56 protein-coding genes (2 of these 56 cut by a window edge) are annotated in these 56,722 nt (G+C 57.6%); 37 read left to right on the top strand and 19 right to left on the bottom strand.

All coding sequences use genetic code 11. From position 1 onward, the window contains the following. On the top strand, positions 1-499 hold the 3' portion of the coding sequence (locus tag ACR0CG_RS13440; protein ID WP_480525496.1) for an HpcH/HpaI aldolase/citrate lyase family protein. Its footprint begins 479 nt before the window's first position; only the last 499 of its 978 coding nucleotides appear in the window; the start codon falls outside the window, past its left edge; its stop codon occupies positions 497-499. A gap of 208 nt (positions 500-707) precedes the next feature. On the opposite strand, the gene ACR0CG_RS13435 is transcribed toward ACR0CG_RS13440, so the two are convergent. Further along, the gene (locus ACR0CG_RS13435) at positions 708-2,516 is read right to left on the bottom strand and encodes a caspase family protein (protein WP_480525494.1); all 1,809 of its coding nucleotides are present in this window, start codon (positions 2,514-2,516) and stop codon (positions 708-710) included. A 180-nt stretch (positions 2,517-2,696) separates the two neighbouring features. Between ACR0CG_RS13435 and ACR0CG_RS13430 the strand changes: the two genes are divergently transcribed. Both ACR0CG_RS13430 and ACR0CG_RS13425 read left to right on the top strand, forming a co-directional pair. Continuing rightward, the gene (locus ACR0CG_RS13430) at positions 2,697-3,350 is read left to right on the top strand and encodes a DUF928 domain-containing protein (RefSeq protein WP_480525493.1); all 654 of its coding nucleotides are present in this window, start codon (positions 2,697-2,699) and stop codon (positions 3,348-3,350) included. Between the two features lie 38 nt (positions 3,351-3,388). Continuing rightward, positions 3,389-5,254 (top strand): CHASE2 domain-containing protein, encoded by a 1,866-nt coding sequence (locus ACR0CG_RS13425; RefSeq protein WP_480525492.1) that lies wholly within the window; start codon positions 3,389-3,391, stop codon positions 5,252-5,254. A 371-nt stretch (positions 5,255-5,625) separates the two neighbouring features. On the opposite strand, the gene ACR0CG_RS13420 is transcribed toward ACR0CG_RS13425, so the two are convergent. Continuing rightward, positions 5,626-6,723 carry a Gfo/Idh/MocA family protein gene (locus ACR0CG_RS13420; RefSeq protein ID WP_480525491.1) on the bottom strand — a complete coding sequence of 366 codons (1,098 nt, stop codon included), beginning with the start codon at positions 6,721-6,723 and terminating at the stop codon, positions 5,626-5,628. Between the two features lie 12 nt (positions 6,724-6,735). Continuing rightward, positions 6,736-7,461 (bottom strand): GntR family transcriptional regulator, encoded by a 726-nt coding sequence (locus ACR0CG_RS13415; protein ID WP_480525489.1) that lies wholly within the window; start codon positions 7,459-7,461, stop codon positions 6,736-6,738. A 91-nt stretch (positions 7,462-7,552) separates the two neighbouring features. Here ACR0CG_RS13415 and ACR0CG_RS13410 point away from each other — a divergent pair, with 91 nt between their 5' ends. Genes ACR0CG_RS13410 through ACR0CG_RS13385 form a run of 6 tightly spaced genes read left to right on the top strand, consistent with a single transcriptional unit; the run spans position 7,553 to position 13,129 of the window. Beyond that, on the top strand, positions 7,553-8,707 hold the full coding sequence (locus ACR0CG_RS13410) for an LLM class flavin-dependent oxidoreductase (protein WP_480525488.1): 1,155 nt from the start codon (positions 7,553-7,555) through the stop codon (positions 8,705-8,707). Further along, positions 8,707-9,597, top strand: coding sequence for an aldo/keto reductase (locus ACR0CG_RS13405; RefSeq protein WP_480525486.1), 891 nt, complete (start codon positions 8,707-8,709; stop codon positions 9,595-9,597). The genes ACR0CG_RS13410 and ACR0CG_RS13405 overlap by 1 nt, the downstream gene beginning before the upstream one ends. Then, positions 9,597-10,112 (top strand): flavin reductase family protein, encoded by a 516-nt coding sequence (locus ACR0CG_RS13400; RefSeq protein WP_480525509.1) that lies wholly within the window; start codon positions 9,597-9,599, stop codon positions 10,110-10,112. Before ACR0CG_RS13405 ends, ACR0CG_RS13400 begins: the two co-directional genes overlap by 1 nt. 53 nt (positions 10,113-10,165) lie before the next feature. Continuing rightward, complete coding sequence (locus ACR0CG_RS13395) at positions 10,166-10,753, top strand: TRAP transporter small permease (protein WP_170614655.1); 588 nt, start codon at positions 10,166-10,168, stop codon at positions 10,751-10,753. Next, entirely contained in the window at positions 10,754-12,043 is a 1,290-nt protein-coding gene (locus tag ACR0CG_RS13390; RefSeq protein ID WP_480525484.1) for a TRAP transporter large permease, read from the top strand. 24 nt (positions 12,044-12,067) lie between these two features. Continuing rightward, the gene (locus tag ACR0CG_RS13385) at positions 12,068-13,129 is read left to right on the top strand and encodes a TRAP transporter substrate-binding protein (protein ID WP_480525482.1); all 1,062 of its coding nucleotides are present in this window, start codon (positions 12,068-12,070) and stop codon (positions 13,127-13,129) included. 29 nt (positions 13,130-13,158) lie between these two features. Here ACR0CG_RS13385 and ACR0CG_RS13380 read toward each other — a convergent pair whose 3' ends face one another. Continuing rightward, the gene (locus tag ACR0CG_RS13380; RefSeq protein ID WP_170680337.1) at positions 13,159-13,629 is read right to left on the bottom strand and encodes a tetratricopeptide repeat protein; all 471 of its coding nucleotides are present in this window, start codon (positions 13,627-13,629) and stop codon (positions 13,159-13,161) included. Positions 13,630-13,656: 27 nt separating this feature from the next. Between ACR0CG_RS13380 and ACR0CG_RS13375 the strand changes: the two genes are divergently transcribed. Next, the gene (locus ACR0CG_RS13375) at positions 13,657-14,916 is read left to right on the top strand and encodes a cytochrome-c peroxidase (protein WP_480525508.1); all 1,260 of its coding nucleotides are present in this window, start codon (positions 13,657-13,659) and stop codon (positions 14,914-14,916) included. 30 nt (positions 14,917-14,946) lie between these two features. On the opposite strand, the gene ACR0CG_RS13370 is transcribed toward ACR0CG_RS13375, so the two are convergent. Further along, positions 14,947-15,570, bottom strand: a complete 624-nt coding sequence (locus tag ACR0CG_RS13370; protein ID WP_480525479.1) for a TetR/AcrR family transcriptional regulator — start codon at positions 15,568-15,570, stop codon at positions 14,947-14,949. A 137-nt stretch (positions 15,571-15,707) separates the two neighbouring features. Here ACR0CG_RS13370 and ACR0CG_RS13365 point away from each other — a divergent pair, with 137 nt between their 5' ends. From ACR0CG_RS13365 to ACR0CG_RS13335, 7 genes are all read left to right on the top strand, one after another. Next, a complete protein-coding gene (locus ACR0CG_RS13365; RefSeq protein ID WP_170680341.1) occupies positions 15,708-16,172 on the top strand; it encodes a (2Fe-2S)-binding protein in 465 nt (154 codons plus the stop codon). A gap of 3 nt (positions 16,173-16,175) precedes the next feature. Continuing rightward, positions 16,176-18,362 carry a xanthine dehydrogenase family protein molybdopterin-binding subunit gene (locus ACR0CG_RS13360; protein WP_480525477.1) on the top strand — a complete coding sequence of 729 codons (2,187 nt, stop codon included), beginning with the start codon at positions 16,176-16,178 and terminating at the stop codon, positions 18,360-18,362. Positions 18,363-18,500: 138 nt separating this feature from the next. Further along, positions 18,501-19,820, top strand: a complete 1,320-nt coding sequence (locus ACR0CG_RS13355) for a glutamine synthetase family protein (RefSeq protein ID WP_480525475.1) — start codon at positions 18,501-18,503, stop codon at positions 19,818-19,820. A 59-nt stretch (positions 19,821-19,879) separates the two neighbouring features. After that, positions 19,880-20,560 carry a type 1 glutamine amidotransferase gene (locus tag ACR0CG_RS13350; protein WP_170806404.1) on the top strand — a complete coding sequence of 227 codons (681 nt, stop codon included), beginning with the start codon at positions 19,880-19,882 and terminating at the stop codon, positions 20,558-20,560. Then, on the top strand, positions 20,560-21,918 hold the full coding sequence (locus ACR0CG_RS13345) for a glutamine synthetase family protein (protein WP_170806405.1): 1,359 nt from the start codon (positions 20,560-20,562) through the stop codon (positions 21,916-21,918). The genes ACR0CG_RS13350 and ACR0CG_RS13345 overlap by 1 nt, the downstream gene beginning before the upstream one ends. Before the next feature lie 12 nt (positions 21,919-21,930). Continuing rightward, positions 21,931-23,235 (top strand): NAD(P)/FAD-dependent oxidoreductase, encoded by a 1,305-nt coding sequence (locus tag ACR0CG_RS13340; protein ID WP_480525473.1) that lies wholly within the window; start codon positions 21,931-21,933, stop codon positions 23,233-23,235. Positions 23,236-23,366: 131 nt separating this feature from the next. Continuing rightward, a complete protein-coding gene (locus ACR0CG_RS13335) occupies positions 23,367-24,581 on the top strand; it encodes a DegT/DnrJ/EryC1/StrS family aminotransferase (RefSeq protein ID WP_480525472.1) in 1,215 nt (404 codons plus the stop codon). Between the two features lie 52 nt (positions 24,582-24,633). Here the strand turns inward: ACR0CG_RS13335 and phaR are convergent, their stop codons facing one another. From phaR to ACR0CG_RS13320, 3 genes are all read right to left on the bottom strand, one after another. Further along, positions 24,634-25,188 (bottom strand): polyhydroxyalkanoate synthesis repressor PhaR, encoded by a 555-nt coding sequence (phaR, locus tag ACR0CG_RS13330; protein ID WP_170614643.1) that lies wholly within the window; start codon positions 25,186-25,188, stop codon positions 24,634-24,636. A gap of 134 nt (positions 25,189-25,322) precedes the next feature. Further along, the gene (locus tag ACR0CG_RS13325; RefSeq protein WP_170614642.1) at positions 25,323-25,769 is read right to left on the bottom strand and encodes a phasin family protein; all 447 of its coding nucleotides are present in this window, start codon (positions 25,767-25,769) and stop codon (positions 25,323-25,325) included. A 130-nt stretch (positions 25,770-25,899) separates the two neighbouring features. Then, positions 25,900-27,702 (bottom strand): class I poly(R)-hydroxyalkanoic acid synthase, encoded by a 1,803-nt coding sequence (locus tag ACR0CG_RS13320; RefSeq protein ID WP_170680355.1) that lies wholly within the window; start codon positions 27,700-27,702, stop codon positions 25,900-25,902. Between the two features lie 111 nt (positions 27,703-27,813). On the opposite strand from ACR0CG_RS13320, the gene phaZ reads away from it, so the two are divergent. Continuing rightward, positions 27,814-29,085, top strand: coding sequence for a polyhydroxyalkanoate depolymerase (phaZ, locus tag ACR0CG_RS13315; RefSeq protein ID WP_170680357.1), 1,272 nt, complete (start codon positions 27,814-27,816; stop codon positions 29,083-29,085). 38 nt (positions 29,086-29,123) lie between these two features. On the opposite strand, the gene ACR0CG_RS13310 is transcribed toward phaZ, so the two are convergent. From ACR0CG_RS13310 to ACR0CG_RS13295, 4 genes are all read right to left on the bottom strand, one after another. Then, a complete protein-coding gene (locus ACR0CG_RS13310) occupies positions 29,124-29,840 on the bottom strand; it encodes an alpha/beta fold hydrolase (protein WP_480525469.1) in 717 nt (238 codons plus the stop codon). 83 nt (positions 29,841-29,923) lie between these two features. Beyond that, positions 29,924-30,538, bottom strand: a complete 615-nt coding sequence (locus ACR0CG_RS13305) for a hypothetical protein (protein WP_480525506.1) — start codon at positions 30,536-30,538, stop codon at positions 29,924-29,926. Between the two features lie 73 nt (positions 30,539-30,611). Continuing rightward, positions 30,612-31,604 (bottom strand): alpha/beta hydrolase, encoded by a 993-nt coding sequence (locus tag ACR0CG_RS13300; RefSeq protein ID WP_480525468.1) that lies wholly within the window; start codon positions 31,602-31,604, stop codon positions 30,612-30,614. Beyond that, positions 31,604-32,353, bottom strand: a complete 750-nt coding sequence (locus tag ACR0CG_RS13295; protein WP_480525466.1) for an alpha/beta hydrolase — start codon at positions 32,351-32,353, stop codon at positions 31,604-31,606. The genes ACR0CG_RS13300 and ACR0CG_RS13295 overlap by 1 nt, the downstream gene beginning before the upstream one ends. A 220-nt stretch (positions 32,354-32,573) precedes the next feature. Here ACR0CG_RS13295 and thrS point away from each other — a divergent pair, with 220 nt between their 5' ends. The 5 genes from thrS (at position 32,574) to ACR0CG_RS13270 (ending at position 37,258) form a co-directional block, all read left to right on the top strand. Next, positions 32,574-34,532 carry a threonine--tRNA ligase gene (gene thrS / locus ACR0CG_RS13290; RefSeq protein ID WP_480525463.1) on the top strand — a complete coding sequence of 653 codons (1,959 nt, stop codon included), beginning with the start codon at positions 32,574-32,576 and terminating at the stop codon, positions 34,530-34,532. Positions 34,533-34,753: 221 nt separating this feature from the next. Continuing rightward, positions 34,754-35,056 carry a BufA1 family periplasmic bufferin-type metallophore gene (locus tag ACR0CG_RS13285; protein WP_480525461.1) on the top strand — a complete coding sequence of 101 codons (303 nt, stop codon included), beginning with the start codon at positions 34,754-34,756 and terminating at the stop codon, positions 35,054-35,056. Between the two features lie 71 nt (positions 35,057-35,127). Then, positions 35,128-35,985 (top strand): MNIO family bufferin maturase, encoded by an 858-nt coding sequence (bufB, locus tag ACR0CG_RS13280; protein ID WP_480525459.1) that lies wholly within the window; start codon positions 35,128-35,130, stop codon positions 35,983-35,985. Next, positions 35,982-36,743: an HvfC/BufC family peptide modification chaperone gene (locus tag ACR0CG_RS13275; protein ID WP_480525457.1), complete on the top strand. Its 762-nt coding sequence runs from the start codon at positions 35,982-35,984 to the stop codon at positions 36,741-36,743. Before bufB ends, ACR0CG_RS13275 begins: the two co-directional genes overlap by 4 nt. Further along, positions 36,740-37,258 carry a DoxX family protein gene (locus ACR0CG_RS13270; RefSeq protein WP_480525455.1) on the top strand — a complete coding sequence of 173 codons (519 nt, stop codon included), beginning with the start codon at positions 36,740-36,742 and terminating at the stop codon, positions 37,256-37,258. Before ACR0CG_RS13275 ends, ACR0CG_RS13270 begins: the two co-directional genes overlap by 4 nt. A gap of 1 nt (position 37,259) precedes the next feature. Here ACR0CG_RS13270 and ACR0CG_RS13265 read toward each other — a convergent pair whose 3' ends face one another. Both ACR0CG_RS13265 and ACR0CG_RS13260 read right to left on the bottom strand, forming a co-directional pair. Then, the gene (locus ACR0CG_RS13265) at positions 37,260-37,628 is read right to left on the bottom strand and encodes a hypothetical protein (RefSeq protein WP_480525453.1); all 369 of its coding nucleotides are present in this window, start codon (positions 37,626-37,628) and stop codon (positions 37,260-37,262) included. A 41-nt stretch (positions 37,629-37,669) separates the two neighbouring features. Then, positions 37,670-37,987: an ArsC/Spx/MgsR family protein gene (locus ACR0CG_RS13260; protein WP_480525451.1), complete on the bottom strand. Its 318-nt coding sequence runs from the start codon at positions 37,985-37,987 to the stop codon at positions 37,670-37,672. Between the two features lie 215 nt (positions 37,988-38,202). On the opposite strand from ACR0CG_RS13260, the gene ACR0CG_RS13255 reads away from it, so the two are divergent. Further along, positions 38,203-38,409: a cold-shock protein gene (locus ACR0CG_RS13255; protein WP_008758035.1), complete on the top strand. Its 207-nt coding sequence runs from the start codon at positions 38,203-38,205 to the stop codon at positions 38,407-38,409. 442 nt (positions 38,410-38,851) lie between these two features. On the opposite strand, the gene thyX is transcribed toward ACR0CG_RS13255, so the two are convergent. After that, positions 38,852-39,763 carry an FAD-dependent thymidylate synthase gene (gene thyX / locus ACR0CG_RS13250; protein ID WP_480525449.1) on the bottom strand — a complete coding sequence of 304 codons (912 nt, stop codon included), beginning with the start codon at positions 39,761-39,763 and terminating at the stop codon, positions 38,852-38,854. Between the two features lie 177 nt (positions 39,764-39,940). On the opposite strand from thyX, the gene ACR0CG_RS13245 reads away from it, so the two are divergent. From ACR0CG_RS13245 to ACR0CG_RS13220, 6 genes are all read left to right on the top strand, one after another. Next, entirely contained in the window at positions 39,941-40,369 is a 429-nt protein-coding gene (locus tag ACR0CG_RS13245; protein WP_170614628.1) for a VOC family protein, read from the top strand. A gap of 149 nt (positions 40,370-40,518) precedes the next feature. Next, complete coding sequence (locus tag ACR0CG_RS13240) at positions 40,519-40,887, top strand: hypothetical protein (RefSeq protein ID WP_480525447.1); 369 nt, start codon at positions 40,519-40,521, stop codon at positions 40,885-40,887. 163 nt (positions 40,888-41,050) lie between these two features. After that, positions 41,051-42,076, top strand: a complete 1,026-nt coding sequence (locus tag ACR0CG_RS13235) for an ABC transporter substrate-binding protein (protein WP_170619677.1) — start codon at positions 41,051-41,053, stop codon at positions 42,074-42,076. Then, the gene (locus tag ACR0CG_RS13230; RefSeq protein WP_480525445.1) at positions 42,077-44,290 is read left to right on the top strand and encodes an ABC transporter permease; all 2,214 of its coding nucleotides are present in this window, start codon (positions 42,077-42,079) and stop codon (positions 44,288-44,290) included. 11 nt (positions 44,291-44,301) lie between these two features. Further along, positions 44,302-45,363: an ABC transporter ATP-binding protein gene (locus ACR0CG_RS13225; RefSeq protein WP_480525443.1), complete on the top strand. Its 1,062-nt coding sequence runs from the start codon at positions 44,302-44,304 to the stop codon at positions 45,361-45,363. Further along, positions 45,364-45,930, top strand: a complete 567-nt coding sequence (locus tag ACR0CG_RS13220; RefSeq protein ID WP_480525441.1) for a histidine phosphatase family protein — start codon at positions 45,364-45,366, stop codon at positions 45,928-45,930. Positions 45,931-45,933: 3 nt separating this feature from the next. Here ACR0CG_RS13220 and ACR0CG_RS13215 read toward each other — a convergent pair whose 3' ends face one another. Further along, on the bottom strand, positions 45,934-46,725 hold the full coding sequence (locus ACR0CG_RS13215) for an inositol monophosphatase family protein (protein WP_480525440.1): 792 nt from the start codon (positions 46,723-46,725) through the stop codon (positions 45,934-45,936). Positions 46,726-46,887: 162 nt separating this feature from the next. Between ACR0CG_RS13215 and ACR0CG_RS13210 the strand changes: the two genes are divergently transcribed. The 7 genes from ACR0CG_RS13210 (at position 46,888) to ACR0CG_RS13180 (ending at position 54,429) form a co-directional block, all read left to right on the top strand. After that, the gene (locus tag ACR0CG_RS13210; RefSeq protein WP_480525438.1) at positions 46,888-47,913 is read left to right on the top strand and encodes a LacI family DNA-binding transcriptional regulator; all 1,026 of its coding nucleotides are present in this window, start codon (positions 46,888-46,890) and stop codon (positions 47,911-47,913) included. 95 nt (positions 47,914-48,008) lie between these two features. Then, complete coding sequence (locus tag ACR0CG_RS13205; protein WP_170614621.1) at positions 48,009-49,313, top strand: ABC transporter substrate-binding protein; 1,305 nt, start codon at positions 48,009-48,011, stop codon at positions 49,311-49,313. Between the two features lie 108 nt (positions 49,314-49,421). Next, the gene (locus ACR0CG_RS13200; protein ID WP_170375757.1) at positions 49,422-50,288 is read left to right on the top strand and encodes a carbohydrate ABC transporter permease; all 867 of its coding nucleotides are present in this window, start codon (positions 49,422-49,424) and stop codon (positions 50,286-50,288) included. 12 nt (positions 50,289-50,300) lie between these two features. Further along, entirely contained in the window at positions 50,301-51,131 is an 831-nt protein-coding gene (locus tag ACR0CG_RS13195; RefSeq protein ID WP_170614620.1) for a carbohydrate ABC transporter permease, read from the top strand. Positions 51,132-51,143: 12 nt separating this feature from the next. Further along, positions 51,144-52,148 carry an ABC transporter ATP-binding protein gene (locus ACR0CG_RS13190; protein WP_170619674.1) on the top strand — a complete coding sequence of 335 codons (1,005 nt, stop codon included), beginning with the start codon at positions 51,144-51,146 and terminating at the stop codon, positions 52,146-52,148. Continuing rightward, a complete protein-coding gene (locus ACR0CG_RS13185; protein WP_480525436.1) occupies positions 52,145-52,918 on the top strand; it encodes an L-iditol 2-dehydrogenase in 774 nt (257 codons plus the stop codon). Before ACR0CG_RS13190 ends, ACR0CG_RS13185 begins: the two co-directional genes overlap by 4 nt. Continuing rightward, positions 52,918-54,429, top strand: coding sequence for a mannitol dehydrogenase family protein (locus ACR0CG_RS13180; protein ID WP_480525434.1), 1,512 nt, complete (start codon positions 52,918-52,920; stop codon positions 54,427-54,429). Before ACR0CG_RS13185 ends, ACR0CG_RS13180 begins: the two co-directional genes overlap by 1 nt. Positions 54,430-54,529: 100 nt before the next feature. Here ACR0CG_RS13180 and ACR0CG_RS13175 read toward each other — a convergent pair whose 3' ends face one another. From ACR0CG_RS13175 to ACR0CG_RS13165, 3 genes are all read right to left on the bottom strand, one after another. Further along, positions 54,530-54,646 carry a (2Fe-2S)-binding protein gene (locus ACR0CG_RS13175; RefSeq protein WP_480525505.1) on the bottom strand — a complete coding sequence of 39 codons (117 nt, stop codon included), beginning with the start codon at positions 54,644-54,646 and terminating at the stop codon, positions 54,530-54,532. Positions 54,647-54,797: 151 nt separating this feature from the next. Then, positions 54,798-56,105 (bottom strand): xylose isomerase, encoded by a 1,308-nt coding sequence (gene xylA / locus ACR0CG_RS13170; protein ID WP_480525432.1) that lies wholly within the window; start codon positions 56,103-56,105, stop codon positions 54,798-54,800. Positions 56,106-56,114: 9 nt separating this feature from the next. Beyond that, positions 56,115-56,722, bottom strand: the 3' portion of a protein-coding gene (locus ACR0CG_RS13165; protein ID WP_480525431.1) for an ATP-binding cassette domain-containing protein. 196 nt of this gene lie beyond the right edge of the window; only the last 608 of its 804 coding nucleotides appear in the window; its start codon lies off the right edge, out of view — the gene reads right to left on this strand; it ends in the stop codon at positions 56,115-56,117.

Genomic DNA, 56,722 nt, shown 5'->3' with positions numbered 1-56,722 from the left:
AAGCCTGCATTTCGGGGTCGCGGATTATGCGGCTTCGACCCGCGCACGGACCACGATCATTGGTGGCGTGAACCCGGACTATTCGGTTCTGACCGATCCTGACGCCGGGGCCAACCGGGCAACGCATTGGGGTGACATGTGGCACTATGCATTGGCGCGCATGGTCGTGGCGGCCCGTGCAAATGGTCTGCGCCCCATCGACGGGCCATTTGGGGACTTCCAGGACCCCGAGGGATACAAGGCCGCCGCCAAGCGCGCCGCTGTTCTGGGTTGCGAAGGAAAATGGGCCATCCACCCCAGCCAGATCACACTTGCGAACGAGGTGATGTCGCCCGGTGATGCCGAAGTGACAAAGGCCCAGCGCATTCTGGAAGCCATGGCCGAAGCCGAAGCTGCCGGAAAAGGCGCGGTTTCGCTGGATGGCCGGCTGATCGACTATGCCTCGATCCGGCAGGCCGAAGTGATGGTGGCGAAAGCCCGTCAGATCGCCGCTGCCTGACGCCACTAAATTCAGGTCTCACTTCGGACCTCCACGCATCCGCCAATAAGATCGCATTGGCGGATGCAAGCCCGGTCCCAATCTCCACGCAGACAGGCGAACAGACGCGGCTCAACGTTTCGGAAATGTGCGGCCTGACGCCTGACAATTCCGGAAGCTTCAATACCTGACCAGGTCAAGGATTCGGGATTCCGCCCGTTGGCGGTCGTCAGTTCAATCTGGCCTCCAACACGACCGAACGCACGTACCCACCCGAGCCATCGAACCATTTGGAAGGCACGACATTGCTCAGATCTCGCCTGCCGCGCTGCTCATACTGAAACTGGGCGAAAGCCTTGTTGCCTTTGCCGTGCGTCGTGTTGGGTTTTGACGGCAACCAGTTTGTGTATTTGACCGGCTCACCGCTATACCAGCGCCAGCCGATTTTTGCATTGCCTTCACCGGGGTCCTTTCTGAAACCGAAATACGGCCCCGCCTTGTAACTGTAATTCGTCCTGCTGTCGTATCCGACGTCAAAAAAGGACGGGTCATTGGCAATCATGCGAACAATAAACGCATTCTCTTCGGCTGACGTTATTGCGGCAAGATCGACACCGCATTTCTGGGCTTCGCCGCGAGCATTCCGAATGTTGCCCGAGAAAACCATCACAATGTAAAGGCTGTCGCGAAACGTACCGTAGATGCTCTTTCTCAGCCCAAGACAGCCCAGGATCGACGTGATTTCTTCAGATTCGCCGAGCAACTCCAGTTCTTCGACGTTCTGACGAACTGCGAACGGGTTGCTGATGAAACTGTCGTCCGCCCCTTTTTGCAAACCGATCCCCAGACTGGCCAGCACGGCAAGATCTACGTATCCGGTCTGCTCAAAACTACTCTCGGCCTGAAAAGACCGTATTCCAGCGCGTGTCCTTGGGCCAATAGCGCCATCAGGCGTCCCAACATCAAAACCTGCTTTATTGAGTTCTTGCTGCAAACGCATTTTCATTTCTCGATCCGGCAGCAACATGTCTTCCAACACACCGATACGCCCATCTTTTTTGACCCAATTTGGTGTTATTTCGGCCATACGGTTCAGCACTTCCGGTTCGGCAATCGACGCCGCGCGGTATTTCTGGCTAATCAGACTCCAGCCCCGCATCGAGTTGACCGTCATCGCTGCTTCCATTTCGTCTTTGCGAGTTACAGTCGGTGCCAACGGAACGGGTGTAGCGGGCGCCTGTAATGCCGCCGTTTCCAGGCCAGGGACCAGAAAAATGTCCTGACCCGGAAGCGATCCATAGATGAAAGGTTCTTGAAAACCGTCCGTCAGTTCAAACACCCGGTCTCTTACCCGGCGGAACATCTTACCCAGCTCCAACCCCGGCTGTTCGATATGCTCCAAAAGCGCCTGCGCGTAAGGGCTGTTCCGGCCTTCGCCATCCTGCGCCAGTGTGCCCCCGCGGGCGGCATATCCCACAACCACACCGCCCGGTTCCACCGCAGCCAGCCCGCGCCCGACCGATCGGGTCGCCGAAACGCGTGTCATCTGCGCCAGGAACGGATTGTTCCGACAGGCGTCGACCAGTACGATTTTCAGCCCGGGGGCATCTGCAATGGCGTTCACGATCGCATCCAGACGGATGGCCTCGAACTCGACGTCCCGATCGCTTTTCAGCGTTGCGTTTACCGGTATCAGGTAGTTCGTGTTTTCGATCTCGATCCCGTGGCCGGCAAAATAGACCAAGGCCACGTCAGCGGCCGCGGCGGTTTCCGCAAAGTCGCGCAGTGCGATGCGCATACCGTTGTAGTCGAGGTTCAGGCTTTCGGTGACTTCAAACCCAATGCGCCTGAGAGATGCCGAGATATCTTCGGCGTCATTGGCCGGGTTACTCAAGTCCGATACATGCTGATACGCGGAATTACCGATTACAAGCGCGACCCGATTTTCCAGGGCTTCAAGCCGCAATGGCATCAGCAGGACAAGCAGGCCAAAGGACAGAAGCCAGATGCCAGTTCTCCAACAGCGACCAGAAGACATGCGCACTCACCCGAACTCATTCAAACAGCGCTGAGGACTTTAGCACAACTCTGCTCAACCTCAGAATCCGCCAGGGCAACGGGACACAGACGCGTCCCAAACTGGACTCTGACTAAATTCATGCTTACCGTTGCTTTTGAATATTCTGTTTTTTTAAGGGTTTACTGTGCGAGGCTTCGGGTGCCGTCGATCAGGGTTTCAAAATTCACACTGTTGTTCACGCTGGCACTGCCGGTGTTCTTTGACACTGGCGTATTGGCGGCAAGCGAAGAACAAGTCACCAACGGGTCCAACGACGTTGTGTTTATCCCCCCTGAGATTGGTGCGCCCGGAGACCGAATGGGGGCCGGCACACGCGGCACGCTTTCGGGTGATGACACCAAACTGCTGACGTTGCTGGTACCGGATGGTGGCGGCCTGACAACTCTTTCATCCCCCCCATTGGTCTGGCGTCTGGCGCACGGCCACCGGGGAAACCTGATCATCGGCCTCAATCCACTTGGATCATTGGGCGTGGAGTTGCAATTACAGGGCCCATTTCCGCCGGGCGACTACGGGCTGGATCTTGGCAGGTCCGATTACACGCTGGAAACCGGCCGCATCTACGAATGGCATGTGGCGCTGATCGACCAGCAATCCGGCGCTGTTCTGGAGCGTGCGACAGCTTTGATCGAGCGGTTTCCGGATCAGATGAAGGCTCAGAACCCCGCGACGGCAGGTCTTTGGTTCGACGCGCTTGCGGAACTGGTTGAAATTGGCCTCAGCGGTCGCGTAAGGGCCACTGACGCAACCGGGTTCGGGCAGCTTCTGGAAACAGCCGGTGTGGGCCATTGAAGTCGGAAGATCAAAGGCAGACATGGCTGAGACCGTCGATGCTGATGCCAGTCTGGCAAAGCTGGGCACTGGTCGGCTTGATTACTCTTGTTGTCGGAGGTTTATTGGTCGAATTGCGGGTGAAGGGTCTGCTTGAGCCTCTCCAACGTGCCCAATACGACTGGACCACTTCGGTGCTGGCAACCTCTGAACAAACGAAAGATGTCCTTCTTGTCGCCATTTCTGACGACGATCTCGGGCAATGGGGTTGGCCAGTCCCCGACGCGCAGATCGCACAACTGACGGAAACCTTGCTGGCTGCCGGCGCGACCGCAGTCGGGATCGATATATACCGGGATGTTCCTGCGGGCGATGGCCGGGACAGGCTGATCAACATACTGAACGAACCCAGAGTTGTCGTGATCTCGAAACTGGCCGACGCAGGCGGGACAGGCATCGACGCACCTACCGGGGTAAAAACCGGGTTTTCGGACATTCCGATTGACCCCGATGGCGTTGTGCGGCGCGCCCTTCTGCTGGTCAACACGCCGGATGGGATCGCAGTGTCGCTGTCAATGGAACTGACGGCGATTTTTTCATCAAGGCCCACATTGCAAAGCGCCCCGGATAACCCACGTTTTCTGGCGTTTGGTAAAACGACCGCAGAGCCATTGGTTAAAGGGCTGAACTTGTTTCGTAACGCCGATACTTCTGGTTATCAGATCATGATCGACTATCTGAATGATCTTCCGATTGCCCACCGAGTCCCCGCAGCAGATGTACTGGCTGGGAAAGAGCTGGCGCAATTCGACGGAAAGACGGTCATCATCGGTGTTACCAGCCACTCGGTTAAGGACTATTTCTCGACTCCCCTCAATCGGGCAACCGGGGCCAGTTTCACTTTCGGCGCGGAAGTTCACGCAGCCATTGCGCAACAGCTGATCGACTATTCGAATGGTTCGCGTTCTCCGTTGAGCTCTCTGAGCGACCTTGCCTCCTCTATCATCATCCTGCTTTCAACATTTGCCGGCGCAGTTGTGGCTGTATTCGTTCGAATGACTTCGCGGGCTATCGGTATGGCGACGGTGGGCGGGACGGTCTTGTTTGCCGGTCTGTCCGCCCTTCAAGCGGCAGCCCTGCTGGCGCCTGCAGCGACCACGTTGTTGGGCTGGTCTATTGGGTTTCTCATTGGGTTCGCCGTTATCGCCGGAGTTTCACGCAACCAAAGACGCGCCATCGTTCAGGTGTTTTCATCACACCTGTCCGAGGAACTTTCCGCCGAAATATGGCAGCAGCGAAAAAGACTTCTGTCCGGCGGCAAGCCAAGATCCCGCCGTCTGTTCGTCACCGCACTGCTGGCCGATATCGAAGGTTCAACGCGGGTCGGAAATTCGATGGATGCGGAAGATTTCATGGTGTGGGTATCGCGCATATTGGACAGGTTGGGTGAAATCGCACGCGAACATGGCGGGTTTGTCGAAAAGTTCACAGGAGATGGGATCCTCGTCGTATTCGGCGCTCCGATACCAAGCGAGACAGAAAGCCAACGGCAGGTCGACGGCCGGTCGGCCTTGCAATGCGCGCGCACCATGCGTCAGGCCGCGATCGCACTGAATGCAGAATTGAACGATCAGCCGAAATACAATCTGCGAATTGCACTGAACAGCGGCGAGGCATTGGGAGGAACTCTGGGCGTGAGCGGCTCGCTGCACTACAATGTGATCGGTGACACAATCAACGTGGCCGCAAGACTGGAAAGCTGGACAAAATCCCTTGATCGCGACAGCGGCGGGTTCCGCCCTGTGTGCATGACCATGGCCACTGCGCGCACCATTGACCCCAATCGTGATTGGCCCGTGCTGTCCTCATTCCTTCACGACGATGGGATTACCGATATTCAGGTCGTCGCCGTCGAAATGGAATAATGAGTACGGCCTTCTGAAAAATGTTCCGTGCTGGCAGAGCGTCGTGGGCACTCAACCTCCGCAATTGCATAGGTGCCTGCGCACCCCTCCACGGAAACAAGGGCTAGTACTGAACGCAGGAGAGTCAGGCAGTCTTTTGCACATAGGACTTTCCGCGAATTCAAAGGTCAGAGGCTTGCCTTTGGAAGTGGCATAGCGACGAAGCGTTTAGTGTGAAAAACCACAATTGGTGTGACGATCTTCGGTAAACAAAAATACATTAAGGTGATCAAGTAATGCATTGAACTTTCACCACTCCGTGCCGCAGCGTCATCCGAATGGGGTAGCCTTTTTGCGCGATGTTTGATGACGAACATGGCCTGATCCACTCCTCACTCCAACAAGCGAACAGTCTCGCCCGTTTTCAGCGCCTTCTGGGCGGCAAGTCCCATCTTTACGGCCCAGATACCATCATGCAAACTCACATCCGGGCCCGCCTTTTTGCCGTGCAAAAGATCCAGGAACCCTTTGTGCTGATAGAATGTCGAACCGTTGTGATCCCCCGCTGCCAGAAGACGGGGATCGACGGGGATTTCCTGCGCGACAGGTCCCTTCGGATCCCGCGGACTTAGAATAACCTGCGGCACCGGCGGCTCGCCCAGATGCTTTGGCCAGAACCGGCCCGGTCCCGGCACCAGCGCCTCGATTTTGGCCTCGCGACCCACGGCCGAGATTTCTTCCTGATAGCGAGAGCCTTCCGCAAACATGCACAATTCCAGCATGGCTCGTGCGCCATTGGCAAAGTCGACAAGCACATAGCCGTGATCAAGAATATCAGGCACCTCACCGTCATAGCTCTCGTTCAGATGGTTTACGGCCTGTCCGCCGCTGGCCGAGATGCGCACCGGGTCAGAGTGCAGGATCAGGCGCATCAGGTCGAAGAAATGGCAACATTTCTCGACAAAGGTTCCACCGGTGTTGCGATTGAACCGGTTCCAGTTGCCGACCTTCTCCAGAAACGGAAAGCGATGTTCGCGGATCGTCAACATACGGACCCCACCCGTTTCCCCGATCTTCTCGATCAGCGCAGCTATGGGTGGCATATAGCGATACTCCATCGCTACCCAGATCGGATGCGGATAATCGCGCTGCAAACGCTCCATCCGCGCCGCATCCTGCGGGTCGGTGAACAGGGGTTTTTCTACCAGCAGCGGCAGCGGGCGCATCTGAGCGATCTCGCAGATCTGCTCGACATGCAGGTGGTTCGGGCTGGCAATAACCAGGCAGTCCAGCTCACTGACCGCCAGCAACTCCTGCACGGACCCCGCCATCACCGCATCCGGCGCGATGGCTTTCGCGGCATTTGCCATTGCCGGGTCAGGTTCGAAAATCGCCGCAACGCGCGCGCCTTCCAACAAGCCGATATTGTGCAGGTGTTCCTGCCCCATCATGCCGCATCCGATCAGCCCGTAATTGATGACCCGGGTCATGCGCGTTTCCTTTTACTTCAAACGTTGGACATAGGTGGCCCGATCTGGATCGAACCATGTTTTTGAGAACTCAACGGGCGCCGCCCCTTCGGACCAGCTGAACCGCTCGATATACCCTACGATCTGACCGGCGGGCTTGGTGAAGTCAGGTGGCGTCCAGTCGGGCAGCGCACCGACCGAAACCCGGTCCTCGGCCCGGGTGATCCAGAACCCCAAATGGTGCTGGTAATACCGGTAAAGAGAATCCGACAGCAGGTTGCGATCAATCCGACCGGCTGATTCGTCCAGCCAGATTTCCTCGACCGCGATAATTGTGTCATTCAGATAACGCATCCGGCGCACGCGGGACCCGGTTTCGGCGGTACCAAAATTTGGCAGATCAGACGGCTTGCGCAGATAGTCGACCGACAGGATATCCGCCCGCGGCAGGCCGCCGCCTTGGGGCAGTTCCAGCCGGAACATCGCGTAAACGCTGTTCTGGGTTCCCGTCTCGCGAACATAGTTTCCCGAACCCTGAATGCGTTCCAGCATCCCCTTTTTCTCAAGCTCCGATAGCGATTTTCGCAGCGTCCCGACCGAGACCTGAAGTTCGGCCGCCATATCCCGTTCGGGCGGCAGGCGTTCCCCGTCGATAAGACGGCCCGCCGCGATGTCACGGATCAGAAGTTCCGCGATCTGAACATAGATCGGCAGTGCGTTTGGGTTTCGGCTGGTTGGGGACACGTCTGGGCGCTTCATTCGGTCGCAGGAAAAATTGATACACTATTGATCTACATCAATGCGGTTGCTACGCAAGAGGAAAGTGGAAACCGCGCGGAGAACGACTCAGATGACCATCGTCCCCATCACTTCGCCTGATCTGGACGCGGCAGAAGTATCGTGGTTCGCGGCGCTGTGCTCAGACGATTATCAGTTTCTGGGCGTGCCGGATGGCAATCTGCGGTCCAGCTGGGAGCATTGCTCCGGCATCGTGAAAGAAGCTGAAGCGCAAGGGTTTCGAAACATTCTGTGCCCCTCGTCCTATCAGGTCGGGCAGGACACGCTGAGCTTTGTGGCGGGCTGTGCACCAATCACCGATAGGATCAATTTGCTGGCCGCGGTTCGCTGTGGCGAAATGCAGCCAATCATGCTGGCCCGTACCATCGCAACGCTGGATCACATGCTGAAGGGGCGGCTGACGGTCAATATCATCTCGTCCGATTTTCCCGGCGAAAAGGCTGAAAGCGCCTATCGTTATCAGCGCTCTCGCGAGGTGGTGGAAATTCTGAAACAGGCCTGGACCCAGGATGAGATCAATCATGCGGGCGAAGTCTATAACTTTTTGGGCCTGACGACCGATCCGGCCAGGCCCTATCAGACCGGTGGTCCGTTGCTGTACTTCGGCGGCTATTCTCCGTCGGCCCTGGAGCTTTGCGGCGAGCACTGTGACGTCTATCTGATGTGGCCGGAAACCAAGGATCAACTGGCCGAACGGATGAAGGCCGTCCATGCGGTTGCCGAGAACTACAACCGAACACTGGATTACGGCCTGCGCGTGCACATGATCGTCCGCGATACCGAGGCCGAAGCGCAGGAATACGCGGATTACATCGTCTCGAAACTCGACGATGAATATGGGCGCGCCATTCGTGAACGCGCGCTGGATGCAACCTCGCTGGGTGTGGCGCATCAGGCCAAGAACCGCGATCTGGCGGATGAATACGGCTATGTCGAGCCCGGTCTGTGGACTGGCGTTGGCCGCGCAAGGTCCGGTTGCGGAGCCGCGCTGGTCGGGTCGACCGATCAGGTTTTGTCCAAGATCGAAGAGTATCAGAAAATGGGCATCCGCGCGTTCATCTTCTCGGGTTATCCGCACATGGATGAAGCCAGGCACTTTGGCGCCCGCGTTTTGCCCAACCTGAAAACCTGCTCGCTTCCCGAAGAATACGGGCGCGTGCCAAAGACGACCCCGGCCACACCGCTGGGCAACGGAGTTCGCCGCTGATGCAACGTGTAAAACTATCGGACACGCTGGAATTGAGCCGCCTTGTCTACGGAATGTGGCGGCTGGGCGATGACAGTGATACTTCGGCGGACCATGTCGAAGCCAAGATCCAGTCCTGCCTGGATCAGGGCATCACCACCTTCGATCAGGCTGACATCTATGGCGGCTACGCAGCCGAAGCTGTGCTGGGTGCTGCGCTGCGCGCCAATCCCGGTCTGCGCCAGCGGATGGAAATCGTTACCAAATGCGACATCATCGCACCTGTCGGGCGGTATTCGGATGCGAAGGTCAAATACTATGACACCTCGCGCGCGCATATCCTGCAGTCAGTCGACACCTCGCTTTCGGAAATGGCCATCGACCATATCGACTTGCTGCTGATCCACCGTCCCGACCCGCTGATGGACCATCATGACACTGGCGCAGCACTGGATGAAGTTGTCACCAGCGGCAAAGTGCGCGCGGTTGGCGTGTCCAACTTTCGACCTTGGGACTGGACACTGTTGCAATCTGCGATGAAGACCAAACTGGTCACCAACCAGATCGAGATTTCTTTAGGCGAGATCAGCCCCTTCACCAATGGCGATCTGGCGTTCCATCAGCAGCATGGACAACCGGTCATGGCGTGGTCGCCGTTAGGCGGCGGAATGTTGATGGCCGGGAACCCTCCGGTCGGGGTGGTGGCAGACGAAATCGCGCAAGAGTTCGGGGTGGACCGGGCCGCTGTGGCGGTGGCTTTCCTGCTGGCGCATCCGGCGGGCATTCTGCCGGTGCTGGGCACCAACAACCTGGAACGGATCAAGCGCATCTCGGACGCACTGAATGTCAATCTGGATCGTGAAAGCTGGTTCCGCCTGTACGAGGCGGCACTGGGGCATGAGGTACCATGATGAACGCAATTTCAAAGGACCTGACACGCACCTTCGTCCCGCACAAGGACGACACCCGCACCCTGCGCGACGCCTTTGGCCGCTTTGCCACCGGTGTTACCATCGTCACCTGTTACAGCGAAGACGGACCAATCTGCATCACGGCGAACAGCTTCTCGTCCTTGTCACTGGATCCGCCTCTGATCATGTGGGCTGCAGACCGCAATTCGCGCCGGTTCCCCTATTTCCACAAGGCGCGGCATTTCACCGTTCACGTGTTATCGTCTGAACAGGACGCACTTTGCTTTGGCTGTTCCAAGGACGCCCATGCGCTGCGCGACATCCGGCATGAGCGGTGCACAAACGGAACGCCGCTGTTGCCGGATTGTCTGGCACGTTTTGAATGCGAGCAGCACGCCTATCACGATGCAGGCGATCACGTGATCGTGGTGGGAAAAGTCCTGAAGGCCAGCATGAGCGACGGAGACGCACTGACCTTCTATGCCGGAAAACTCGGCCAATTCGCGAAGAAATAAGCGCGTTCTGACGACTGCGGGACGAACCCGCAGCTGAACTTGGGAGGATCCGCATGGGCGGACTGGCATCGGTGCTTGCACCGATTGCATTCGTGAACGAAACCGTGCTGCGTCTGGGCCGCGCGGTTGGCGTTGTTGCGATTGCATTGATGGTGATCGCAATCCTGATTCAGGTGTTCTTCCGATATGTCCTGGGCAACGCTCTGCCCTGGCCGGATGAAGCCGCCCGGTTCTGCATGCTCTGGATGACCGGCCTGATGGCTCCGACGGCTTTTCGGCGTGGCGGGTTCGTGGCGATTGACATGTTGCAACGGTTCTTACCTCGTCTGCTGGGCCAGTCCCTCAATCTGTTCTTGTTGCTGATCTCGCTGATCGTCCTGCTGGTCGCCGTCAATATTGGTTGGTCTGAAGTCACGGGCTTTGGCGGCAGATTTGCCACTGCTGCTTTGTACCTGCCAACATCGTTCGGTTTCGATGAATGGTACCGTATTCCCCGCAGTTGGATGATGGCCTCGCTGCTGGTGGGGATCATCCTGCTTATCTCGGTGAATATCGAGCTGATCCTGCGATCCCTGATCACCATGCTCGGCGGCGCACATCTTCTGCCGGAAATTCCCGAAGCAGCCGTGGGGGCCGAATAGATGCTGATCTGGTTCCTGCCCACTTTCCTTGTTTTCCTGTTGATAGGCCTACCGGTCTTTTTCGCGCTGCTGGCCGCGCCGGGCATTCTGCTGTGGCTCAACGGCCAAACGAATGACATTACGCTGCTTTATCGCAATGTCTACAATGGCATGGACAGCTTTCCGCTGATGGCCATCCCCTTCTTCATGCTCGCCGGAGAGCTGATGAACCGGGGCGGCATCACCATTCGCCTCGTCGAATTCTCGCAGGCCCTGATGGGGCACCTGCGCGGAGGACTGGCACATGTGAACGTACTGAGCTCGATCCTGTTCGCCGGCCTCTCGGGCTCTGCCGTGGCCGACACATCCGCCTTGGGGTCAATGCTGATCCCAGCGATGGAGAAACAGGGCTATACCCGCAAATTCGCCGCGGCGATTACAGCGGCCAGTTCGGTCATCGGGCCGATCATCCCGCCCTCGGGCATCATGATCATCTATGCCTATGTCATGGGTGAAAGCGTCGCCGCCCTGTTTCTGGCCGGGATCGTCCCCGGGATCATGGTGGGCGTCGGCCTGATGGTGATGATCAAATTCATGGCTGATCGCTATGATTTCCCGGTCGCCAGCCGGAAATACACCTGGGATGAACGCCGCCAGGCCAGCCTCAAGGCGTTCTTTCCGCTGATGACACCCGTGATCATTCTCGGCGGCATTCTGGGCGGCATCTTCACGCCGACCGAAGCCGCTGCTGTCGCGGTCGGCTATGCGTTCATCATCGGTTTTTTCGTCCTGCGCACGCTGACAATGAAGGAAGTGCCCGAGGTTCTCAGCAATGCGGGCATGACCTCGGCTGTTGTGTTGCTGCTGGTCGGCGCCGCGATGGCGTTCAAGACGGTGGTCAGTCTCAGCCACGCGCCCGAACAACTGGCCTCGCTGATCCTCAGCCTGTCCGAAAATCCGTTGATCCTGCTGTTTTTGATCAACCTGCTTCTGTTCATCGTCGGCATGTTTCTGGATGCAGGTCCCGCGATCATCATCCTTGGCCCGATCCTTGGCCCCATCTTCACCAGCCTTGGCGTCGATCCGATCCATTTCGCCATTATCATGAGCGTCAACCTGACTGTTGGTCTCGCCACGCCACCCATGGGGCTGGTACTGTTCGTGGCCGCCGCCGTGTCGCGGGAACGGGTCGAAACCATCGCCAAGGCGATCCTGCCGTTTCTGGCGGTCGAAATCATAGTGATCTTCCTGATCACCTATATCCCCGCACTATCCATGACGATCCCGAGGATAACGGGATTTGCAAACTGACTGAGTACCACAGGGAGGAAACGCATGCTCAGACAATTCATCAAAACCGCTGCGGTGGCCACATCGCTTGTGGCCGCGTCCGCCATGGCCGCTGTGGCTGCAGACTATACACTGCGGGCAACTGCGAACTCGAATGAAAACGACGAAGACTATGACGGCCTGATCGTTTTCAAAAACTATGTCGAGGCCGCGTCGAACGGAGCTATCGAGGTCGAGTTGTTCATCGGCACGCAGCTGTGTTCGAACGGCGCGGAATGCCTGCAGGGCGTGGCTGACGGCACTATCGACATCTACATTTCCACTTCCGGCGGGGCCTCGGGCATCTTCCCATACGTGCAGGTTCTGGACCTGCCCTACCTGATGGCCGATGACCGGATTGCCGAGCATGTGCTGTCCGGTGACTTCACCCGCACCATGCGCAACATGGCGCTGGAAGACTCGGGCGGCGCGATCCGCCTTATGACCATCGGCAACACCGGTGGCTGGCGCAACTTCGCCAACACACAGCGCCGCATCGCCGAGCCTGCCGATATGGAAGGTCTGAAAATCCGTACCGTGGTCGCAGACCTGCCGCAGGAACTAGTGAAAGCACTGGGTGCATCCCCTACACCGATCCCGTGGCCTGAGCTGTTTACCAGCTTCCAGACCGGCGTCGTTGAGGGCTCGAAGAATGGCATCACGGACATCATGGGCATGAAATTCCCTGATGCGGGTCTGCAATTCGTCACGCTGGATGGCCACGCCTACATGGGGGCGCTGTGGTGGATGAACAACGCCAAGTTCCAGGAAATGCCCGAGGACCTGCGCCGCGTGGTTGTCGACGGCTTCTATGCGTTGCAGCAGGCCACCTTTGCCTCGCCCAAGCGCAAGTCGATTCAGGCTTATGAGGATTTCGTCGCCGGTGGAGGTGATCTCTATGTCCTGACGCCAGACCAAAAGGCTGCGTTCAAAGCGGCCGCAACTCCGGTCTATGAGTGGTTCCAGTCCAACGTTGCCCGTGGTGACGAGATTTTTGGTGCGCTGACCGACGCGGTTGCCGCGGCTGAGGCCGACGTGAACGCGTCACGTGACGCGGATCTGAACTGATCTGGCGGGTCGGGCCTGTGGTCCGACCCTCACCGAAACGGGTACATCCACCCTTTGTAATCGTTCACCAGAACATGCGCCCTTTCGATCTGCTCCGGCGACATTTTCTTGACCACTTCCTCAAGGCTGATCGCCGCGTCGGGATCGCCGCCAATGGCGCTGAGCGTGTACCACATGTAGGCCCGCACCAGATCGGGCGCGGGCATGCCAAGACCCAGCTCATAGTACCAGCCCACACCAGACTGCGCCCCGGGATGCCCTTTCATCGAGGCGCGCAGATACCATTCGAACGCCCGTTCGTAATCCTGCGCGACTCCAAGACCCAACCCGTACATCACACCGATCAACTCTTCGGCTTCGGCATTGCCCGATCGGGCGGCCGGCAACAATTCCTCGCGCGCAGCTTCGAACTCTCCGGCCTCCATCATGTCGCGGGCCTGTTCCAACTCGGCCAGCGCAGGCGTCGCAAGACAGAAAAGGGCAAATACAAACTGGCGCATGGGGTGGCTGCTCTCCTTTGGGGCGGGATGGCGGCAGCGCAAGACTTGCCGCGCCCATTGACCGACGATGACTTCATTTCTTTTGATATGAAACAGGCCGCCATTGGTCATCAACTGTTTTACGATCCAATCCTGTCAGGCAACCGGAACATCGCCTGCGCCCATTGTCACCACCCGGATTTCGGTACCTCTGACGGGTTATCGTTGGGTATTGGTGAGGGCGGACAAGGGCTGGGACCGAAGCGTACCCCCGGAACCGGAGCCGGCAGAATCCGCAAACGTATCCCTCGCAATTCTCCGGGCCTGTGGAACCTTGGCGCGAAAGACATTCACACGGTTTTTCACGATGGACGGCTCAGTGTTTCCGAAGTCTACGGCAACGGCTTCAACTCCCCTGCGCAGGAATGGCTGCCGGAGGGGCTGAATTCCCTTCTGGCCGCGCAGGCACTTTTTCCGCTGACATCACAATTCGAAATGGCCGGGAACGTAGCTGAAAATCAGGTCACCGGAGCGGTACATGACCGGATCGACAAAGGCTGGCCGATCCTTGCCAAACGGGTTCGTACCGAGCCTCGGTATGGCCCTGCCATGGTCGCGGCCTTCGAAGAAATCGAAACCACCGAAGAAATCACGATCACCCAGATCGCCAATGCGCTGGCAGCCTTTATGGCCATCGAATGGCGCAGCACGGACAGCCCGTTCGACCAATTTCTGGCGGGCGATGCCGATGCCCTTTCACTTGCGCAGAAAAACGGCATGAACCTGTTTTATCGAAAGGCAAAATGCGCCACCTGCCATTCCGGGCCTTTGATGTCAGATCAGAAGTTTCACGCGTTGGGCCTGCCACCCTTCGGACCCGGTCGTACCCGACAGTGGGATCCTTTTGTGCGCGACGTGGGCCGAATGGGTGAAAGTGACCAGCTGGAGGACGCCTACCGTTTCCGAACCCCGATGCTGCGCAACGTTGCCCTGACTGCACCCTACGGCCATAACGGCGCATTCCCGGACCTTAAAAGCATGATCCGCCATCATCTGGACCCACAAACCAGTCTGGCGAACTGGACACGCGACATGGCGGCCCTGCCCCCGGTTCCCTGGCTTCAGGATGCGGATTTTGTAGTTTGGGACGACCGGTTTGAAATGGAACGTCAGCGCAACAAGGTCGATATTGCCCAAGTCAGATTGACCGACGCGGAAATCGACAACCTCGTGGCCTTTCTGCATTCCTTGACAGGTGTCAGCGTAGACGCCCCACCCTTTGGCGTACCAGCAGGATTCGTTCCCTAGCGCATCTTACTCAAAACAAAGAAGGAGTTCTCAGGGTCTAGACGCGGCGGCTCCCGGACCATAGCGGCACAGCATCATATCGACGCTGCTTTCGATGGTTTCGGTCATTTCCGAGTGGCTGAGCACGCCGCCACTGAACATCATGGGCCAGAACGCCTTTGCCTTGATCAGTCCGATAAACTCCTTACCCGCCTGATCAGCGTCTTCGATCTGCAACTGGCCGTCCTCGGCGGCGTCTTTCAGCATGGCGATGAATGTCGAGGTCTTGTCCAGCTTGCCCTGTGCTGCCGCCGCCAGATCCGGGTTGCGCAAAGTTTCGCTGATAATCATCCTCGACATCGCAATCACGTCCGGGCGCATCAGAATCCGGCCCTCAGCCCAGGCCAAATCCGTCAACTGTTCGCGAATATCGCGCCCCGGCTGATACCGGATCTCCAATACCTCGGCAAAACGGCCGGACAGTTCAGTTACAATTGAACGAAAGAGATTTTCTTTACTTTCAAAGTACTTGTAAAGCGTGCGCTTTGACACTTCGGCCCGCGCCGAAATGCGATCCATACTGGCAGAAGCAAAGCCCTTGTCCTGAAACTCGGCCACGGCGGCCTCAATGATCTGGGCGTACTTGGACTCATTCGGTGAATTGCATTGGATCATGTTCCACCTATAGACCCATCACGTCCGGCCGGTCAAACAACAGTGTAAACTTGAGAGTTTACATCAGCTGATTTGACACTTAAGGTAAACGCGCCAGTTTACCGATTCAGGTATCCAGCCCAACAGGAGAACCCCTCATGGCTCTGACATTGAAGTTAAACGGTGAAACCCACACGGTCGACGCCGAACCCGGCACGCCCCTGCTCTGGGTGATCCGGGACGAACTCAAGCTGACCGGCACCAAGTTCGGGTGCGGTGTCGCATCGTGCGGTGCCTGCACCGTACACGTGAACGGCGAACCGGTTCGTTCGTGCCAGACCTTTGTAGAAGACATTGAAGACGCAGAAATCACGACAATTGAAGCCGTTGGCGACGGAAAGATCGGCGCAGCCGTGCAGCAAGCATGGGTCGAACTGGACGTGGTCCAGTGCGGTTATTGCCAGTCGGGTCAGGTGATGTCGGCGGTCGGACTTCTGTCTGAAAACCCGAAGCCCAGCGTCGAAGAGATTGACGACTACATGTCCGGCAACGCCTGCCGCTGCGCCACTTACCAACGCATCCGCGCCGGAATCCAGCGCGCTTCTGAAATTCTGGAGGCCTGATCCATGACCATCAACACTTCTCGCCGTGGATTTCTGAAAGGCGCTGCTGCCGCCGGTGCCGTCCTGCTGGTTGGCGCCCGCCCCGATGGCGTTCTGGCTGTCGCCTCATCCGAGACCGCGCAGTTCAACCCGTTCGTGAAAATTGACGCCGATGGCACCGTGACCGCCATCGTCAAGCACTTTGAAAAGGGTCAGGGCCCTGCAACCGGTCTGCCGACGCTGATTGCGGAGGAAATCGGCCTGACCATGGACCAGATCAAGTACGAATTCGCCCCATCCAATCCGCAGGTCTACAACAACCTGCTGTTTGGCCCCTTCCAGGGAACCGGCGGGTCGACCGCGATGGCAAACTCGTGGCTGCAGTACCGCCAGGCCGGTGCTGCTGCGCGTGAAATGCTGATCACTGCGGCTGCCCAAAGCTGGGGTGTGGATGCGTCAGTCATCACTATCGAGGAAGGCATCGTCAAGGCGGGCGACAAATCCGCACCGATTGCGGAGTTCGTTGCGGCGGCCTCTCAGTTAGAGGTTCCGGCCGAGCCGCGTCTGAAAGACCCGTCAGAGTTCCGTCTGATCGGCAACGAAGCGGTGCGCCGCAAGGACTCGGCCATCAAGGGCAATGGTCAGGCCATGTATGCCATGGACGTTCACCTGCCCAACCAGATGGTTGCCATGATCAAGCGCCCGGAATCGAAGGGCGGCGTCGCGCTTGGTTTTGACGACAGCGCGTCGAAAGAGGTTAAGGGCTACATCAACGCCGCCGTCCTGCCCAACCAGGCGGGCGTCGCGGTTTATGCCGAAAACACCTGGGCCGCGATTCAGGCACGTGACGCGCTTGTGGTCGAATGGGACATGTCGGGTGCCGAAACCCGCGACTCGGATCAGATCAGGACCGAGATCATGGCCGCCCTGGACGCTGAACCCACATATAATGTGAACAAGGCAGACGTCGCAGCTGTGGCGACGGCCATCGAAGGCGCGGATAAGGTAGTCGAAAAGACCTTCTACTTCCCTCTGCTGGCACATGCACCGATGGAGCCGCTGAACTGCACCATCGAACAGACGGCCGAAGGCGACATCGTCCTGCATGACGGCGCGCAGATGCCAACCGGCCCGCATATGGCCTATCAGCAGATCTTCCAGCTGCCGCCTGAGAAGATCCACATCAAGACGATGCTGGCCGGTGGCTCGTTCGGCCGTCGCGCAACGCCTGATGCGGATTATCAAGTCGAGGCCGCGCTGGCTTTTGTGATCACCGACCGTTCGCGCCCTGTGAAACTGGTCTGGACACGAGAGGATGATATCCGCAGCGGTTATTACCGCCCTGCATTTGGCCACAAGGTGCGTGTGGGTCTGGATGGAGAAGGCAACATCGTTGGCTGGCAGCATCAGGTGGCCGGACAATCGGTGATCAAAGGCACGCCGTTCGAAGCCGTTCTGGTAAAAGACGGGATCGACCACAGTTCGATCGAGGGGATTGCTGACAGCCCGTACACAATCCCCGGCATGGCTCTGGGTCTGACCGACACGCCCAAAGCTACAACCGTTCTGTGGTGGCGCTCGGTCGGTCACACCCACACCGGCTACGTGATGGAGGCCATGATGGACCTTGTCGCCGAAACAGCGGGCCGTGATCCGGTGGAGTTCCGTCTGGCACATCTGGCGGATACCAGCGACGCCGATCAACAGCGCAAAGCAGGCGTCCTGAAACTTGCCGTTGAAAAAGCTGACTGGGGCAACGCACCCGCAGGCCGCGCGCAAGGGATTGCCGTGCACAAATCCTTCGGATCCTACGCAGCTCAGGTCGTCGAGGTTTCGGGCGATCCAGAGAACGGCATCAAGATCGAAAAGGTCACTTGCGCCGTGGATTGCGGGATTGCGGTGAACCCCGATGTGGTGCGCGCGCAGATGGAGGGTGGTATCGGCTACGGTATCGGTCATGTCATGCGGGATCAGATCACGCTGACCGGAGGCGTCGTGGACCAATACAACTTCCCGGACTACGAGCCTTTGCGCATCGGCGACATCGCGGAGATCGAAGTTCATATCGTAGCTTCCGCCGAGGCCCCGACCGGTGTCGGTGAGCCGGGCACCCCCCCCTCGGCCCCGGCCCTTGCCAACGCGATCCGCGCGCTTTCGGGCATCAAGGTGACCTCGTTGCCGATGGCGGAAAACGGCGTCAACTTCGTCTGACGTCCTGTGGTCCCGCGCCAGCGTTGGTTGGCGCGGGACTCAAAGCCCTACCTGACCGCAGGAAAAATTTGATCAAATTCCGTGACAAGACGCGCGGTCTCGACTACATCTCGGGAAACGAGAGTATTGGAGACCAAAATGGACCTGAGCGCCCTGCCCGGTTTTCGTGTTGCTGCCTGTGACCTTAACGGTCAGATGCGCGGCAAACGCGTGCCGTCCTCTTACGCAGAAAAGCTGAACAAAGGCGCGGTCCGCATGCCGTTTTCGGCGCTGAATGTCGATCTTTGGGGCGCGGATATCGAAGGCAGTCCGCTGGTATTTGAATCCGGCGATGCCGATGGGATGCTTCTGCCGACCGATCGCGGACCGATTCCCATGCCCTGGCTTGATGCCGAAACCGCGCTGGTCCCGATGGCATTATATAATGACAAGTCCGAGCCATACGCAGGGGATCCCAGACATGCGCTTGCCGCAGTTCTGGCCGACTATGCAAAGCGCGGCTGGTCCGTGATCGCGGCAACTGAACTGGAGTTCACGCTGCTTGATGCATCGGGATCACAACCCGGAGCGCCTGCCAATCCGGTCACGGGTCGCAGATTGTGCGACGAGGCTGTCCTGTCCCTTGCGGAGCTGGACGCCTTTGATGCGTTCTTTACCGAGCTCTATGACGGTTGCGTGGCCATGGACATCCCCGCCCAAACCGCCATTTCCGAAAGCGGAATCGGCCAGTTCGAGATCAACCTGAACCATCAGGACGCCATGCGCTGCGCCGATGACACGTGGCTGTTCAAGGCCTTGACCCGTGGACTGGCCCGCAAACACGGCTTTACGGCGACATTCATGGCAAAACCCTATCCGCAGGACGCGGGCAACGGAATGCATGTCCATTTTTCCGTGGTCGATTCATCGGGCCGCAATGTGTTTGACAATGGTGGCCCCGATGGCAGCCACGAGTTGCACGCGGCTGTTGCAGGCTGTCTTGCCGCGATGCCGGGCAGTACGCTGGTTTTTGCCCCTCACGGAAACTCTTACACGCGCCTCGTGCCCGGGGCGCACGCTCCAACGGGGGCAAGCTGGGCTTATGAGAACCGAACCGCTGCCATCCGTATTCCCGGCGGCGCGCCGGTGGCACGTCGAATTGAACATCGCGTGGCTGGTGGCGACATCAACCCCTACCTGATGCTGACAGCTGTGTTGGGGGCAGCATTGGCCGGTATCGATGACGGGTTGCAGCCGCCCCCGCCGATTACCGGAAATGCCTATGAAATTGCCGGGCTACCGCAATTGGCAGGCGACTGGTCCTCGGCCATATCCGCGTTCGAGGCGGACCCGATGATCCGGCGGATCTTTCCCGCTGAACTGATCCGTAATCTTGTCATGACAAAACGGCAGGAGATCGCGCGGTTTTCCGAGCGCGCGCCAGAGACGCACTGGCTCAGTTACCTCGAGGCCGTATGACCCCCTTGCCCGCGATCAAGGACTCGCGTAGAATAAAATTTGATCAAATTTGGTGAATCATGAAAATCGGAATCCTAGTTACCGGCCACGCACCTGAACAGCTGGCTGACGACTTCGGCGAATATGATGCGATGTTTCGCGCCCTGCTGGATGGTCATGACTTCGAATTCGTGACCTTCCAGGTGGTCGACAATCAGTTCCCGAAGGACGTCTCTCAGGCTGACGGTTGGATCATCACGGGATCGCGTCACGGCGCTTACGAAGATCATCCGTGGATACCCCCGCTTGAGGACCTGATCAGGGAAATCCAGAATTCTGGAAAGCCACTGATCGGCGTGTGCTTTGGCCACCAGATCATCGCCCAGGCGCTGGGTGGAACGGTAGAAAAGTTCCAGGGCGGCTGGGCTGTCGGACGAACGGATTATGAACTGGACGGCCAGACGGTTTCTCTGAACGCCTGGCATCAGGATCAGGTAACCCGATTGCCCGAAGGCGCACGCGTGGTTGGTCAGAACGGGTTCTGCCGCAACGCAATGATCGCTTACGGAGACACGATCTGGACGGTGCAGGCGCATCCCGAATATTCCGATGACTTTATCGAGGGCCTGATGAGGACGCGCGGAAAAGGCGTGGTCCCGGACCCCATTTTGCAGGATGCGGCCAACCGCACGCGCGGACCGATCGATAATCCCGCAATTGGCCGTCAGATGGCAGAATTCCTGAAGAAAGAGAGGGCCTGATGGCCGACTGGAAAAAACAGCTGCCAGAGGCAGCGCGCGATTATATTGAAGGCCAACGTCTGGATGAGGTCGAGTGCATTATCTCGGATCTGCCGGGGATTGCCCGCGGCAAGGCCGTGCCTGCATCAAAATTTGCCAAGCAATCCTATTTTCATCTGCCCGACAGTATCTTCTATCAGACGATCACGGGTGACTGGGGCGAGGCAGCGGGCGAAGATGGCTTCATCGAACGCGACATGATCCTCAAGCCGGATTTCTCGACCGCTTCGGCGGCGCCCTGGACGGGTGACTGGACGCTACAGGTTATCCATGACGCCTATGACCGGGACGACAATCCGATCCCGTACAGCCCGCGCAATGTACTGAAACGCGTCGTGCAGCTTTATCATGACCGGGGCTGGAAGCCGGTCGTCGCACCCGAGATGGAGTTCTTTCTGGTCGCCCCCAACGTCGATCCGGCGCAGGAAATCAAGCCGATGATGGGCCGTTCGGGCCGTCCGGCTGCAGCGCGGCAGGCATATTCGATGACTGCGGTGGACGAGTTCGGCCCCGTGATCGACGACATCTATGACTTTGCCGAACATCAGGGGTTCGAAATCGACGGCATCACGCAAGAAGGCGGCGCGGGCCAGTTAGAGATCAACCTGCGCCACGGCAGCCCGGTGAAACTGGCCGATGAGGTCTTCTACTTCAAACGCCTGATCCGCGAAGCTGCACTGCGTCACAACTGCTTTGCGACCTTCATGGCCAAACCCATCGAGGACGAACCGGGCTCGGCGATGCATATTCACCACTCGATCATTGATATCGAAACCGGTGAGAACATCTTTTCCGGGCCGCAGGGGGGCGAGACGGACGCGTTCTATCATTACATCGCCGGATTGCAGAACCACCTGCCCGCCGGTCTGGCCGTCATGGCACCTTATGTGAATTCCTATCGCCGCTATGTGAAGGACCACGCCGCCCCGATCAATCTGGAATGGGCGCGTGACAATCGGACGACGGGCATCCGTGTTCCGCTGTCCAGCCCCGAAGCGCGTCGCGTTGAGAACCGCATCGCGGGTATGGATTGCAACCCCTACCTGGGCATCGCCCTGTCTTTGGCCTGTGGGTATCTGGGACTGACACAGCAGGAACGGCCCCGGCGCCAGTTCTACGGCGACGCCTATGAAGGCGACGGTGACATCCCGCAGGTCATGGGCAGTGCGCTGGATCTGTTTGACGAGGCCACAGCCCTGCACGAGGTTCTGGGACCGGAATTCGCCCGCGTCTACAGCATCGTCAAACGGGCGGAATACGAAGAATTTCTGCAGGTGATTTCCCCGTGGGAGCGCGAGCATCTTCTGCTGAACGTCTAAGGTACTTGCGCGATGAACCTGCTCTATTCCAATGACCGCAAGGCGGAATACCCGCCCAGCTGGTATGCCGCGACCGCACATGCGCCTGATCCTAACCCTGCCCTGACCGGCGATTGCACCGCGGATGTCTGTGTTGTCGGCGGCGGATACACCGGCCTGTCGGCGGCGCTGCATCTGGCTGAAGCCGGATTTGAGGTCGTTCTGCTGGAAGCGCATCGCGTTGGCTTTGGTGCCTCGGGGCGCAACGGCGGCCAGTTGGGCAGCGCGCAGCGAATGGATCAGGAAGATCTGGAGCTCTTGGTTGGCGATGATGACGCCGCCAAGCTTTGGGATCTTGCCGAAGACGCCAAGGATCTGGTCAAGTCACTGATCTCCAAACACAAGATTCAATGCGACCTGAAGCCCGGCATCGCCAATCTGGGTCTAAGCAAATCAGATCGGGTCGGACTGCACTCTCATGCGGAACACCTGTCCAAGCGGTATGGATATGACGAGATACAGTTGCTGGACCGCGATGCGGGCCATACGCTCTGCCCTTCTCCGACTTATCAGGGCGGGTATCTGGATATGGGGGCAGCGCATCTGCACCCCCTGAACTATGCCTTGGGACTTGCGCAGGCGGCCCGAAAAGCGGGTGTTCGCATCCACGAGGGGACCGAAGTCCTGAATATCTCGGATGGTAATGGCGTAAGTCTTCGGACGGCAGAGGGAACAGTCAAGGCTGACCACGTCATACTGGCCTGTAATGGCTACATCGGTGATCTGAATCGCAAGGTTGCCGAACGTGTCATGCCCATCAACAATTTCATAGCGGCCACCGAACCGCTGGGAGACAACGCCGCGCGCGTCCTGACGCGGGATGTGGCCGTTGCCGACACAAAATTCGTTGTGAACTATTTCCGGCTCAGCGCGGATGGCCGCCTTTTGTTTGGCGGCGGCGAAAGCTATGGCTATCGCTTTCCCACTGATATTGCAGCAAAAGTCCGCAAACCGATGGTCGAGATTTTCCCGCATCTGAAAGATGTCAGGATCGATTACGCCTGGGGTGGAACACTGGCCATAACGATGCGTCGAATGCCTTATCTGGCGCGCCTTGCCCCGAATATCCTGTCTGCCTCAGGTTACTCAGGTCACGGGGTCGGCACGGCTACCCACGCGGGTCAGCTGATGGCTCTGGCCATTCAGGGACAGGCCGAAGGATTCGATACGATGGCGCGCGTTCCCGCCCAACCGTTTCCCGGCGGCCCTGCCCTGCGCAGCCCACTGCTGGTTCTTGCCATGACGTGGTTCGCCTTGCGCGACCGTCTGGGCCTTTAGTCTGATCTGGGGGGCAGGACCCACTAAACTTGCGACAATTTGGTGAAATTTCGCCGACGGGCGATTACGCTCTTGGCTTGCTGGCGTTGTGAATTTATATTTACAAAAGTTAGAATTCAGGAAAACCAAATATGTCGCTGCCACCCAATGTTCACGAAGCCGAACCCATCCCCGCAGCCGCGCGCGAAGCGATTGATGCGCTGATGCAATCCGGTGACCTGTTTCGCTACACAGCACCCCAGGATTCACCCGTCGCACTGCTAGAGGCGGAATTTGCCGCGCTTTTGGGATCCAAATACGCTTTGGCGGTTTCATCCTGCTCAGCTGCACTGTTCCTGTCCCTGAAGGCGCTGGGTTTGCCACGGGACGCGCGGGTGCTGATACCCGGCTTCACCTTTGCCGCAGTGCCATCTTCCATCGTTCATGCCGACTGCGTCCCTGTCCTGTGCGAGGTTGGAGAAAACTACCGCATCGATCTAAAGAATTTTGAGGCCAAGCTGGACGACGTTCAGGCAGTCATCATCAGCCACATGCGCGGCCATACCTCGGATATGGATGCCATTATGGAGCTGTGCGATGCCCGCGACATTCCCGTAATCGAGGATGCGGCCCACTCGCTTGGCACCACCTGGCACGGCCGCAACATCGGAACGATCGGCAAGATGGGCTGTTTCTCGTTCCAGTCCTACAAGATGATCAACGCGGGCGAAGGCGGTATTCTGATCACCGATGATGCCGATCTGGTGGCGCAGGCCGTTATCATGTCGGGTGCCTATGAGCATAACTGGAAAAAGCATAAAACCCCGCATGGCGATAACTCGCCCGAGTTGGACCTGGCCTTTGCGCGCTGGCAGAACCGGTTGCCGCTATACAACCTGCGCATGAGCAACCTCAGCGCCGCCGTTATCCGCCCGCAAATTCCGGAACTGGCCCGTCGTGTCCGGGACGGTCTGGAAAATCACGACTACGTGGCGGATCGTCTGAACGCGTCACCCAAAATTTCCGTGCCCGCCCCGCTAGATCCTGAAAAGCGTGCACCGGATTCAATTCAGTTCAACCTTGTCGGCATGAACGAGGACGAGATCCGCGCCTTTGCAACCGCAGCAGAGTCTCGCGGTGTGAAAGTGCAGGTTTTTGGCCTGAGCGAGGACAACGCGCGCGCGTTCTGGAACTGGCAGTTCTTGCCGGAAACGTTCGACCTGCCGGAAACCCGGGCAATGCTGATGAAAGCTTGCGATGTTCGACTGCCCGTGCGCCTGACCCGTGAAGAACTGGATGTGATCGCGGATATCCTGCTGGCTTCGGTCGGTGACGTGACAGCGCCGGCGATGGCCTTTGGAACCTGAAAAACCAAAAGGCCCGCCTCTGGCGGGCCTTGTTAGCTTCGGTTCTTCACCCTCAGTTCAGTTTGGATAGTTTTTTCTGCAGCTCAGCCAGCTGCTTTTTGATCTCATCCAGGTCTTCTTTAGGCTCTTCCTTCGCCTCGTCGTCCTGGGTCGGCGCCGACCACCCGCCCGACAATCCGCTGGTCATCGCCTTCAGGAAAGCCTGCTGCTGCGCCTGCATCGCCTCAAACCCCGGCATGTTGCTCATGGGGTTCATGGCGTTCATGTTTTCCATCATCTTGCTTTGGCTTTCGCGCAGCATTTCGAACGAGCTTTGCAGAAATTGCGGCATCATGCCCCCACCGGGCACCATGTAGCTGCGCACAAGATCGTTCAGCACGTTTACCGGCAGGACGTTTTCACCCCGGCTTTCATGTTCGGCGATGATTTGCAGCAGGTATTGCCGCGTCAGGTCGTCCCCGGATTTCAGGTCGATTATCTGAACTTCGCGGCCATCCCGGATAAATCCGGCGATATCTTCAAGTGTGACGTAGTCGCTGGTCTCGGTGTTATACAGCCGGCGACTGGCATAGCGCTTGATCAATAACGGTTTTTCTTGGTCCGACACCCTTTACCCTCCCCAAGGATGATGCGTTGCAGCACAGGTTATGCGAGTGCAGCACAAAAAGAAAGGGCAGGTCAATCGACCTGCCCAGCGCGATGGCACCAAATGGGAGGAGAGGGTGCGCCTCGCGGACGTTCTTACTTGGCAGCGGTTGCCTTTTTGGCCGCAGCAGTCACGTCGTTGGTGGCTTTCTTGACAGCCGAGCTTGCTTCTTCAGCAGCTTCTTTGCCGGCAGCCATCAGCAGTTCGACGGTTTCGCTCTGCAGTTTCTTGGCGATTTCAGCGAAAGCAGCCATGTTTTCAGCAGCAACTTCAGCCGAAGCGCTGGCGAAATCGGTTGCGGCTTTTGCGTAGTCGGCAGGCTCTGCCTTTGCTTTCGACATCTCGGTCAGTTTGGCCAGAGTGTCTTTGGTCCATTTGCTGGAGATTTCTGCCGATTTTTCAGCAGCTTCCAGAGCAACGCCCGACAGCTTTTCGTTCAGCGAAGCGGTCGATTTGAACGCGTCTTCCAGTGCGGTTGTGTCAACCGGGAATGCACCCATCATGTCTTTCATGACGGCGGTAAAATCCTGAGTCTTTGCCATTGTCTTAATCCTCTTTGCTGGACCGGGCCCACCCCGGCGTTCGTCAGCTTGAGGACAATATGCTTTCTGCATCGCAGCATTTCAAGTTCTTTTTGCTGCGATGCAGAAAAAATTTAGTTTCAGAATGAAATCAGCGATTTGCCTTGACCAGAACATAGGTCCCTGGGGCCGGACACAGGCTCGGATGTTTCGAATCGCCCGTTTCGCGGGCCGGTATCTGTTTGCCAGACCGCTTTTTTAGCCAGGCTTCCCACATCGGCCACCAGGATCCTTCGTGAAAATCCGCTTCTTTCAACCAGGTGTCCGCGTCCGTCTTCAGGTCCGGGTTCGTATAGTGCCCGTATTTCTTCTTGCTGGGCGGGTTCACAATTCCGGCAATATGACCGGATTCCGAAACAACAAAGGCTTTCGAGCGCGACCCCATCTGCTGAACACCGCGATAACAATCCTTCCAGGCTGCTATGTGGTCGGTCTCGCACGTGATGGCCATCAACGGGACATCCACGTCGCTGATATGCAGATTTTCGCCCAGCAGTTTGAACCCATCAGTAACAAACTCATTGTTCTGACAAAGCCCGCGCAGGTATTGGATTGCCATTCGGCCCGGCAGGTTTGCGCCGTCTCCGTTCCAATACAGCAAATCGAATGCCGGCGGTGTTTCACCCATCATGTAGCTGCGGATTGCAGGTGTGTAGATCAGATCCCGCGACCGCAGGAAGGACATTGTGCGTCCGATAATCCAGGCCTTTAGGATGCCATCCTTTGACACCTGATCCTCGATCCCGTCCACAAAATCGTTCTGCAGGAAAGGCGTGAACTCGCCCTGCTCTCCGAAATCGGTCAGCGTTGTAAAGAACGTGGCCGATTTGACCGATTTATCACCACGTTTCTTCAACAGCGAAAGCGTCAGGCTAAGCGTGGTGCCGGCAATGCAATAGCCCACGGCATTGACCTGTTTGACCTTGCAGATATTCTTGGCCTCTTCGATCGCGGCCAGAAATCCTTCTTCGATATAGTCCTCAAGTCCGATATCGGCATGCGAACTGTCCGCGTTGACCCAACTGACGACAAACAGGGTATAGCCCTGCTCTGTCACCCACTTGATCAGGCTGTTCTGCGCTTTCAGGTCAAGGATATAAAACTTGTTGATCCAGGGCGGGAACAGGACAATGGGCGTTTCATGGACTGTTTCGGTCGATGGCTTGTACTGGATCAGCTCCATCATGCGGTTGCGAAACACCACATCGCCGGGCGTGGTGGCGATGTTTCCACCGATCTCAAACGCGCTCTCATCCGCCAGCCGAACCACAAGTTCGCCGTCGTTGGCCTCAAGATCCGCAACCAGGTTCTCCAACCCCTGGATCAGCGACTGTCCGTCGGTTTCGATGGCTTTCTCGAGTGCGTCCGGGTTGGTGGCCAGAAAGTTGGTCGGGGCCATCATGTCGATGATCTGACGAGAGAAGTAGGCCAGTCTGCGCTTGTCCTTGTCTTCAAGGTCTTCAACTGAGGCTACGGCTTGCGCGATCGCTTCGGCATTGGTCTGATACTGTTGACGGATAAAGCGGAAATAGGGGTTGTTTTCCCACATCGGGTTAGAAAACCGCCGGTCTTCGGGCAGTTTGTCTTCGGTATCAGGCTCACCTTTTGACAATACCTGCTGTGCTTCGGCAAAGTTCAGAACCGACTTGCCCCAGAACTCGATCTGATGCTCAAGCAGCTTGGCCGGGTTCTGCATCGCTTCGGCCCAATAGGCCGTTGCTGCTTTTGCAAAAAGCTCTTGATTCGGACCATCCAGGGCGGGGGTGTGCGACTTTTTTCCAGCCATCACTTCAACAAGCCGTTTCGAGAGGTCTTCGACTTTGGACAAATTTTCCTTAAGACGTTCAATATGTTCGTCCGACAGGTCCGGCGTATTGTCTTCGGTAGTTGTCATTATAAGGATTCCCCCCTAACGTCGCTGCTATGCAGAATAACGTCGTGAACGCGTAGCGCAAAGCGGCGAATGGTCCGAAATCTCAGGATAATACTCAGGAGGCCCGAATACATGCGCTATATGATGACGTATGACCTGATGGAAACCATGCGCAATACCAACCAATGGTTGGGCGCAACCGCCAGCGCCATGGCCTCTTATCCGCTTTTCGCAATGGCGCCGAGCCCTGCGTTCAGCATGATGGCTGCCTGGGGAGAGGTTACCGAACGGACGTTTCAGCGCATGGTCGTCAAGCCGGACTGGGGTATTCGGACCTTCACCTGCGAAGATGGCAAGGACCACCTTGTCGACATCACAACCGTTGTCGAACGCCCTTTTGGCGATCTGATCCATTTTCGGGTCAACGGTCGCGAAGAACAGCCGCGCAAGGTTCTGCTGGTGGCGCCGATGTCCGGGCACTACGCCACTCTGTTGCGCTCGACCGTCAAGAGCCTGCTTGTAAATTGCGAAGTCTACATTACCGATTGGCATAACGCGCGTGACATCCCAGTGTCCGAAGGCAAGTTCGATGTCGAGGATTACACGCTCTACCTTGTCGATTTCATGAAGGAACTGGGTCCGGACACACATGTTGTTGCCGTGTGTCAGCCCGCGCCGCTGACACTGGCCGCAACAGCCTATCTGGCGGAACATGATCCGAAGGCGCAGCCCAGCACACTGACGCTGATCGGCGGCCCGGTCGATCCGGATGCCACCCCGACCGAAGTTACCGATTTCGGGCGCAGAGTGACAATGGGCCAGCTGGAAGAGACAATGATCCAGCGCGTCGGTTTCAAATACAAGGGCGTCGGCCGCATGGTCTATCCCGGCCTGTTGCAACTGGCGTCGTTCATGTCGATGAACGCGGACCGTCACTCCAAGGCGTTTTCGGATCAGATTCAGCGAGTTATGCGCAACGAAGCCTCAGACCACGACGCCCATAACCGGTTCTATGATGAATACCTCGCAGTCATGGACATGACGGCCGAATTCTACCTGTCCACTGTGGAACGTGTTTTCAAAAACCGCGAAATTGCCCGAAATGAGTTCATTGTGGCCGGCCACAAGGTGGATATCGGGAAAATCACAGATGTCGCGGTCAAATCCGTTGAAGGGGCCAATGACGACATCTCGGCCCCCGGCCAGTGCATTGCGGCACTGGACCTGTGCACCGGTCTGCCGGACGGCAAGAAGGCCAGCCATGTCGAGCCCGGGGCCGGTCATTACGGCATCTTTGCCGGGCGCAGCTGGCGCGACAATATCCGGCCCCTGGTGATCGACTTCATGAACGCCAACAGCCGCAAACCCCAACGCACGGCCGCAAACAAGAATAAAGTGGCCTGATCCCTAACCTCAGGCAGGCCGCCTTTTTCCAAACAGCGTTATTCGTGACTGAGCCGCGCCGGACGGGAAAGCCAGCGCTGCAGTGCATCCGTCACGGCCTGCGGCGATTCCAGCATTGGCACATGCCCGGCGTCGTCAATCACCTGCAACTCGGCATTCGGAATGAGCTCGGTCATAAAGGCATGTTTTCGCACCGGTGTCAGCGTATCATGCACCCCACACAGGATCAGCGTCGGGACATTGATCCGCCGCAATGCACCCTGCTGATCCGGACGGCGCTGAAGGGCGCGCATCTGGCGCACAAACAGGTCAGGACCCAATTCTACCGCCATCGTCAGAAGTTCATTCAGAATCGGGATGCGGTTGGGCCCCGGGGCCAGCGCATCCGAACCGATAACATCGCGCATGATGTCTTCAAGTCGCCCGGCCTGCGCACCCACTATCAGATCCTCGCGCGCTGCGGCAAATTGCGGGGTGACTGCCTGCGCATCGGTCGACATCAGACACAGGCGCGAAACTCGCTCAGGCGCGCGGCGTACAACCTCAAGTGCAACGACACCGCCCATGCTGAACCCTGCCAGCGCAAAACACCGAGGCAACACATCCAGAAGCGAAGAGGCTATCTCCTCAATCCGCTCACCGGTCGAGATCGGGGCCACGGTCACCGCACGCTCTTGCGACAGGACAGTTATTTGCGACTGGAACAGCCGAGCGTCGCACATCAATCCAGGCAAGAATACCAGCGGCTCGATCACGCGGGGCCTCCGCCCTTCCGCCAATCCCGGCGTCTCCGTTTCTTTCAGGATGGAAGTTTTGCAAGTGGCCGACAAGCTGTTATTCAGGGGTATCGGATGGCCCGGAACCCGGGGAAATCACTGTAACGCCCGCGTCGTGTTTCGGCATCTTCTTCTGGCTCTGCACCGGGCCGCAACAGACATCCGCGTGGCGCGATGTAACTGTCGATCCGCCTTTGCGGCTTTGGTCGCCAAACCAGGTTAAAGGCGCACAGTTTCGGAAAAAACCAGATCTCCGAATAATCCAGATGATCATGCATCCACCAGGCCAGATCGCGCCAGTCCCGCCCTGCGTCATATTGATCCGCAAACCATAGAATGACGATGGACGCCCCGGCTATTCTGGCATCCCCGGTTCCACGATCCCAGATGTGGCACTCCAACGGATGGTCGTTCCGCGCGCAATTCAGCCGGTTTTCGTTCCCGAAACTGTTCAGAGACGGTGACCGGTATCCTGACCGAACGGCCACGCGGCCAAAGGTTTCTTCCAGCGGGTCCAACAGCGTTTGGCAAAATGCCCGGCCAGTCTCGATGGCCAGGTCCGGGTTGTCCGGCAGGTTCTGCTTTTCGTGGAAATTACCGATTTCGGAATACAGGAAATCACGCATGAAAAAATGCCGGGACAGGCGCACTCGGCCCAGGGTCTCAAGGCTCCACATGCTGCCCGGCTTGCGCATTCTCAACCTCCGCCCGAGGCATCTCGCCTGTGCCGACTTGGTGCTTCTCCCGGCATCATTCCACACCCAGTTCCTTTAGCCAATCCAGTATGCCTGCGACGGTTGCATCGGTCTGCCCGGGTGACATCAGACGTCCGGCAATCACGTGCGAAGACGGATCGTCCCCTGGCCCCATCGTCACAAGATGTAATGTCGCGGGCGCGCCCCAGGCTTCTGCAACCCTATGTGTTCGGTCAGGCCGCACCACCTTATCGTCATCTGAAAAGCAAAACAGAGCAGGAGTTTTTGCTTCTGCGAAGTCCAATTCATTGACGGCCTCGACCAGCACGGTCAGCGGCACCACCGCCTCCCACGGGTAGACAGTCGACCAGTATTTGTTCTTTTCCGGGTTCGGCCCTGACACATCCCTGTCCTGCCCCATGATCAGCGGCAACCAATGCCGTGCCCAAGGCAGGCCGGGAAGCCAAGCCGCCGCCGTGTTCACACCGAAATTAGGTGAGACAAAGACCAGACCCACTACATCGCGGCTCAGATCCTCATCCAATGCGGCCGCCGCGGCCAAGGTGCCACCGGTCGAGGTCGAGATCACCACCACCCGGTCGCCCACCGCCCGCGCCGCCGCCAAACCTTCGGCGTAGTCCTGCATCCATCCCGAAGCCGTACCTTCGGCCATGGCGTCGCCGCTCCGCCCGTGACCTTGCAGACGCGTGTAGACCAGATTGGCCCCCAGCGCATCGGCCACCATATCCGGCACCGGGCGAATTTCTTCGGACGATGCCGAAAACCCGTGAACGTAAAGCACGGAAACAGGCGTTCGCTGCTCCTTATATCCGTCCTGCCAGATCACCCTCTTTTCAACACCCGGCACGATGTCGTCAAACGCAGACTCAGTGCTTTCGAAATAGACCTGCACGCCTTCGCCGAATTTCCTCGCATCAAAGTCTGGGTGCAGATTGACCTCTTCGCGGGGACCGAACCAATAGATCACCCCGCCGGCCAAAAGCACCACAATCAGAAAACGTCCCAGAAACCAGCCAAAACGCCGCATCAGCGATCCCCCATCACATCCAGCACCGCGTCTTCAATCAACCCCAGACAACGATCATCCGAGAACCTGTGATCGGCGTCCTTGACCAACAACAGACGCATGTCCGGACTTTCCGCACGTTCCAGCAGACGCACGGCGGTTTCGGTCGATACGGCGGTGTCTGCCGTTCCCTGCAAAAAACGGACCGGAAAAGGCAAACGCAACGGATCGCGCAAAACCAGATGTTCCCGTCCATCCACGATCATCCGCTTGGTGATGACATATGGCTCCATGTAGTCCGACGGCAGTTCCACGTGCCCAACCGTCTCGAGCGCCGCTTTCTGTTCGGCAGAGAATGAGGCCCAGTACCCGTCCTCGGTGAAATCCGGCGCGGCTGCGATCGTGACCATCCCGGCAATCCGGTCAGGCAATTCACGCGCCAGCAGCAGGGCCTGCCAGCCCCCCATTGAAGATCCGACAACAATCAACGGTCCAACCGTCAATGCTGAAACCGCGGCCACGGTATCCTGATGCCAGTCGCCAATGCATCCCTCCTCGAACGAGCCGGAGCTTTCCCCATGCCCGGAATAGTCGAACCGAAGAAAGGACCACCCCCGCGCACGCGCCCATGCCTCCAGATGAACGGCCTTGGTGCCCTCCATATCCGACTTGAGCCCGCCCAGAAAAACTACGGTCGGCCCCGCCCCCTCGCTCTTGTGATAGGCCAGTAGGCGACCTTGCGCCGTTTCAAGAAATTCCGTCGCTGCCATGAAACCCTCGCTTCCTTGTCAGCATCATGCACGCCGCTCGCCCAAGTGCAATTCCCTGACCATTTCATCTTTTTGAAAATACTCCGGGGAGCGCGAGGGGCTGGCCCCTCGCCTGCGCAGCGCTTGACACTCTGCTTTGCACCTGCCAAAGCATCCGCACACACACATAACCCGCAACCGGGCGTTCAGTGGGCGCCAAACCGACGAGGAGAGCCAGATCATGGCCCTGGATTCCCAATCCGTCTCACTCACCTTCCCCGATGGCAATGCACGTTCTTATGACGCAGGCGTAACGCCCGCGCAGGTGGCTGCAGATATCTCAACCTCACTGGCAAAAAAGGCCATCTCGGCCACTGTGAACGGCCAGCACTGGGACCTGCAATGGCCCATCGAAGCGGATGCCGACATCGCCATCCACACCATGAAGGACGAGGTTCAGGCCAATGAACTGACCCGTCACGATCTGGCGCATATCATGGCCCGCGCCGTGCAGGAAATCTGGCCCGACACCAAGGTCACCATCGGCCCTGTCATTGAAAACGGCTGGTACTATGACTTTGACAGGACCGAGCCGTTCACGCCCGAAGACCTTGGCCTGATCGAGAAAAAGATGAAGGAAATCATCAACAAGCGCGACCCCGTGACCACCGAGGTCTGGGATCGCCAACGTGCGATCGATTTCTACACCGCCAATGACGAGCCCTATAAGGTCGAACTGATCGACGCCATTCCGGGCGACGAACCGCTGCGCATGTACTGGCACGGCGACTGGCAGGACCTGTGCCGTGGTCCGCATCTGCAACACACCGGGCAGGTGCCGGGTGACGCGTTCAAGCTGATGTCCATTGCGGGCGCCTATTGGCGCGGCGACAGCAGCCGCGCGATGTTGCAGCGCATTTATGGCGTGGCCTTCACCGGCAAGGAAAAGCTCAAGGCCCACCTGCATATGCTGGAAGAAGCCGCCAAGCGGGACCACCGCAAGCTGGGCAAGGAGATGGACCTTTTCCATCTGCAACCCGAAGCACCGGGCCAGATCTTCTGGCACCCGAATGGCTGGACCATCTATACCCAGTTGCAGGACTACATGCGCCGCCAGCAGAAACGCGGCGGCTATGTCGAGGTGAACACGCCGCAGGTTGTGGACCGCAAGCTTTGGGAAGCCTCCGGCCACTGGGACAAATATCAGGAAAACATGTTCATCGTCGAAGTGGACGAGGAGCACGCGCGCGACAAGGCGATCAACGCGCTCAAGCCGATGAACTGCCCCTGCCACGTGGAGATCTTCAAACAGGGACTGAAATCCTATCGCGACCTGCCACTGCGCATGGCCGAATTCGGATCGTGCAACCGGTACGAACCGTCGGGCGCGCTGCATGGCATCATGCGGGTACGCGGCTTCACTCAGGATGACGCGCATATCTTCTGCACCGAAGAGATGATCGCGGACGAGACCAAGCGGTTCCTCGACTTCCTGTCGAATGTCTACAGGGATCTCGGGTTCGAGAACTTCAAGGTCAAGTTCTCGGATCGCCCCGAGGTGCGTGCGGGCACGGATGAACAATGGGACAAGGCCGACGAGTTGCTGAAAGCCGCCTGCGATGCTGCGGGCTGTGCCTATGACCTGAACCCGGGCGAAGGCGCGTTCTATGGACCGAAGCTGGAGTTCGTTCTGACAGACGCCATCGGACGCGACTGGCAGTGCGGCACCCTGCAGGTGGACTTCATCATCCCGGAACGTCTGGGCGCGACCTATGTTGCGGCGGACGGTGAACGGCACACGCCGGTCATGCTGCACCGTGCCTGCCTCGGATCGTTCGAACGTTTCATCGGCATCCTGATTGAGGAACATGCGGGCAAGCTGCCGTTCTGGCTGGCACCACGTCAGGTCGTCGTGGCCTCGATCACTTCCGATGCGGACGATTATGTCCTGGAAGTTGTCGAAACGCTGAAAGCCGCCGGTGTCCGCGCTGAAGCCGACATCCGCAACGAAAAGATCAACTACAAGGTCCGCGAGCATTCGGTCGGCAAGGTGCCGGTCATTTTGGCCGTCGGACACCGGGAAGTTGATGAGCGTACTGTCAGCGTCCGGCGCCTGGGTGAAAAACAAACGCAGGTACAGTCACTTGATGCTGTAACAAAAGAGCTGGCTCAGGCCGCAACCGCGCCCGACCTGCTGTAACATTCGGCGGCAATTCGCCCTGAATCCGGCCCCACATCCGGGGCCGGATTGAAACAAAATCTAATTTTCATTTCAAAAACAATTTGTTAACCTGCAAGAGGGCATGACGCTCTTTGACGGGGTTGTGAGACACGGGCTCGTGAATTCAACTATGAGCTTCAAGCCACTACCTTTGTCATTGTCGAACACAGACATACGCAGTCACTAAAAGGATTAACGAGATGTCGAACACCGCAAAAACCATTGTCATCGCAAGCGCAGTCGCAGCCGCTGTTTCTGGTGCCGCAACCACCGCAACAGCGCAAGCGAAAGAGAAGTGCTATGGCGTTTCCCTGGCCGGTCAGAATGACTGCGCCGCAGGACCCGGCACCACCTGCGCGGGCACCTCGACCGTAGATTATCAGGGTAACGCATGGACCTTGGTTGACGCAGGCACCTGCGCCGACATCGAGCTGCCCAAAGCCGCTGATGGCGCGGCCCGCAAAGGTTCGCTGGAACCGCTCGAGCGTGATCTGCCGGCATAAGGCCAGCCACACGAGATTACCGGGGCGGGCAATGTCGCCCGCCCTTTTCGTCGTGATCAGGAAAAATGCTCATGCTGGATGATGCACTCAGATCAAACCGGTTGCCTGCGGCACCCGGTGTTGGCTACAAACCGCAACATTTTGCGCAAATCCTTGAACACGCGAAACCGGTGGCGTGGCTGGAAATCCATGCCGAGAATTATATGGGCGACGGCGGTCGCCCGCTGGCGCAGTTGCGTCACCTGTCCGAACAATTTCCCATTTCCGTTCATGGCGTTGGCCTATCCATCGGTGGCGAAACGCCGCTGGACCCGGATCATCTGGCCCGCCTTAAACATCTGATCGGCTGGCTGAACCCCGCCAGCTTTTCCGAACATCTGGCCTGGTCCACCCATGACAGTCACTTTCTGAACGACCTGCTGCCCCTGCCCTATACCGATGCGACGCTGGATCGCGTCTGCGACCACATCGATCAGGTGCAGGAAACCGTTGGCCGCCAGATGCTGCTTGAGAACCCGTCCAGCTACCTGGCATTCGAAGAAAGCACCTGGTCCGAACCCGATTTCCTGCGCGAAATCGCACGTCGCACCGGCTGTGGCCTGTTGCTGGATGTGAACAACGTATTTGTTTCAGCCACAAACCTGGATTTCTCGCCTCAAGGCTATATCGATGCCTACCCGCTAAACAAGGTCGGCGAGATCCATCTAGGCGGACATGATGAGGATGAAGACGACCACGGGCACCCGCTGTTGATCGACAGCCATGGGCGTGAAGTGGTCGATCCGGTCTGGGCACTGCTGGATTATGTTCTGGAGCGTTCGGGCCCGAAACCCGTTCTGATAGAATGGGATACCGACGTCCCCGAATGGCCCGTTTTGCGCGCCGAAGCCGAACGCGCGCAGTCAGCGCTGGACCGGGTTCCAGCATGAGCGTTTCTCAGTCGGTCTTCCATTCCGCGTTGCTGGATGCGTCTGTTTCGGTTCCCGACGGGTTACTTGACGCGGCGGACCAGCCCGCCGGGCGCAGGTTCAGCGTCTATCGCAATAATGTCGCCGTCTCGTTGACCGAAGCGTTACATCAGGCTTTTCCCGTCATCGCCAAGTTGCTGGGCGCGCAGAACATGGACGGTCTTGCCGGGATGTTCTTGAGACAGCACCCCCCGTCTTCCCCGTTGATGATGTTCTATGGCGAAGCGTTCCCCGGTTTTCTGGCTGATCTGCCGCAACTTGCGCATCTGGGATATCTGCCGGACATGGCGCGCCTGGAACTGGCTCTGCGCCGATCATACCACGCCGCCGACTGCACACCTGCGCCAGCCGACGCCCTGAATTTGTCACCCGAAGACATTATGCGATCGCGGCTGAGCTTTGCTCCTGCGATGCAGGTCATGCAATCGGACTGGCCGGTACACGCGATCTGGCGATTCAATACTGAAGACAATGCCCCAAAACCCGAGCCCGGCGCGCAAGACGTTCTGATTACGCGTCCCGAATATGACCCGATTCCGCATCTTTTGCCCGTGGGCGGCGCCAAGTGGATCAGCCATCTGCAAACAGGCGACACAATCGGTGAAGCGTATGAAAAAACGGCTGAAACCTGCCCCGAGTTCGATCTTGGAACCACACTGGCCATCCTATTGCAGGGCGGCGCAATAACCTCTGTGACTATTGAAAGGCTGGAGACATGACTGCTCTGATCTCAACCTACAACAACACGATGGAAAAGGTGGACCTGGCATCCAATTGGCTGACACCGACGCTGGCACGACTGGTGTTTGTCGCCGTCCTTCTGGTTTATTACTGGAACTCGGCGATGCTGAAGATCGATGGTTCGATCTTTTCACCATCCGCAGGTGCCTTTGGCCAGATTTTCCCCAAGGCGGCCGAAGCCGTTCTGTATGATGTCAGCCAGATGACCTTTTTCCAGCGTATCGTGATCTTCTTTGGAACCGTCGCCGAGTTCGTTCTGCCGGCATTGTTGCTGGTCGGGCTGTTCACACGCCTGGCTGCACTTGGCATGATCGGGTTTGTCTGGGTGCAAACCCTGACCGACGTGACAGGCCATAACGTTCCGCTGGGCAGCCTGTTCGACAACGCCATCTCGCTGATGGATCAGCGTGTGATGTGGACCTTCATGTTTCTGGTCATTGCCATCAACGGCGCAGGTCCAATATCGCTGGACCGGCTATTGCGACTGAAGTGAACTAGAAATGAGCCTTGGGCTGGTCCGGTTTTCCCGCAGCCAGCCCAAGCAGGCCGGCAACTGCTGCAAAAGCGACCGGGAACATCGTAAACGCATTGAAACCAAAGGCATAGTACATCCCGACGGCCGACAGCAGCAGCAAGACGCCGGCAATCAAGGCACGGGCATGGGCCATGGCTCCGCCCGCTATGGCGAGCAACGGCGCAAGGATCGAAGTGGTCTGCACCAAAGTGGCGTTTTCGACCTGCTCGGCAACGCCTTCGATCTCGCCAAACCGGTTGACCAGTTCGACATAACCATAGCCGAAAAAGCCCACCACCATTCCGATCAGCCCGGAGATAACACCCAAGATCATTGCAGCGTTACGCATAGTCTTCCCTGCTGTCTGCGCTTGAGCAGATAGTCATCCGATCACGCAACTCCAAGTGCCGTACGTGTTTCCGGCGTCCAGCCCAGCAACAAAGCTCCCCCGGATTCGATCAACGGGCGTTTCATCAACGTCGGGTAATCGGCGAGAAGCTCTTGCGCTGGACGCGACCGCTGTTCTTGGTCCAATCCACGCCACGTTGTCGAACGGGTGTTCAGCAAGGCTTCGCCGAATTGCTCCAGTGCCTGAGACAGCACCGAGGCCGGGACACCCTGGGTCCGGACATCCACAAACTCTGTATCTGGCATTGATTTCAACGCCTTACGGCACGTATCGCAAGTCTTCAAACCATAAAGGCGCATCTTACTTCTGTTCCTGTTTCTGCTTGGGATTTAGGCAAAATCACCGGTTTTCTTCGGTAATTCTTGATTTTTTACTTCACCGTGCAATGTTGAAAAAGACGAAACACGCAATTCGGGCCGTATCGTTTGGGCGAAACAGTGATGTGTTGCGGTTACGTCAACCACTGCCCCCACCAATTTGTGGGACAACGTGAAAGTAGAAGGAGACACGGGAAATGCCAACTGGCACCGTGAAATGGTTCAATACGACCAAAGGCTATGGATTTATTGCTCCCGATGAGGGCGGCAAGGACGTTTTTGTTCACATCTCGGCCGTAGAACGATCCGGTCTGACCGGGCTTGCTGACAATCAGAAGGTCTCGTACGAGTTACAAGACGGACGTGACGGCCGCCAGATGGCAGCTGATTTGAAGCCTCTTTAACCCCCCGCCAAGTGTGGGAAGATCAATAAGGTCGGCGGCCAATTTCAGGCCGCCGGCCGTTTCAAAAGGTCCCAATCCTTACCCTCGCGCCGATTTCGCTCCGGCATGAGTGTGCCCGTTTTGTCCCATCGCAACGATACAGGACGTGCCGCTGGAATGGGTAACAACCATGGTTCAGTCACCCGATTTGCTGACCCAGACTTCCATGATCAACTCGGGCGCCTGCACCCCAGAGGCTGCACGGCTTGCACCGCACTGACGCTCGGGTTTCGAGTCCATTTTTGTTGTAGGCTAGCAAATCACCTCGGCGATCGGGGATTTTGCAGGTGCGGGTCTGGCCCATAACAGGCAAATCTCAACAAAGCATACTGCACATAACATGCGGCCAGCGTCACAACCGCATGGCACGATTTAACGACAACCGACGGTTCGGAGACCTGCATCATCCCTGCCGGATGACGTCCTCGAACTCGCGCCATTCACGCGCTGTCATGCCAGAGTTTTCCTGTGTAACGGTCTCACCCGCCAGCATTCTGCGCAAGCTGCCGACCATCTGCGCCGACAGGTTCACGGCACCCAGGCGGTAGTCTTCGAAGGCCCTGTAGGCAAACGGCACCCAGTCCGCCACGATTTTGCACATTGTGTCGGCGTAAACCCGGATCTCGTACTGGGCATGCGGGTCAGCGCGCAGCCGCAGGAAGTGGAATAGGTTGTGTAGATCCACCTTCCAATACCATTGCGTGTAAACATTGGCAGGTAGGTTCATCCGCGCAAGTTCACGCGCCAGCCCCTGCTGCCCTTCCTGGCTGATCATGGCTTCGTAATTGTCATAGCACCGCGTGCTGTCGGCTTTGAGAATTTCCAATACACGCGCCGCTTCTTCGCCCTCCAAGGCTGAGCCCCGCCCCTGGTTGTTCACCTCGGACTGGGCCGCCACATGGTCGGGGGCCGGGATATAGAACTCGCGATCCAGAATGGAGTACCGCGCCGAGTATTCGTTCACATTCGCCGTACGATGACGAATCCACTGGCGGGCCACAAAGACCGGAAGTTTGACGTGCAACTTGATCTCGCACATCTCGAACGGGGTCGAATGCCAGTGCCGCATCAGGTAGCGGATCAGCCCCTCGTCATTCTGCACCGACTTGGTGCCTTTGCCATAAGACACACGCGCGGCCTGACAAATCGCGGCATCATCGCCCATATAGTCGATGACGCGGACAAATCCATGATCCAGCACCTGATGGGCCGTATACAGATGCTCCTCCATTCCCGCTGCGACGACGCGGCGTGTGGGATGCGATTGCGCGCGTTGCGCTTCGATCTCGGCCAGTTGGTCAGAAGACAGCGGCATGAAATGGTCCTTTCCAGCAATGAGTCGCCGCCCACTATATATCGGTAGATCAGGCACAGGAACCGCGATATGTGCGCCCAATTGCCCAAACGCACAATTGTTTGCCCTCTGCCCCTCGACACCTTGCCTTGGCGCGCTAAGCTGCAGCGCATCACCTGCACAAAAAAGGATGGCACGATGGGGCTGACTTATCTTCACACCATGGTCCGCGTGAAAGATCTGGAAAAATCACTGGCTTTCTACGAGCTGCTGGGACTGAAGGAAACGCGACGTTATGAAAGCGAAGCAGGGCGTTTTACCCTGATATTCCTAGCACCTCCGGGTCAGGAAGATGCACCGATTGAGCTGACGTATAATTGGGATGGCGATGATGCACTGCCCAGCGACAGCCGCCATTTCGGGCATCTGGCCTACGGCGTCGACAACATCTATGAGACGTGCCAGCACCTGCAGGACAACGGAGTAATCATCAACCGCCCGCCCCGCGACGGACGCATGGCATTTGTCCGCTCGCCTGACAACATCTCGGTTGAATTGCTGCAAAACGGCAATGCCCTTGAGCCGGCCGAACCCTGGGCAAGCATGGAAAGCACCGGCCACTGGTGATCGACAGATGCTCAATCGGGGGCCGGCCTTAGCGGCCCGCCCCACTCAGTGTGACGTTGGTTAATCTGCCAACCGCAGGACAGGGGCATCAGGCTCATTCGCGCGGTCCGCCTCATGCGCTCCCACAGATCTGAAATCTCGCCTCCGACGTGGCTGATACGCTGGCTCAGTTTCCAGCTACTTCAAGACTTCCACATTACCCGTTCCTTGTAACAACGGGCGCGCTGGTCGAGGCCAATAACCATCGCGCCACCTTTTCGAATGAAGCGACAGGACTTGGAACAACTGATCCAAATGTCTTTCGAAATCGTTACCCTGTCACCCAACTGACCAATCTGCGTGACCGGATGCAGCCCGAAGCCATCCAATTGATCGCTCTTGTACCGAAACCAGACCTTGCCCGATCCGGGCCAAGTTCTTCTGGGCAGACCTTTTTTGTTGCACAACGCACATTTCATTGTGAGAATTCAGAAGGCTGCACGGAGATCTGGAAGCAAGACACATTATTCACCGATTGACCCCGCTCACGAAACCGCCCTGGTAACTGGCGCCACCAGAAATCCAGCGCAAGTTGTCATTGAGTTCGCATAGGCGGTTCAGGGTCTATGAAACACCGCATGAGGAAGAGCTTAAAAGAACCGGGAAACCCGGACAAATTATTCTCAAAGGGAGGAACGTATAATGAAGAAATTGACATCCACGGCCGTCGGGTCGCTGATTGCCCTAGCTGCCTCCATGTCGGCGGCGCAGGCAGACAAGCTGACCTTCTATTGCTCGGCCCAGGAAGATTGGTGTCAACTCATGGCACGCAGCTTCGAAGATGCGACAGGCATCGATGTGAACATGACCCGGAAATCGTCGGGTGAAACCTTTGCGCAAATTCGCGCCGAAAGCTCGAACCCTAAAGGCGACGTGTGGTGGGGTGGCACGGGCGACCCGCACCTTCAGGCCGCCGAAGAAGGCCTGACAATGGAATACGTGTCTCCAATGCGCGACCAACTGCACGACTGGGCGATTTCCCAGGCTGAAAGCGCCGGCAACCGGACGATCGGTATCTATTCAGGTGCGCTTGGTTATGGTTACAACGCAGACCTTGTCGCCGCAAACAACCTGCCCGAACCTGCCTGTTGGAAAGACCTTCTGAAGCCCGAGTACAAGGGCCACGTTCAGATGGCGAACCCAAACTCATCGGGCACGGCCTATACGACGCTGGCCTCGATGGTACAGATCTTCGGCGAGGATGAAGGCTTTGAGTTCATGAAGGGCCTGCATTCGAACATCAACCAATACACCAAGTCAGGCTCGGCCCCGATCAAGGCCGCGGGGCGCGGTGAAAACACCATCGGTATCGTCTTTATGCATGACGCCGTGAAGCAGGCTGTTTCAGGTTTCCCGATCAAGGTCGTGGCGCCTTGCGAGGGTACCGGTTACGAAATTGGCTCGATGTCGATCATCGAAGGTGCCCGCAACGTGGAAGAGGCGAAGAAGTTCTATGATTGGGCGCTGTCGCCCGAAGCTCAGAACCTTGCCCTTCAGGTCAACGCGTTCCAGGTTCCATCGAACAAAAGCGCCGAAACCTCGGAAAGCGCGCCTGACATGAGCCAGATCAAGCTGATCGACTATGATTTCAAAAAGTATGGCTCGTCAGACGAACGGAAGCGGTTGTTGCAGAAATGGGATGAAGAGGTTTCAGTTCTGCCACAATAAATGACTGACAAGACGACAAAAACGACCCATCCGGTCCTGATCTTTTGGATCATTGCCGGTTGGGTCGGATTCTGCCTGTTACCCTGGTACATGGTTGACGGCGGCCTGTGGTCGTTCGAATGGCTTTTTGACGGCTACCCGATCGACGAAGATTATGCACCCGCAGCATTTCTGATCGGACAAGGCGAGAAGCTCTGGCTTGCACCGCTTGTGATTGCCCTTTTGCTGCCTTTGCTTGCACTGGGGCGCGTCAAATCCGACCCGCTTTATGCTCGCATTCTGATCCTGTCCGGCGCACTCGGCTTCGGCTGGCTGATTGCTCAGGGGTTCAGTATCGGCATCAGAGGTTTCAACTTCGATTGGATGGAAGCGTTTTTTGGTGAACTCGGCGACCGCCAGTTCGGCATGGGCTATGGCGCGATGATATGCGCATCGAGTTTTTTGTTCCTGCTGACCCAGGGCATCGCGGCACGAGGCGCCATCAACGGTGATGTCTTCGTCGTCAGCGCAATCGGAGGCGTGATCACCATCGTCACCGCCTTTGTCTTTTTCCCTATCGCAAAGATGTTGTTTGCCGCCTTCGTCACCGAAGATGGCGCCTATTCAATTGCGGTATTCTTTTCGAAGTTCTTCGATGACCGGCTTTGGGGATTGGATTGTTTTTATGGGGCCAAGTGCGGCGCAGCCTGGAATTCCCTGTTCCTTGCCATCTTGGTCGGCTTCGTCACTACGATCCTGGGCCTGTGTTTCGCTTTGGTCGTGACGCGCTCGGGCTTCCGCTACAAGCGCGCATTGCGGGCCTTGACCGTTCTGCCGATCATCACGCCGCCCTTTGTGATCGGCCTTGCCCTCATCCTGCTGTTTGGCCTGTCCGGGTCTGTTACCCGCTTCATTGCCGATCTGTTGGGCACGCAACCAACACGGTGGCTGTACGGAATGCCCGGCATTCTGATCGCGCAGACGCTGGCGTTCACGCCCATTGCCTTTCTCGTTCTGATCGGCGTGGTGGAAGGCGTCTCTCCTTCGATGGAGGAAGCAGCCCAAACGCTCCGCGCCAGCAGATGGCAGACGTTCAAGACGGTCTCCCTCCCCCTGATGCGCCCGGGTCTTGCCAATGCCTTTCTTCTGGGTTTCATCGAAAGCATGGCCGATTTCGGAAACCCGCTGGTGCTGGGCGGAAACTTCGACGTTCTGTCGACCGAGATCTTCTTCGCAATCGTCGGCGCTCAATACGATCAGGGTCGCGCCGCCGTTCTGGCCATGGTGCTTCTGTTTTTCACCTTGTCAGCCTTCTACGCGCAGCGGGTCTGGCTGGGCAAGAAAAGCTATACCACTGTGACCGGTAAAGGTGACGCAGGCGTGCACCCATTGATGCCGACCGGCCTGTCTGTCCCTGTGCTGGTTGTCGCGCTTGGCTGGTCGCTGTTCACCGTCATTGTTTATGCAATGATCGTATACGGCAGCGTGGTCGAGTTGTGGGGCGTCAACAATTCGTTGACACTCAAACACTATGTGACCGCCTTTTCTGTGCGTTTCGAAGAAGAAGGCATTCGCTGGACCGGTGCAGCTTGGGACAGCTTCTGGACCACCATTACAATCGCCGCCATTGCCGCGCCGCTGACTGCAGCCGTAGGATTGGTGACCGCATATCTGCTGACACGGCAGAACTTTGCAGGCAAGAACGCCTTTGAGTTCGGAACCATGCTGTCATTCGCGATCCCCGGAACGGTGATCGGTGTCAGCTACATCCTTGCGTTTAACGTCCCGCCCATCGAAATCACGGGCACCGGCGTCATACTCATCGTCAGCTTTATCTTCCGCAACATGCCGGTCGGCGTTCGCGCGGGCATTGCCAGCATGTCGCAGCTTGACCGTAGCCTGGACGAATCCTCGCTGACGCTTGGGGCAAACTCGTGGCAAACGTTCCGGCGTATCATTCTGCCGTTGCTGCGCCCTGCGATACTGGCCGCGCTGGTCTACAGTTTCGTGCGCGCCATGACGGCGATCTCTGCCGTTATCTTTCTGGTCAGCGCGGAATATGACATGGCAACCAGCTATATTATCGGGCGGGTCGAAAACAACGACTATGGCCTTGCAATCGCCTATTCGACCACACTGATTTTCGTGATGCTGTCGGCAGTTGCGCTTATGCAGTTGATTGTCGGGCGGACTCAGATCGGACGGCGAATGACCCAGTCGCGCACTAGTGTTTAGGAGAGAATGACATGAGCCTGCAGTCCAAAGCCGCGCCGGTTCGGTTCGAATCCGTTACAAAAATGTTCGGCAAGGATGTGGTCGCCGTTGACAACATCAATCTGCATGTCGAGACCGGCAAGCTGGTTACGCTGCTGGGTCCTTCCGGGTGCGGGAAAACCACGACCTTGCGCATGATCGCAGGGTTGGAAATGGCAAGCTCGGGCACGATTCTAATCGGTGACCGGGACGTGACCAGACTGCCTGCGACCGACCGCGACGTGTCGATGGTGTTCCAATCCTACGCGCTTTTTCCGCACATGAGTGTGTTGGAAAACGTGATGTACGGTCTGACGTTTTCCGGCTTTGCGAAGGACGAAGCCCGAAGTCGCGCCTTGAACGGTCTGGAACTTGTTGGCCTCAAAGGGTTCGACAGTCGTCTTCCGTCCGAACTGTCCGGCGGTCAGCAACAGCGTGTCGCCGTCGCCCGGGCGCTGGTTCTTGAGCCTCAGGTGCTGCTGTTTGATGAGCCGCTGTCCAATCTCGACGCCAAGCTTCGTCGTCAGGTGCGTGAGGACATCCGGGCCATCCAGCAAGACCTTGGCCTGACTGTCGTCTACGTCACGCACGATCAGGAGGAGGCTCTGGCGGTTTCGGATGAGATCGTCGTGATGCGCAACGCGGCCATCGCTCAGATGGGCACCCCGCGCGAGCTATATGATGCGCCGAACGACCGTTTCGTTGCAGACTTCATAGGCGAGGCAAACCTGCTTGATTGCCAGATCGTTGGCACGGAAGGTGACACCGCCACAATCGAAATCGAAGGCTATCGCCATACGCTGCCGCGCCGTGGTTTGACGCCGGGTGGCGCCACCATCGCCGTCCGACCCTCGCGTCTGGTGATCGGCTCTGATCAGGGTATCCCCGCTACCGTGGCCAAGGCGACATATGTCGGCGTCCGGATGGAATACACGCTGACTGGCACTTTCGGTCAGGCCTTTGCTGTTCACGATGACGTCGACGCACCACTTGAGCCGGGCGCTGAGGTTAGGATGAGTTTTGCCGATAAGGGGCCTGTGCTACTTCCCGATTAGATGCCGAAACTTCTGATCATCACACATCCCGAGGTTTCAATTGATCCGGGCATCCCGATCACGGATTGGGGTCTGAGCGCCGTCGGCCGTGATCGTGCTACAGCATTCGCCTTGAATGGCGCTCTGGCGAATGTCACCCGGATTTGGACCAGCAACGAGCAGAAGGCCCGCGAAACGGGCGAGATCCTTGCCGCCGCTCGAAACCTGCGCCCGAAACAACACGCGGGCCTTGGCGAAAACGACCGCAGTGCAACCGGTTTCCTACCAAGGGAGGAGTTCGAAGCCGCCGCTGACGCGTTTTTTGCCCGACCGGAAACCAGCTATCGCGGTTGGGAAACAGCGGTCGAAGCGAAGGCGCGCATTCATTGGACTGTGACCGAGATCGTTAGTATGCACCGGGGCAAAGACCTGGCCATAGTCACTCATGGGGCGGTCGGAACACTATTATGGTGCGCACTTTCAGGCCTTTCAATTGACCGCCGTTACGATCAGCCTTCACAGGGTCATTTCTGGCAGGCAGATCTTTTGACACTCAAACCTCAGTCCGGGTGGGTCGCATTTACCTAGAGGTCAAGAACTCCACGCGTCCTCGGCGATCTCAAGCAAGGAACCGAAGACATCTGGTGTGCCCACAATAACGCGCCCTCCGTCCCGGATCATTGCTTCTGCGTCCTGATCTTCGATTGTGCCACCAGCCTCCGCGACCAGCAATTGCCCGGCCAGACAATCCCAAGCGTTCATATGCTCTTCCACATAACCCAGAAGTCTTCCTGCGGCGACATAAGCAAGAGACAGCGCCCCGCTGGCGTTCCGGTGGAACATGGCCCCACGTTCGATCAGTTCTGCAACGACAGGCAGGACATGGCGTGTTTCGACCCGGTTCGAATATCCTACGGCTACGGTTCCATCCCGCAACGCCACTCCGGATGCGACGTGAACCGGCGTACCGTTCAAGGTCGCCCCCTCTCCGCGTGTTGCCACAAATGTCTCATCGACATTTGGTTCATGGATCACCCCGACCATCGTGCGCCCTTCAGCGACGCCGGCCAGAACAATGGTATAAGCCGGAATGCCGTTGACAAAATTCGTCGTCCCGTCGATGGGGTCTATCACCCAATCGAAGCCACTTTCCCCTTCGGTCGCGCCATGCTCTTCACCGAACACTCCATCCTCGGGCCAGAATTCCGCGATCCTCTGACGGATGAATGTCTCGACGTTCCTATCCGCTTCGCTGACCCAGTCCTGAGCGCCCTTTTGGTCAACGACAAGATCGCCCCTGTCCGCAAAGTACTTTTTGGCGATTGCCCCAGCTTCTTTACAAACCGCAACAGCAAAATCCCGGCGTTCCGATAGTCGAGACATGGCCATTCCTTTTCCAGTTGAGAGACTGTTGCGCAAGTTCCCGCAATGGCCGGCACGCTGTCAACACCTGTTGCCAGCCGGGCTATTGATTTTTTAGCGCGCGCAAAGAATATGTAAAGCTATGATAAGATCAAGGCGGACAGTATCCGCAGGCAGACTGGCATGACCAAAATAAAGAATATGGAAGAGTTCGCGGCCCTCAGCGGGATTTCGCGACCGACGGTATCCAAGTACTTTCACGACCCCGATAGTGTTCGCCCGACGACACGGGCCCGCATCGAAGAAGCGCTGGAACGGTTTGACTATCGCCCCAATATCTTTGCGGTGAACCAAAACCGGAAGCTGACCAAGAATATCGGCATTGTCGTTCCCTATCTGGCCGACCCGTTCTTTGCCGAAATCGCGCGTTATCTGGAACAAAGCTGCATCGCGGCCGGGTATCGCCCTTCCCTGTTCAGTTCTCATGGCGAACAGAAGCTGGAAAATGAAATCCTGGACGGGCTGCAATCCCTGAAACCCGCCGGGGTTTTGCTGGCGCCATTGGGGCGGATTTCAGACCGTTCAGCGATCGAAGAGTTCTGCGCCAATGTGCCGACAGTTCTGTTTGACAGTAACCTTGATGGCCTTGGCGCAGCATTCGTCGGGTCGGACAATTTCAGTTTTGTCTCGCAAACTGTGGAATACATGACGCGCACTGGCGAACCGCCTTCGTTCTTCGAAATGCGGACGCCTGCCAACCCGAACGCCAACAAAAGACGCAAGGCCTATGTTGAGGTCATGGAGCGTCTCGGGTTTGAGCCACATATCATCAAGGTCGACGGCACGGGCTGGGCGTTTGAAGAAATTGGCCACAGGGGTGCACTGAAGGTTCTGGAGGAGCGCATGTTGCCGAGCGACTCGGTGTTATGCAGCAATGACCGGCTGGCCATCGGCTTTCTTGCGGCCTGCTACGAACAGGGGATTCGGGTCGGTCGCAAGGATGATTGCGCGCTTCGCCTGGCCTCGAATGACGACCATCCTTTCGCAAAGTTTACGTGCCCATCCCTGACAACAGCCGCGCATGACTATGACAATGTTGCCGGGCGCAGCGTCGAGACGCTGTTCGAACTCATTGAAAGTGGCGGGAAATTTGAAACGAGGACAGAGACGCTGTTCCCTGCAAGGCTTGTTTTAAGGGATTCTGCTTAGTTGCAGTTTTTTAACGCGCGTAAAGTTTTTATTGACGGCGCGACAATTTACACTCTAACCTCTCTGCACGACATCCAAGCTCAGGGAGGACAGGGATGTATCTGAAGAACGCACTTCGTGCGGCGACTGCACTGACATTCGTCGCCACGGCAGCAGCCCACGCGCAATCCATCACGATCGCTACAGTGAACAACGGCGACATGATCCGGATGCAGGGCTATACCGACAAATTCACCGAAGCGACCGGGATCGATGTGGAGTGGGTGACGCTCGAGGAAAACGTCCTGCGTCAGCGCGTGACCACCGACATCACCACCAAAGGCGGTCAGTTCGACATCATGACCATCGGCATGTACGAGACACCGATCTGGGGTGCGAATGGTTGGCTGGTGCCGTTGGACGGAATGTCCGCGGAATATGACGTCGACGATATTCTGCCCGCGATGGCCGGTGGCCTGAGCCATGAAGGGACGCTTTATGCGGCGCCGTTCTATGGCGAAAGCTCGATGATCATGTATCGTACGGACCTGATGGAAAAGGCAGGTCTGGAAATGCCCGAGGCACCGACCTGGCAATTCATTCGCGAAGCGGCGGCGGCTATGACCGACCGCGACAACGACATCAACGGCATCTGCCTGCGCGGCAAGGCGGGCTGGGGTGAAGGCGGCGCCTTCATCACGGTGACCGGAAACTCATTCGGTGCGCGGTGGTTTGACGAAAACTGGAAACCTCAGTTCGATCAGCCTGAATGGAAAGAAGCCCTGACCTTCTTTGTCGATATGATGGGTGAGTCCGGCCCCGCTGGCTATGCCACCAACGGCTTCAACGAAAACCTGTCGCTGTTCCAGCAGGGCAAATGCGGCATGTGGATTGACGCAACGGTCGCCGCTTCTTTCGTGACCAACCCCGACGATTCCACAGTCGCCGACAAGGTGGGCTTCGCACTGGCGCCCAATTCGGAAGGCGTGGACAAACGCGCCAATTGGCTTTGGGCTTGGGCCCTGGCAATTCCGGCAGGCACTCAGCAGGAAGACGCTGCCAAACAGTTTATCGAATGGGCGACCTCGAAAGACTACATCGAGCTGGTGGCCGAAAATGAAGGCTGGGCCAATGTGCCTCCGGGCGCGCGGACGTCGCTATATGAGAACGACAACTACAAGGCAGTCCCGTTCGCAAAAATGACGCTGGAATCGATCCTGATGGCCGACCCGCAGAATTGCTGCGCACAGCCGACGCCCTATACCGGCATCCAGTTTGTCGCGATCCCGGAATTTGCGGGTATCGCCACTCAGGTAAGCCAGGAGTTCTCGGCAGTCTATGCCGGACAGCAGACAGTGGACGAGGCCCTTGCCAAAGCGCAGGCCTTCACGGCTGAAGAAATGGAAGCCGCAGGATACTGAGGCATCCCTCCCCGGTGGGTGGGCAATGTCCCACCCGCCACTCTGACTTCCACAATTCCCGTTTTTCTCGCAGGCTATGCTTACGCCTGAACAGAGAGGTCTTGCATCATGGCTACTCAACACTCCCGATCCGTTGCGCGCCTGATGATGGCACCTGCCGTGGTCCTGCTGCTTGGCTGGATGCTCGTGCCTCTGACGATGACACTGTATTTTTCCTTCAAGAAGTACCTGCCGCTGCGCGGCGGTGATCTGGGCTGGGTTGGTTTCGACAACTATGTCCGGTTCGTCTCATCCAGTTCGTTCTGGCCCGCGGTGCAGGCAACGCTGGTTATTGTCGGCGGCGTTCTGGTGATCACGGTTATTCTGGGCATTCTATTGGCGATGCTGCTGGACCAGCCAATGTGGGGACAAGGCGTCGTTCGGATCCTCGTGATCGCACCGTTTTTTGTCATGCCCACTGTGTCCGCGCTGGTCTGGAAGAACATGTTCATGGACCCGGTCAATGGCTTGCTTGCCCACTTGTGGCGCTTTTTCGGGGCCGAACCAATTTCGTGGCTGTCCGAGGCGTCGATGACCTCGATCATCATGATCGTGTCGTGGCAGTGGCTGCCTTTTGCGACGCTTATCCTGCTGACCGCAATCCAGTCGCTGGACAGTGAACAACTGGAAGCGGCCGAGATGGACGGGGCACCGGTGCTGAAGCGGTTCTATCACATCATCCTGCCGCACCTCAGCCGCGCGATTACCATCGTGATCCTGATCCAGACGATTTTTCTTTTGTCGATCTTCGCCGAAATCTTCGTGACCACGGGCGGCGCATTCGGCACCCGCACACTCACCTACCTGATCTTCCAGCGCGTTTTGGAAAGCCAGAATGTCGGCCTCGGATCAGCCGGAGGTGTTTACGCCATCATCCTAGCCAACATCGTTGCGATCTTCCTGATGCGCATCGTTGGCAAGAACCTGGACGCGTGAGGAGGTAAGACCATGGCCCGCGCCGTCACAACCCGCCGCAAATCGCTGAACACTGCCCTTGCATGGGCCGTCGGTTTGCTGATCTTCTTCCCGATCCTCTGGACCATCCTGACAAGCTTCAAGACCGAGGCGCAGGCGATCGCCAGCCCGCCGCTGTTCCTGAATTTCGACTGGACGCTGGAGAACTACGCGATCGTACAGGAGCGCTCAGACTACATGCGGTTCCTGTGGAACTCGGTCATCATCGCGGGTGGTTCGACCATACTGGGTGTGATCATCGCAGTGCCCGCCGCCTGGGCCATGGCATTTGTCCCCTCGAAACGCACCAAGGACATTCTGCTGTGGATGCTGTCCACCAAGATGTTGCCTGCCGTTGGCGTGCTTTACCCGATCTACCTGCTGTTCATCCGGTTGGGTCTGCTGGACACGCGCGGGGGGCTGGTCGTGGTTCTGATGTTGATCAACCTGCCGATCATCGTCTGGATGCTCTACACCTACTTCCGCGAGATCCCGGGTGAAATTCTGGAAGCCGCGCGGATGGATGGCGCGACGCTGAAAGAGGAAATCCTCTATGTCCTCACGCCCATGGCCATCCCGGGCATCGCCTCGACCGTTCTGCTGAACTTCATCCTGGCGTGGAACGAGGCGTTCTGGACGCTCAACCTGACCGCCGTCGACGCGGCTCCGCTCACCGCGTTTATCGCCAGCTATTCCAGCCCCGAAGGCCTGTTCTTTGCCAAGCTCAGCGCGGCCTCGACCATGGCGATTGCACCAATCCTGATCCTTGGCTGGTTCAGCCAGAAACAACTTGTCCGCGGCCTGACCTTCGGCGCTGTGAAATAAGGAACACGACACATGGGACGTATTCAACTCAAGTCCGTGACCAAAAGCTTCGGCGACGTACAGGTCATCCCCCCGCTGGACCTGACCATCGAGGATGGTGAGTTCACCGTCTTCGTCGGTCCGTCGGGGTGTGGCAAGTCTACCCTATTGCGCCTGATCGCGGGGTTGGAGGATATCACGTCGGGTTCCATCGATATTGACGGATCGGATGCCACCGATGTCCCACCTGCCAAGCGGGGGCTGGCGATGGTGTTCCAGTCCTACGCCTTGTACCCGCACATGACTGTACGCAAGAACATCGCCTTTCCCCTGCGCATGGCCAAGCTGGATCAGGCCGAGATCGACAAACGCGTCGAAGGCGCGGCAAGTGTTCTGAACCTGAGCGACTATCTGGACCGCCGCCCCGGGCAGTTATCCGGCGGGCAGCGCCAGCGCGTTGCCATTGGTCGCGCCATCGTACGCGAGCCGGCAGCGTTTCTGTTTGATGAACCCCTGTCGAATCTTGACGCCGCGTTGCGCGTCGGCATGCGGCTTGAGATCAGCGAACTGCACGAACGCCTGGCGACAACAATGATATACGTGACCCACGATCAGGTTGAAGCCATGACAATGGCCGACAAGATCGTCGTTCTTCAGGCCGGAGTGATCGAACAGGTCGGCACCCCGCTGGAACTGTATCGCACGCCACGCAATCTGTTTGTGGCAGGGTTCATCGGTTCACCCAGGATGAACTTTATCGAAGGCCCGGAGGCCGCAAGACACGGCGCGCAAACCATCGGAATTCGCCCCGAACACATAGGCGTTTCCGAGACCGAAGGAGAATGGTCCGGGGTCGTCAGCGTCTCCGAACATTTGGGCTCGGACACCTTCTTTCACGTCCACGAAACCGGTCTGGCTGAAACAATCACGGTCCGAGCAGATGGCGAGGTCGGTTTCCGCCACGGCGACCGCATCCACCTGACCCCGCGTGCAGATGTGATCCACCGGTTTGACGCGCAAGGCCTGCGGATCGAATGACACGTCTGGCAGGCAAAACCGCCCTGATCACCGGGGCCGCGCGTGGCATCGGGCTGGCCTTTGCCAAAGCCTATGTGGCAGAAGGCGCGCGGGTCGCAATCGCCGACATTGACAGCAAACGTGCGCAGGAGGCGGCCGGTGAAATCGGCGAAGCTGCCCTGGCCGTCGAGATGGACGTGACCCGCCAGAACAGCATAGATGACGCCGTCGCGCGAACAGCCGCACATTTCGGTCCGATCGACATTCTGATCAACAACGCGGCCATCTTCACTGCCGCACCAATCGTTGAGATTGAGCGTGCCGACTACAATCGTGTCTTTGACATCAATGTCGCTGGCACATTGTTCACGATGCAGGCCGTTGCGCGCCACATGATCGAACACGGGATCAAGGGCCGGATCATCAACATGGCATCGCAGGCTGGGCGAAGGGGCGAACCTTTGGTCGCTGTGTACTGTGCCAGCAAGGCCGCGATCATATCGCTGACTCAATCGGCGGGCCTGAACCTGATTTCCCATGGGATCAACGTGAATGCCATCGCCCCGGGCGTTGTCGACGGAGAACACTGGGACGGCGTAGATGCGTTTTTTGCAAAACACGAAGGTAAGGCCCCGGGTCAGAAAAAGCGCGAAGTGGCGGCCGCCGTTCCGTATGGCCGGATGGGCCGCGCTGAAGATCTGACCGGGATGGCGGTGTTTCTGGCCTCTGACGAGGCCAAGTACATCGTCGCTCAAACCTACAATGTCGATGGCGGAAACTGGATGAGCTGATGGACCCCATGGCGAACGCAAAACCTCCGGTTCGGGTGCGGCGCGACAGCCTTGAAGGCCTGCCGGCATCCGTCAGAACACCGGATTATGATGGCGCGGACCTGAGACCGGGCATCGTTCATATAGGTTTGGGTAATTTTCACCGTGCGCATCAGGCCTGGTATATCCACCAGTTGATGCAGCAGGGTCAGGCATTGGACTGGGCGATTATCGGGGCGGGTGTGCGAAGCTACGACGCCGATATGCGAAAGAAATTGCTGGCGCAGGACTGCCTGACAACATTGATCGAACTGGACCCCGAGGGAATATCTGCCGAGGTGATCGGCCCTATGATCGACTACCTTCCGATTCAGGATGGCAACGCATCTCTGATCCGGAAGATGGCTGATCCGGCCATCCGGATCGTATCGCTGACCGTGACCGAAGGCGGGTATTTTCTGGACGCCAAGACCGGTGCGTTCAACCTGAACCACGATGATATTCGCCATGACGCGGCAAATCCCAACCAGCCCCGCACCGCTTTTGGCGCCATTGTTGCCGCGCTCGGGCAGCGCCGGACGAACGGTCTGAAACCCTTTACCGCGCTCAGCTGCGATAACCTTCAGGGCAACGGTGCGATTTTGCGAAACTGTATCGTTGGATTGACCCGTATGTCCGACCCCGATCTGGCCGACTGGATAGACCGGAATTGCGCGTTTCCGAACTCGATGGTGGACTGCATTGTGCCCGCGACGACGGAACAATTAATATCGCAATGCCGCAACCTCGGCATCGACGACCGCGCGCCGGTCTCGCATGAAAACTTTCGCCAGTGGGTGATCGAGGACGATTTTTGTGACGGGCGGCCGCCGCTGGATGAGGTTGGCGTGACGCTGACCCAAGATGTCCATAGTTACGAGACAATGAAACTGCGCATACTGAACGGCGGTCACCAATTGCTGGCAAATGCCGGGGAAGTTCTGAATGTCCCCACGATTGCAGATTGCATGCAGGACCCCGACATCGTGTCGTTTTTCCGCAAAGTTCAGGCCGAAGAAATTCTTCCCCATGTCAAACCTGTCCCCGGAACAACCGCGACTGAATATCTTGGATTGGTCGAGGGGCGTTTTTCGAATACCGCAATCCACGATTCGACGCGTCGGGTCGCGTTCGACGGATCATCACGCCATCCGGGGTTCTTGCTGCCCTCGATGCGCGATGCGCATGCGGCCGGTTCATCCCTGAACGGGCTTGCGCTGTCCCAAGCTTTCTGGTGCCGGATGTGCGCGGGGGTTCGCGAGAATGGATCCGAAATCGCCCCAAACGATCCTCACTGGGAGGACTTGAAAAAAACGGCGCTGGCATCAAGGGCCAATCCGCAACTGTGGATCGAACAAAGCCAGTACTGTGGTGCGTTTGGTCGAGACACTCCCTTCGCCAGCGATTTCGCCCGCTGGCTGACCGCGATCTGGCAGCGGGGATGCCGGGCAGCGATAGCTGAGTATCTGGCTTCGACTCCCTCTCCAGACTGATCTGGCAACGTAAAAAAGGGTGCCCTCTCAAGCCAAATGGACGTAGAAAATAGAACTTGGCTTCGCTGTTTCCAGACGCTGGACAGCCCCCTACTCCACCTCAGGCCAAGTTCGTCTGGCAAAGCCGTTCCGAATGTTCAACGACCAAATCGGCAAGCTCCGGCCGACACGAACCACAATTCGTTCCAGCTTGAAGGGCGTCTCCGATTTCATCCACATCAACCAGTTTTTCGTCGTGAATTGCGCGATTATGGCTTTTAGCCCGACGCCGAAACACGAACAGATCATTGGTCAAATGTTGGGACAAGCGCTGTGAACTGCCAAATGTGTCAATCTCTCAGTACCCGCTTATTGAATGCTGCCCCTGTTCAGACAAACCTGTTTACATAGTTCTCCAGGATTTCCTGATGTCCCGATTGCGGCCTCGGATTTATGTTCTCACGCAAAACGCGCGCAGCAATCTCTTCCAGACCGCTATCCAGCATCGTCGCCGCTGAAGGCGTGTTCCAGCCCGAGTACCGCTTCGATAGCTCAGCTTCCAAACCGCCATCTTCAATCATGGCGGCAGCGGCTTTCAAACCCCGGGCGCAGATATCCATACCGCCTACATGGGCAGCCACCAGATCTTTTGCATCAATGGACTGGCGGCGGATTTTTGCGTCGAAATTTGTGCCTCCGGTGGTAAAGCCGCCGGCCTTCAATATGTAATAATAAGCCAAGGCTACTTCCGGCGTGTTATTTGGGAACTGGTCTGTATCCCAACCCGACTGGTAGTCGTTGCGGTTCATATCGATCGAGCCCAGCATTCCCTCGGCTGCGGCCACCGCAATTTCATGCTCAAAGCTGTGCCCTGCAAGGATCGCATGCCCCTGTTCGAGGTTCAGCTTCACTTCATTCTCCAGACCGTATTTCCTGAGGAACCCGATGCAGGTTGCCGCGTCATAGTCGTATTGGTGTTTGGACGGCTCCTGTGGTTTGGGTTCTACCAGAATGGTGCCCTTGAACCCGATCTTGTGTTTATACTCCACGACCATAATCAGAAACCGACCCATGTGGTCCAGTTCGGTTTTCATATCCGTGTTCAGCAGGGTCTCGTACCCTTCGCGCCCGCCCCAAAGTACATAGTTTTCACCACCGAGTTTGTGGATCGCGTCCAGGCAGGATTTCACCGTTGCCGCCGCAAAGGCAAAAACGTCGGGGTCAGGATTGGTGCTGGCGCCGGCCATCCAGCGGCGATGGCTGAACATATTGGCCGTGCCCCAAAGCAGTTTCGTCCCGGACACCTGCATCTTTTCGCCAATGTAATCCGTGATTTCTTCCAGAGTTCTCAGGTTGTCGGCAAAATTTCCCTGTTCGGGCCGGATGTCGGCGTCGTGCCAGCAGAAGTAGGGCTGGCCAAGAACTTCGAACATTTCGAAAGCAATATCTGCCTTCAAACGAGCCCGCCCCATATCATCCTGAGGATGCCACGGGCGTTCAAAGGTAGGACCACCGAAGGGGTCTCCGCCCTCCCACGCGAATGAGTGCCACCAGGCGACTGCAAACCGCAGATGATCTTCCATGCGTTTGCCCATGACCATCTCGTCCGGATCATAGTGCCGGAAGGCCAGCGGGTTTGTGCTGTCCACGCCTTCAAACCGGATCCGCTCGATCCCTTCAAAAAATCCGCTTGGCATTTCTGCCCCCTACTCTGCTTTTTGTTCTGGCTTCTTGCCGAGAATGATCATCGACAGAAGGTCATCATCGGTGACTTCTGCGATATCGACCGTTCCAACCAATTTCCCATTCTTCATGACCGAAGCGCGATCACACAGCTCCATAACGGCATGAACATCGTGATCGATCAGGAAGATACCGATACCTTGCGCCTTTAGCTGGTGGATCAGATCCGCAACCATCTGCGTTTCATGCGGCCCAAGAGCCGCTGTTGGCTCGTCCATAATCAGAATGCGCGCATTGAAGTAGACAGCCCGAGCAATTGCCACGGATTGTCTTTGCCCCCCCGACAACGCGGAAACCGGGTCATTGAACTTCTGAAAATTGGGGTTCAGCTGCGCCATGATCTTGCGGCACTCGGCCTCCATGGCTGCATCGTTGACCAACCCGAAAGGCGTCGTCATCTCGCGCCCCAGGAAAAGGTTCGACGTTGCATCCAGATTGTCGGCCAAGGCGAGCGTTTGGTAGATCGTTTCGATGTTGTTCGCGCGGGCATCACGGGGGTTTCCGATCTCGACACGTTTGCCGTCGATCAAAATTTCGCCCTGATCCATTTGATAGGCACCGGACAGGACCT

Source organism: Ruegeria sp. AB8 (assembly GCF_056542605.1).
This window is presented reverse-complemented; position numbering and strand designations above follow the sequence as displayed.

Coding starts and splice junctions, on each gene's coding strand:
- ACR0CG_RS13435 (WP_480525494.1), bottom strand. CDS start 2,516: ATGTCTTCTGGTCGCTGTTGGAGAACTGGCATCTGGCTTCTGTCCTTT.
- ACR0CG_RS13425 (WP_480525492.1), top strand. CDS start 3,389: ATGCTGATGCCAGTCTGGCAAAGCTGGGCACTGGTCGGCTTGATTACT.
- ACR0CG_RS13420 (WP_480525491.1), bottom strand. CDS start 6,723: ATGACCCGGGTCATCAATTACGGGCTGATCGGATGCGGCATGATGGGG.
- ACR0CG_RS13415 (WP_480525489.1), bottom strand. CDS start 7,461: ATGAAGCGCCCAGACGTGTCCCCAACCAGCCGAAACCCAAACGCACTG.
- ACR0CG_RS13410 (WP_480525488.1), top strand. CDS start 7,553: ATGACCATCGTCCCCATCACTTCGCCTGATCTGGACGCGGCAGAAGTA.
- ACR0CG_RS13405 (WP_480525486.1), top strand. CDS start 8,707: ATGCAACGTGTAAAACTATCGGACACGCTGGAATTGAGCCGCCTTGTC.
- ACR0CG_RS13400 (WP_480525509.1), top strand. CDS start 9,597: ATGAACGCAATTTCAAAGGACCTGACACGCACCTTCGTCCCGCACAAG.
- ACR0CG_RS13395 (WP_170614655.1), top strand. CDS start 10,166: ATGGGCGGACTGGCATCGGTGCTTGCACCGATTGCATTCGTGAACGAA.
- ACR0CG_RS13390 (WP_480525484.1), top strand. CDS start 10,754: ATGCTGATCTGGTTCCTGCCCACTTTCCTTGTTTTCCTGTTGATAGGC.
- ACR0CG_RS13385 (WP_480525482.1), top strand. CDS start 12,068: ATGCTCAGACAATTCATCAAAACCGCTGCGGTGGCCACATCGCTTGTG.
- ACR0CG_RS13380 (WP_170680337.1), bottom strand. CDS start 13,629: ATGCGCCAGTTTGTATTTGCCCTTTTCTGTCTTGCGACGCCTGCGCTG.
- ACR0CG_RS13375 (WP_480525508.1), top strand. CDS start 13,657: ATGGCGGCAGCGCAAGACTTGCCGCGCCCATTGACCGACGATGACTTC.
- ACR0CG_RS13370 (WP_480525479.1), bottom strand. CDS start 15,570: ATGATCCAATGCAATTCACCGAATGAGTCCAAGTACGCCCAGATCATT.
- ACR0CG_RS13365 (WP_170680341.1), top strand. CDS start 15,708: ATGGCTCTGACATTGAAGTTAAACGGTGAAACCCACACGGTCGACGCC.
- ACR0CG_RS13360 (WP_480525477.1), top strand. CDS start 16,176: ATGACCATCAACACTTCTCGCCGTGGATTTCTGAAAGGCGCTGCTGCC.
- ACR0CG_RS13355 (WP_480525475.1), top strand. CDS start 18,501: ATGGACCTGAGCGCCCTGCCCGGTTTTCGTGTTGCTGCCTGTGACCTT.
- ACR0CG_RS13350 (WP_170806404.1), top strand. CDS start 19,880: ATGAAAATCGGAATCCTAGTTACCGGCCACGCACCTGAACAGCTGGCT.
- ACR0CG_RS13345 (WP_170806405.1), top strand. CDS start 20,560: ATGGCCGACTGGAAAAAACAGCTGCCAGAGGCAGCGCGCGATTATATT.
- ACR0CG_RS13340 (WP_480525473.1), top strand. CDS start 21,931: ATGAACCTGCTCTATTCCAATGACCGCAAGGCGGAATACCCGCCCAGC.
- ACR0CG_RS13335 (WP_480525472.1), top strand. CDS start 23,367: ATGTCGCTGCCACCCAATGTTCACGAAGCCGAACCCATCCCCGCAGCC.
- ACR0CG_RS13325 (WP_170614642.1), bottom strand. CDS start 25,769: ATGGCAAAGACTCAGGATTTTACCGCCGTCATGAAAGACATGATGGGT.
- ACR0CG_RS13320 (WP_170680355.1), bottom strand. CDS start 27,702: ATGACAACTACCGAAGACAATACGCCGGACCTGTCGGACGAACATATT.
- phaZ (WP_170680357.1), top strand. CDS start 27,814: ATGCGCTATATGATGACGTATGACCTGATGGAAACCATGCGCAATACC.
- ACR0CG_RS13305 (WP_480525506.1), bottom strand. CDS start 30,538: ATGTGGAGCCTTGAGACCCTGGGCCGAGTGCGCCTGTCCCGGCATTTT.
- ACR0CG_RS13300 (WP_480525468.1), bottom strand. CDS start 31,604: ATGCGGCGTTTTGGCTGGTTTCTGGGACGTTTTCTGATTGTGGTGCTT.
- ACR0CG_RS13295 (WP_480525466.1), bottom strand. CDS start 32,353: ATGGCAGCGACGGAATTTCTTGAAACGGCGCAAGGTCGCCTACTGGCC.
- thrS (WP_480525463.1), top strand. CDS start 32,574: ATGGCCCTGGATTCCCAATCCGTCTCACTCACCTTCCCCGATGGCAAT.
- ACR0CG_RS13285 (WP_480525461.1), top strand. CDS start 34,754: ATGTCGAACACCGCAAAAACCATTGTCATCGCAAGCGCAGTCGCAGCC.
- bufB (WP_480525459.1), top strand. CDS start 35,128: ATGCTGGATGATGCACTCAGATCAAACCGGTTGCCTGCGGCACCCGGT.
- ACR0CG_RS13275 (WP_480525457.1), top strand. CDS start 35,982: ATGAGCGTTTCTCAGTCGGTCTTCCATTCCGCGTTGCTGGATGCGTCT.
- ACR0CG_RS13270 (WP_480525455.1), top strand. CDS start 36,740: ATGACTGCTCTGATCTCAACCTACAACAACACGATGGAAAAGGTGGAC.
- ACR0CG_RS13265 (WP_480525453.1), bottom strand. CDS start 37,628: ATGCGTAACGCTGCAATGATCTTGGGTGTTATCTCCGGGCTGATCGGA.
- ACR0CG_RS13260 (WP_480525451.1), bottom strand. CDS start 37,987: ATGCGCCTTTATGGTTTGAAGACTTGCGATACGTGCCGTAAGGCGTTG.
- ACR0CG_RS13255 (WP_008758035.1), top strand. CDS start 38,203: ATGCCAACTGGCACCGTGAAATGGTTCAATACGACCAAAGGCTATGGA.
- thyX (WP_480525449.1), bottom strand. CDS start 39,763: ATGCCGCTGTCTTCTGACCAACTGGCCGAGATCGAAGCGCAACGCGCG.
- ACR0CG_RS13245 (WP_170614628.1), top strand. CDS start 39,941: ATGGGGCTGACTTATCTTCACACCATGGTCCGCGTGAAAGATCTGGAA.
- ACR0CG_RS13235 (WP_170619677.1), top strand. CDS start 41,051: ATGAAGAAATTGACATCCACGGCCGTCGGGTCGCTGATTGCCCTAGCT.
- ACR0CG_RS13230 (WP_480525445.1), top strand. CDS start 42,077: ATGACTGACAAGACGACAAAAACGACCCATCCGGTCCTGATCTTTTGG.
- ACR0CG_RS13225 (WP_480525443.1), top strand. CDS start 44,302: ATGAGCCTGCAGTCCAAAGCCGCGCCGGTTCGGTTCGAATCCGTTACA.
- ACR0CG_RS13220 (WP_480525441.1), top strand. CDS start 45,364: ATGCCGAAACTTCTGATCATCACACATCCCGAGGTTTCAATTGATCCG.
- ACR0CG_RS13215 (WP_480525440.1), bottom strand. CDS start 46,725: ATGTCTCGACTATCGGAACGCCGGGATTTTGCTGTTGCGGTTTGTAAA.
- ACR0CG_RS13210 (WP_480525438.1), top strand. CDS start 46,888: ATGACCAAAATAAAGAATATGGAAGAGTTCGCGGCCCTCAGCGGGATT.
- ACR0CG_RS13205 (WP_170614621.1), top strand. CDS start 48,009: ATGTATCTGAAGAACGCACTTCGTGCGGCGACTGCACTGACATTCGTC.
- ACR0CG_RS13200 (WP_170375757.1), top strand. CDS start 49,422: ATGGCTACTCAACACTCCCGATCCGTTGCGCGCCTGATGATGGCACCT.
- ACR0CG_RS13195 (WP_170614620.1), top strand. CDS start 50,301: ATGGCCCGCGCCGTCACAACCCGCCGCAAATCGCTGAACACTGCCCTT.
- ACR0CG_RS13190 (WP_170619674.1), top strand. CDS start 51,144: ATGGGACGTATTCAACTCAAGTCCGTGACCAAAAGCTTCGGCGACGTA.
- ACR0CG_RS13185 (WP_480525436.1), top strand. CDS start 52,145: ATGACACGTCTGGCAGGCAAAACCGCCCTGATCACCGGGGCCGCGCGT.
- ACR0CG_RS13180 (WP_480525434.1), top strand. CDS start 52,918: ATGGACCCCATGGCGAACGCAAAACCTCCGGTTCGGGTGCGGCGCGAC.
- xylA (WP_480525432.1), bottom strand. CDS start 56,105: ATGCCAAGCGGATTTTTTGAAGGGATCGAGCGGATCCGGTTTGAAGGC.